This window comes from Nostoc sp. C96, assembly GCF_059384975.1.
The window spans coordinates 172,432-226,701 of the sequence record NZ_JBXUHI010000002.1; the positions used below are offsets into that span (position 1 = coordinate 172,432).

Below are 54,270 nucleotides of genomic sequence, written 5' to 3' on the forward strand. Positions count from 1 at the left end.
CGGACTGCGAAAATTCCCCTAATTCAAAGTACAGCAGCGTTGCCTATGTTACTGGTGACTCTGACAATTATGGCGTTCGGTATTTATATTCCCTTCTCTCCGATTGCATCAGGTTTAGGATTTGTGCCTTTACCTGTCAGCTATTTTTTCTGGTTAGCGTTGATTCTATCGAGTTATTGTGTTTTGACACAGCTAGTTAAAACCTGGTTTGTCAAAAAATATGGTTATAACTAAGTGGATGCTGAACTCCTTCCTAAGACGGGGTGTGAGTAGGAATGGATGCTGTTGACGAAATATTTCTTCACATTGCCGACCAAGGAAGCTTGATGTTTGCAAAAGTTGAAATTCTGAAGCATAACTAGAAAATGAGTTGAAAAAATATAATTGAACAAAACTTGCACAAAAAATTGCTCTAACTTAAACTTTCAATTCAAAATATGGTTCAAAACTTTTGTTTTAGTAGATATCTGAACAAAAATCAAATATTTTATTGTCCAAGCGATCGCTCTATTTTTGGGCAATCACCTACTCAAATTGTAGCTGCATAATAATGATAATCAAGCCGAAGGATTGATAAAAAGCCTAAGCTATGGCATCTCAGTACATTGATAATTGTCAACAGATGACAGTAAGAGCAATCATACTCATTTTCTTTCACCTTTTGTACACCCATACTTAGCAAGACTTTTCACGAATTTTGAAAAGGCAGGATAGTTGACGCTGACAACGCTATAACACGCTTAACCCATCAGGTACAAACTCGACTAAATTTATAGCCTGATCAATTTTTATTCCTGACTTGCGATTGTCGTATGGGTTTAACTCATGCTTGGCGTTGTGGTCATCTAATCGAGTTTGGTAATTCTCCAAAATTTTCTTGATGGTCGCTGGCTTACTGCCTGTGAGTGTTTGTATTGCAGTTTGGTTAATATGCCATTTCTGATTTCTTTCAGTGCAGTTATTGTTATGAACTTCTAAGGCATAGATAGCGCGGCGTGTAAGCTCATCAGCCCTACCAGGATGGGTTTTGTATTTTTCGCTCATCAGTTCTGCGGTAAGCACTGAGCTTAAGTCTTCATCAGCTAACTTGACTTTCCCCGTTACGGTCTTAGCATAAACTTGGCAAGCTTTTCTGACAAATTCAGCCAGTGACATACCAGAGTAAGCGATCGCATCTTCCACTACTTTCTGGGTATCTGCGTCTAACTCCAACTGTGCAATATTCATAGTTTCTAATGAGGGTACTGTAGCTGTAGCTTCTGGTTGTAAAGTAGTTTGCTCTGTCTGTTGGGTCTGTTCTGTCTGTGCTGGTTGCTCAAAACCAGCTTTATAGGCATCTCTTGCTTCATCCCCGATAACATCCCAGCGATCGCGGTTGCTGGTGGCATACCATAGAGCTAAATGCTCCCAGTGAGGAGCTTTACCGCGTGGCTTAGTGTGGTAATACCCTGGCTTTCGCTTTTGAGAATTAGGAAATTTTTCAGTAATGGCTTTTGCAAACGCTGTTCTAGGTCTTTTCAGGCTGTTATCACTGCTGATGGCTGTTCTGATTGGCTCCCAGTATTTGAGTGTTATTTCTCTAATAGCTTGCTCATCCTTGACACCTTTTAACTGGTTCGCGGCAATGCTACCTAGCCTAGATGCCCAAACCTCATTACTTTCTCTTTCTAATTTTTCAATCTCACTCATAATAGATGTGTGATTAAACTCGCCACAATCCCTATACTAAACCTCTTGTAATAAATTGTCAAGAGGTTTAGTATAGGGATTTATCAAATTTTGGTGAGGCTTCTAGGCTTGATTTCATAACGCTTGTAACTGTTGATTGTGGTTTCATCTCGGTCAATTAAAATTCGTTCTGCGTAGTCGATAAAATCATAAGAATCAATGCCAGCATTAACTACACAAGCTCTAAAATAAGCGGCTCTAAATTTGTGATATGTACGCTCATCTTCTGGAAAAATATCAAATTCTTTACAATGTTGATTAAGTGTTTTTGAAAAACGTCTGTTTACCCGTTCCGGGTCTTCATCTTTTGGAAATCGTTTACCTTTTTTATCAAGCCAGTCCAGAGCATGACATACTAAATTAGAATTAATTAATGTGGGTATTTCAAATACTACTTCTTTAATTGGTAAAGCCTTTTCACCTATTTTTACACGTCTAGATTTACCTTTTAATTGTCCTTTAAAAGCTACTGTATAATCATTAATTCTTTCAAAACTGGCTGACAAATGAACTTCGCCCATACGACGACCAGTGGCCAAAGCAATAGAACAACTCACATCCATCCAATTAGCATCATTACCATTTTTGATGTCAGTTAGTACAGTATGAGCAAATTTGAGAGAGTTAGTTAAATCAATTTCTATCCGGTTTTCTGGCTGTCTACGCTCGGTTACTTTTTCTCTATACTGTTCTGATTGGGCAGCTTTATAAGGTGCAAAATGCTCTGACAAGGCTCGACCAAAATTAGTAATTATCGTATTTACTGCACTATGTAAAGCTTCATCTTTTATAGAAGTTTTGATTGAATTTTTAAGTGCTTTTTTAAGTGCTGTAATTTGTCTGAGACAAGTACCATAGGTTTTTAATGCCTCTGGCTTTTCATCTGGATATGTGACTTTCAATAATCTAATTTCTTCAGTTGCTAACTTTTTCCATCCAGGTATCTTACCTACACCATTTTTACGTTCTGTTTGTTTGCGGTAGGGTGCTAAAGCTTCAAACTTTGGCATTAGATAACTTACGCGCTCATCCACAAAGCTATTTTCTATCTCATTCTGTGTCTTCAATTCCCTGCTCATACCAATTCCTTACTTACTAATATTTCCATATTAAAGTAACCAAGGACTGTACACAAGGGTTTATATATAGATAAATTACCTAAAACCTGGATTATTACACTAGCTATCCCTATACAAAGTATCTTATTAGTTTTTCTAAATCCTTTAGTATAACGATGCAATTATTCATGGTGAGGCAGTGTGAGGATTTCTCTAACAAGGCATTAATGGTTACACCTGCTCTAATTGCTCTTTTCTAGTACAGCCTATTATAAATAACTAGTTCTAAAAATGTATAACTAGTCATATAAGCTATTTTGATAATACTGGTTATTGATTAATTTAACTAGTTCTTTTATTATAGAACTAGTTAGCCAAAGGGGGATTTTACTTGCCCTACATAAAAAGGATATCTGTATGCTAGTTCTACTTATTCCTAAAAACCAAGTTCACACTAAATCTAATAGCTACTTCGACGGTGAATTTGATGCTGCTATTGGCTTACCTCCTCAAAGCTACTCAGGTGACTACTGGCAAGGCTATTTAAACAAAGTTACCGAAACAGGTAACACAGCTTTCTAATTTTACAAGGGGAGGCTGAACCCTCCCTAATCTCCTAAGTAATGAAAAAAATTCCATATATCTATGCTGAATTCATCTCAACAAAAACTTTTTTCTTTACTAATTTATTGCCCTAATCTTCAACATCTAGCTCAACTTCCTCCAGAAATTTGCGAAGTGCTTTGTGAGTTGGCATTGGCATTACGTACAGGAGGCTTTGATGCAATTCAAGCATCAGTAAAGCTTAAAAAACTGGCAGAAATGACTCATGAAGAAATCTTGTATGCTTTTGAAGTTTACCGTCAAAAACAAATAGGCAAAATTTAAGTAATTCGGCAGAGTTAAACAAATTTAAGATTATCAATGTAGGTTAGATATGCTACGTAAGTTAGAAGAACTATCTAATTCTGAACTCATCCAACTATTTGAATCAGCTACAATATTCGATGATGAAGGTGATTTAATGGATGAACTTGAAAATTTTACTAAAGAAAGATTTGGAAAATGTTTTACGAGACAAGTTGATGTCTCTGTTCATGATATTTACCGAGAATTAGCTGAAAGATTTGTCAACCACTTGCAAAGTAATAATTTGTAACCGAGATTTTCAAAATACTTATAGCAGTTCTAAATTATAATTATTTAATTTAGAACTGTTTACTATTAATTATTAAAGTATTCAGAGTTTAAAAAATTTGTTGAACTGTCGATAAAACCAAACTTAAAATATTTTTTAATTTATATTTATGTAATTTTCTCTTAACAATACAGTTAATCTAAAAATTATTTTTGATTAATGAATATTACCAACTAATAACATCACTAATTAATTTACCCTTGTGCCGCTTATTATGATATTGTCCTAAACTATATTTATTATTGTGATCGCTGACTAAAGTTTGATGACGATTAATCCAATCAGCTATAACTTGGCCATTGGCTCCTGATAACTCTCTTAATGTTACATTTCCGATATACCATCTCTCATCATTACTAGATGCTACATTATCGTTGTAATTAGCGATCGCCTGAAAAACTCTCTTGAGTTTTTCCTCCACTGCTGGCCTAGCTTTCATCTTGCGTAATTCTTCACTGGGTACACTTTGCCAGTCCTTCTCTTCTTCTTTAGGTTGTGGTGGCTGTGATTTGGTTATACCTTGGGTTGTTAATGGGAACTGACCATCTTCCAATTTTTTTAACAGTGCTGTTACTAAATTTTCCAGATGTTCTACTCTCGCAACTAATTGATTAGGTTGTGACTCAACTAGTTCTTTTCCTTCTGTTTGTGGCATTGCCTGTCTCTGCTGTAATTGTTGTTCTAACTGACTAATTCTGTTCTGTGCTTCTAACAAATTGCGCTGTAAGTTAATAACTTCTTCTCCAGACATGACTAATTTGCTTACTGCTTCTTGTTGAGTACGCATCGACCAAAGTTTTTGTAATTCTTGGAGTTTTTCTAAATCTGATTCATAAGCTTTAATGCTAACAAGTTTTTCTTTTTGCATTTCTATTAATGGTACTGGTTTGGTGACGTAACTCATATTTGACTTTCTCCTAGTTCTACATTAAAAGAACTAGTTTCTCAAGTCAATAACCAGTTATGATATCACCCGAAACCAGTAATTAACTCTATAACTAGTTTTCTTAAGGCACTTGCTAAGAAACTAGACTCATCTGTTTAACTGTTGAAGTTTCCAGGTACTCTGGTTTGAGTTTGAAGAAGCAAATACACCATCTCGCGCTTTGCACTCGTTCAATGCCATGCGGCTGCTTGTTGTCGAAGCTGATGCAATCTCCTTCCTCAAGCCAGTATGACTCTAGGAGCCGCACATTCTGACAACCAGAAATAAAAAATCGCGCTCGACCCATCACGTTTATCTGTGCTGCCCCCGAAGCGTAAGCTGGAGAGTCACGGTGTATCTTAATTTGCGTCCCGGCTGGGTAAAACAAAACTAGTGCTTGATGAAAATTCGGCAACAATTTCTCTCCTAATTCCTCAATAACAAACGAACCAGGATACAACCCAGGTTCGATTAACTTAACCTCATACTAAGTTGCGTTCAGAGATAGTATTCTAAGATGAGGAAAGAAAGTTAAAGAACGCAGGCGAGCGCTATCAGAACAAAGCTCAACTAAGCCCTGGCACAGAACGTCCTCAACTTGATCTAAAGTAGGAAAGACCTGATTATAAAAATGTTTTTCTCGAATATCTTCCCAGATGTGTTCAACAGGCATTAATTCTGGGCTATGAGCGGGTTGAAAAATTAACCGAATATTTTCCGGAACTTTTAAAGCATTAGAGCGGTGCCAAGATGCTTTATCCAATTGTAAAATTACAAAATAATCAGCAAATTCCTGAGAGATCTGTGACAACAATAAATTCATCATTTTAGTATTAGCATAAGGCAGAGTTAAGCAGGTCATTTTCCCTAATTCAGGTGCAACTGCGGCGTAAGCATAAATGTATTGTCTGACCTGCTGTTTTGGTACAGTTGGGCGTATTCCTTGTGGACACCAACAAGCCCGAACCTCACCAATCCGACCAAATCTGCCTTCATCTCCTGCCATCAATACTACAGGTCTAGTATCGGATGGATTTCTTGTTTGATTAATTTCTTCTACTAACTGTGGAAAGTTTTTTTAAATTCATCAACAGCGTTTGGATCTTTTTTGGGATGAGTTGGTCTAGGGACAATTTTGCGCCATTGATGCCGTTCTAATAGTCGATAAATTGTGGTCTTATGCACTGCAAAACCACATTCTTTTTCGTAAGCCAGCTTTATTTGTAATGCGGTTGCTACCTGACCACGACGGGCTTTTTCTTTAAACGAATCTATCAGTTGCTTTTCTTGTTCCCAACTTAAATAACAATTACGTCTTCCTCCTTTCCCTGGTGTTGATATTCCTGCTTCTCCTTGCCGATTGTATTGCTGTATTACTTTTCTCACAAATCCTTTAGATACTCCAACGTGTAAAGCTATCTCGGCTGCTGTTCTTGGGTCTGCCAGCGCATTATATATCACTGACCATTTTTGTCTTTCCCAATAAGATAATGCCGTTTTTACTTTCTGCTTTACCGTTTCTAAATCTAGATGAGGAAACGCTTGCGTCACTTGAGCCATATCTACCCGTAAAGCTTTACTTTTTTCTCTCCATATCTTTTTTACCCTACTACATCTGGCTGCAACTTAGTATCAGCCTTGTTTCCCGACTTCGCACTAGTAAGACTAACGAACCGCCGCAGATGCAACTCCAAACGACCATCAGCGTATTTTGAAACAGACGGAAACATCTGATTTTCAATCCACTTACACCAATCCTGAATCTGGGCTAACTCTTGCCCCTCCAGTTTCCCAAGCCTCGTAATCAAATTGGGAGATTCGGATTTAGCTGTTACAAACTCCTGATTTTCTGTAACTTTAGCGATCGCCGTAGCATTGGCCAATGACGGTACAAGACGTTGCCGATAAAACTCATGCTGCAAAGAAGACAGAACACTTAAAACTCCTAATTCTGACCATTCGCCTAAATCCTCACCATGCAGAGATACACGATAATATCCACAAGGGGTGCGATGTCTAACGACAAGCCGCAAAGCGTCTACGCACTGCACCGGATAACCCGACGAATGACATTTTTCAATCAGCGACAACACCAGGGGCGAATATATCGCAGAGTGGTTGATTGTTTCACCTTGTATAAAGTTGAGTTGTGGTGTTGAAGACATTTCAACTTCTCCACCCCATAGCTGGGGCAAGTGCTTTTGTAATACCTCCTCTCCAACCAGATGCCGATGGCAGAAATCGCTACTCTTTTCAAAACAGCACAGCGTCATATCTTGTGGATTAGACTGCTGTTTGTTTACCCACAACTGGATCAACTGTTGCCGAGAATCCAAAATTTTTCTGAACTCCCTCTTATATTCTGACTGCGCGGCGATATCTTTGGCTGAAGATTTCCACCAACGTAACAATTCAGAAGTTGGAGCGAATAGGGGTAAGTGCTTACCTTTCCAATTGGGGGGAGGGTTCAGCGAAATAGAAAAAGCTTCTCCCTTAATTTCGACCTGCGTAATACGAGGTGAATATAGGCATATTAAAAGTTCCATCAAGCTATTATTTGCTGAGACAAGCTAGTGAAAAATGAACTAAAACGCAATTGGTTAAGCGAAATTTGTACAGAAAAATTAAGTACAAAAGCGTAGTAGCTCACATATTAATTTCAGGTGTTGGTAGAAACTTTTTTGAATGCAATAATCTTGCATGATTTTTCTGCTTTTTCAGCTTTCTTTCTAGCTGTCGAGCTTCTTTTAAAGTCTCTGTTGCCCAGACTCGGACAACTTCAAAAAATATTCCTCTATCCCTGGCAGCACGGGTAAAAGCTGCGGCTGTCCCTTGTTTATGCTGTTTTAGACGTTTATTCAGATTAGTGCAAGAACCAAGATAATATCTAGCCGAATGTTTTTCTGTACCTAAAGGTGCGGATAGTTTCAGTAGATAGCAGCAAGGCTGTTTCATGCTCCGTTACTTTCTATGCTTTGAGATTGTGCAGATTTAAAGTTTTCAATGCCCTCTTGAACTTCACCTAATGAATTAATTACATCCAACAAATTAAAATCGTTGGAAATGGTAAATTCTTCAGTGGCTTCTATATCTGTATATTCCTGCCTAGCTTGCAACATTCTTAGGATTATTTCTATGGCTCTAAGAATTATCTGAATTTCCTCTATGCTTAAACTTTGAGTCATCTTTACAACTCCATTTAATTTCTAGTAATGTCCGAATATTTATTGCTACTAAAAATAACTTCTTGAAGAAATTGAAGCGGTTTTTCTTCAAATTTTTAATAATTAGCAAAGTTGGTTTTACTTACTTTTTAATTGTTCTTGTGATTGTGTCACTGATTGAACAGTTAATCTTCCTGTTATTATTCCTACACTCAACAATCCTAATAGACATAACAGAATTAATTGAACTGGCAGTTCATCAAAAGTGAAAACATGAATGTCATATTTAGCAATTGCATATCTTACCATTGCCATTTGCAAAGGGTTAAAGTCAAACCATTCGCGGCTTTTGACTAAGCCTTTAACCTGACAATGTTTAAACTGATTGTGCAATTGTGTCTCCACTTCTGCCATGTCTTGAACGTAAACAGTAGTGAGAATTTTAATGTTGCATGGTGGCTGATTGGCGTGAAAATTTTCTAGTCTCAGTTGAGGATTTCGAGATAAACCAATTTTGCAACGACGCAGGTAGAAACCAGGGATTAAACCGTGATAACCTTCTGCCTCCATTAAATAAATGTACCCTGACTCATGATCATTTCTAGGCTGATATCCATTGCTAAAGTAGGAAGATTCCATACCTATGCCTCCAGCCAGTTTTTACCACAGCCACGACATGAATAACGCTGTTTACTCCCAGATCGACCGTTCTTCTTAATGTTCTGGCTTTGGCATTGGGGGCAAGTTGTAGGTGTATCAATTAAAGGATTCTGCCTAAGCCTTGCTATTTGAACTTTTGATTCTTGATAAGCAGTTAAATCAATGTCAATAGTATCGAAGTAGGGTAACTGGTAGAAAACTGGTGAACGGTCAGCCACTACCATAGCCACTCTAAATTCTCTGGCTGTATCGCAGATAGTTTCATTCTGTTCCTCAATCTCTAATTCAATCTGTTCTAAGGTAGCCAAAGCTTTTTCTGCTGTTGATTTTGAGTAAAACCTTTCACCATATTGAGTCAGAAATGTTCTGATACTTACAGGGTCAATGTAAATGTTGGTCAGCATTTTTTGGTCATCAATTGTCAGTCCTTTCGTACTAGCAACCATCCCAGATTGACCCATAATGATGACACCCATGTTAATGTGACCGCCATCTTTGAGGACTTGCTTAAACTGTTTACCGCCATCACTTCCAACAGTCTCAATAGCATTATCAAACTCATCACAAACCCAGATGTAGCCCACAGAATCCTTATACTGTGAATTGGTAGCAGACTTGCGAAAGTTGTATTCATCAGCCAAGCCCTTAAAACCTCTACTGGCACTTTGCCAACTTAGGCAGAAGTCTAAATCATTGGAGTTTTTTACGCTAATTCCTGCCAATGGATTACAAAAACCAAACTCTGTAAATTCCAGTTTTTTACCATTGGGAGTGTTGCCGTTTAAGAAGCCACGCTTTAGTAGATGTGACATTAAAACTAAGACTGTGGGAGTTTTACCTGCGCCTGGCTCCCCGACAATTCGCCACCTAATCGGCTGAGAGAGTAGATAGTTTATAAAATCCTGCTGACGACGGTACAGACTACCTTTATCAGCTTTTCTTACTGGCCTATCCTTGCGGAACTTCACTACAAGGCAATCAGTTACAGCCAGTTTCTTGGCAGACTCAATGCTGTAAATCCCTAAACTTCTGGTTATTTCCTAGTGTGGTAAAACTTACTAGAGAAGACGACTCTCTAAATTAGCCAAGTAACCCTTGGGGTCTCGGCGAAATCGATATTGTTCAATTCTGGCTTTGTGGTGTTTTTGTAATTGAGAGCGTAATTCGAGCCAAGTAACGATATCAACTTGTGCTAAATCAGATGCGGTAAAAGAATGAAGTTTAGTAGCGATCGCACAGGCAAGTTTGACAGAGCCACGAATAACAAGGGATGAGGGGGCAACCTTACGACCAGTGCAACGACGTTGATGATGACGTAGCATACCAAAAGCGTGTTCTAAGTCATTATTAGTTCTAGGAAAATCTTCAATTTCATAACAATGAAAAAGTCCAGACCAGTAGCTATGAGTGGTTTTTATAAAGTTATCGATTGCAGTGTTCAGCGTACCAGCTTTCTGCTTTTGTTGGGACATTTCTGTTAATAGTTGCTGATAACTTTGTTTGACACCAGCAGCATTAAGACCTATTTTATTATTGAGAATATCACTAGCTTTATCAACCCACTGATATGCAACCCTCACAGGTGAAAATAAAGATGCAGTCGCAGATAAACCCTTAGCTATCAGGTGTTTTAGGTTGACTAAAGGTGGAGTTAAAGCACTTTTTTTTCCATCCGTTCTAAGCTTTGCTCTATCAATGTCAAATTTTCTTGTAACTTTAATCCTGATGCCTCTAATGGTGGATGACCATCATTAGTTATAGAACTACGTACTGCCGAGCAATAATCTTCGATAATAGTTGCCATTTCCTGAGTTTCATTGGTAACACTACGTTCAATTTCTCGTAATCCTCTAACTTTTTTCTTTAATTCCTTTTTTGCATGTCGATCAGCCTCATATATGGGTTTAATTGCTTCCTTCAGGTAATGGTAATGACATAAACCGTGAGCAATTCTAGGTAATGCTAACCTAACAGCTTTGCGAATTGATTGTTGCCCATCACTAACAACTCCATCAATTGGTACATCCAAAGTATTAGTTACTTCTAATAATAACGCCACTAAATCTTCATTTCTTGATGATAATAAGGTTTTAGCAAGTAAGATTTCTCCTGATAAGCAATCTCGAATTACCCATAAGACCTCATGTCCAATTTCTGGCTGCATCCCATCAATGGCTAATATCACCCGTCCTTGATTAGCCACTATTGCTTTTAATCTTTTATGGTCTTTTAGCCATAAAGAAAGTAACTCGTCATATCTATCAATTAAGTGCGTGACCGTTCGTTTACTTATACATATACCTTTTAATTCAAGGTGAGCGTGTATTTGGGGAACGCTTCTATGTTCCTGATAGCGTAATGCTCCTATATAAGCAATCACATCCAAACCAAATTCATTTTGTGGTAGAGCGAGTGACCCTTCTTGCTCTGGTCGATATGCTTTTTTGTACCGCAGACATGACTTATTGTGACATTGCCGAATTTTTAGCTGTAGTTCTACTACCCCATTTAATGTTCTTATATGTCGAGGATTATTGTATTCATTCCACATTGGTTGACCGCACGATGGGCATTTTTTTTGAACACAATCGAGTACTTCAAACGATGTTGCCTCTGGTTTTAGACTTTTTCTTGCCAAGTTTTTGCACCATTATTTCGCTACAAGGTCAAGATTACAGGAGTTCTACTCTTCTCTAGTAAGTTTTACCACACTAGGTTATTTCTGATGAGCAATCTTTGATTAATTTGGCGAGGGCATGGGGTGAAATTGACCGACTATAAGAGTAGCCAGCTGTTATTACTCCGTCAGTCTCCTCTATGCCCGTAACTAAAAGAGGTATTTGTTTTTGAAACCATAGCCAAGAGGCGATCGCGTTGGCTATGCGTCCTGACGCATCAAAACCAAAATCACCATACTGGGGTTCTAATAAATCTCCTTGCAGTTCTCGTTGCAGTTGGGCTATGCGCTCATTGAGTAACTCAATTTGCTCAAGGTAAGTTTGACGTTCAGAGGCTATGGCCTTGCTGACTTCATCTAAGTTTTGATTGTAACCACTGGCTAAACTTTTGATAATTTCAGCTTTGGAGGTATGACCATGAGCTATTTTTTCACCCCAATTTTGCAGCCGTCTAAACAACTGCATTGTTTCAGAGGTAATAGAATCATGCTCAGAGTAAATTTTCTCTAACTCGGTTTGTTTAGCAAGCTGGAAGCGTTTGTTAGCTTCCATGTCAACCTGAGATTTAAAATTAACTTCCCATTGCTCAATCTCAGTTTCTAAATACTCAATTCGTTGTTTATCTTTCTGGGATTGGGTAAAAATTTGAGTTAGTTTAGCTTGATATTCCTCTAACTTAGAATTTAGGTGAGCAACCATTACACTATTTTCAATCTTGGCATGACCTAACGAATTGATAGTGTTTCTGGCTTCTTTTAGCTCATCTTTTAAGGCTTCTAATTCAAGGTTTAATTTAATTGTTTGAGCTTTGGAGGCTTCATACTTATTGATTACACTGTGAAGGTTATTGCTGGCACTTTTGGCAACCTTAGCAACCTTTCTAATCTCTTTTTGTGATTTACTATCAGCAACTAAGTAAGTAACAAAACCGCCACAAATTGCACCTAAGCCAAAGTATAGTGAAATCATTTTTTCACCTCGATATAATCACCTAACTGAGCTTTAAAACTTGATATTTTACCCTCAGTCTCAACAGTTTTTAATCTTGATTCCTCGGCTTTTAATTCGGCTTGTTTTAGCTTCTGGCTGAGTTCATCTTTACTATGAACTGCGATGTTAGTTTCTGTAACTGTACGAACCTTAGACACATCTAAAGTCACAGATTTTTGGTCAGTAACCTCTTTTTGATTAAGGTAATCAAGGTAATTACCCTTAACTTTCTCAAGCTCTGTAGCTGCCTGGATGCCAGCACCGAAAGCTTTAGCGTGTTTACCCACTACAGTAAACTTCTCGCGTGTGAGGTCGAATGCTGCCCCGGTGAGTTTTAACGCTCGTGTCGCGCCCTCGTAAATTTTCATCCCCTTATCTAATTGGGCTTGTGTAGCTTGGGGTAGACTCTCAGGAGGATTAAGCGGGTCAGCGATGTGATAGTTGCTTGGGTGAAATGCTGGAATCATTGCTGGGAGCATTTCAGGGAGAACAGTCAGTAACCCAGGGATGCGGCTATCTGTGGTCACAGCATTGGTAGTAGTGCTAGTAGTAGTTGCGCCCGTTGTGCTTTTACCTTTGGCAAGTTTTTCAGCTACGGCTTGAGCAGCTGCTTTAGTGGTGTCGATTTTAGCCATTGTTTAAGAATTTTCTTGCGTTAACTAAGGATTGGTAGCGAATTTCTAATTGGCGGAATGCTTTGTCTATGTCGCTAAATTCCTGCGCTAATTGCTCATCTAAGTCGTATTTTTCTAATACTTCGTTGAGTTCACCCTCATCAGTTTTAGCGTTTTCAATTTGGCGATTTAAGTCATCATTCATGGTTAAGATTAAGGTGTATCTGATGCTCAAGCTCTCAATTTTTTTGAGAGCTTAAACCCTAATATCTATTCGTTAAAACTTTCAAGATTCGATACATCTAAGTCAGTAGTCGAGTATTGGAGCGTATTGAAAAATTGACAAACATCTCCAATAGTCACATCACAGTCAAAGCGCAAAATTTTAAACTGCGGGTGTTGTCGAATTTGAGTGAGTAGTTGCTGTGACTGTGCAATCAGTTCTGGCAGTGGTTGAGTATTCATGTTGCACTCAATAAATAAACTTAAAAATCTTCTCTAGTAGTCCGTTCAAAAGGTCAAAGGGCAACAGTAAAACATTGGTCGTCATACGATGAGGTTCTTTCCCAGTTCGTTGATAATCTCATCAATTTCTTGGTGTAGGTTGGTTTCATCTGGTGTGACTTCTACAGGTTGTTTACGCAAGCTGGTTAAATCTCTAATCGCTCCCAGATACTCTTGTTTTTGATACTGCCAGTTTTGGTTGATGGCTTCTGTTAACTCGCTTTGGCGAATAGCCAAGTTATTAATGATCAACTGATTTTTAACTTGAGCGATCGCATCTACAGCTGCTATCTCCTCACTAGCTTGTTTGGCTAACTGCTCAACTAGAGATAAGCCAGTATTAGGTATTGGGGATTGGGTAGGATTGGTTATTTGTTGCTGCGGGGGCTGGGGTACATATAGGGTATTTTGTGGCTTTTCTGTGGCTGTTTGTGATGCTTGCAGTGTGGACGTTTCAAGGCTTTCTAAATTTTCGCTATGTGCTGGCAACTGTGGCTGTATGGAAGTTTCGATTTTCTTAGCAACTGCCTCAAAATCCAGCATTGGTAAGGCTTTCACTGTGTCGAAGTCATCCGGGCGAATGTCTATCAATGCCAGTCTTAGGGCTTGTTCATTGGTTCCTAGTTGGTTAACAGCATCTTGAATGCTAATTGTGTTTTGTACTGGTGTGGGCTTTGATTTAGCTGTGCGTGGCATGATTTACGCTCCCTTTTTTAATTGGATTTGCTGGAATGCCTGTTGATAGCGATAGCGACTAAAATCTTGCTGATTTTTCAAGATGTACCCTTTTACCCGTTCAGAACGTCTAAGCTGTGCCATAAGCCGCCCTACACGACTTAAAACCCAGGCTTGGTAAGGGCTTAGGGGTGATTCTCTGTCAATAGTTCCGTCATAGGCTTTGGGGTAAGCATTACGAAATGACTCAATACGCCAGAATGCTATGTTTTCCCAAGTGCAAAGGGTGGAACGAGCTACACCCAACAAATTGGCTAAATGTGTTTTGGTCGCTGGAAATTCAATAAATAAATCTAAATCGGTGGAATGCTTACAACGTCTAGGTTTCATCGGTCATACAGCAATAAATATGAATTGGTAGTTAATTAGCTAATAATCGATAAATTAAGCAGCACAATCTAGCGTCAAATCGCTAAACCCCTTGCAGTACTTTTCTTTGGGGTACTCGTCGGACACTAATTAGTAGCTGGTTGCTGATCGATTACCTCTTGTGACATCATACATCTTATGACACAGATTGTGCAATGTGTGTCAAACTATTTATGAATAACAAGGCGTATCATGAGGTAGAGTGATGAACGTGGATAACACAATGAGTGGAAGAGTGAATGTAGTGTTAAGTGATGAAGTCTATGAACTCATCAAAAACCTGGCAGGCACAGAAAGACGCTCCCAAAGCCAAATGACAGCGATTCTGGTTGAGGAAGCTTTAGAGGCACGTAACCTACTAAAAAAATCTCCTTCACCTGATAAAGATAAAGGGGCAGCATAACTGAAACACCAGGAAACTAACAAACCGATAAGCCAGAGGTAATACCTGAAACACTAGATAAAGCTTTCAGCTTTATCACTGCACTCAATAATTTCCACTGGCGAACTGACTATGTAAATTTTTGTGAGGTGCTAAGTTATACCCCAGATAACTTTACAGAAAGCAAGTACAAGCAGTTTCAAGAGTTAATTAATTATTTGGGGCGCTTTGATAAAGAGGCGATCGCTTTGATGATTGAGGTAGGGAAATGACGGAAACACCGCAACAGCCAAACCGACTTGACCGAATAGAAGCGATTTTAGAAAGGGTAGCTACCCAGCAAGCCAGCAATACGGAAGCTATCGCTGACTTAACAGCCAACATTGATGATTTGACCAGTAATGTAAACTCTGTGCTTGCTAGGGACGCAATTTTAAATGATGTACTGCTGGAAATGAGGGACAGCCATGAGGAATTGAAGCGAGATTTTTTAGAAAATCAGCGCACTACCAACGCCGCACTGAATCAGATGAATGCAATATTATTGCAGCTAACCAGAATTGACCCACAGAATTAGGCTCGACTGAGCATCTAGGGTGAACAGTAATGGCTACCGCTTTTAATTTCCGAATCTTACCAGCGTTAGATAAAGAGTCAAAAAGATGGTTTTTGATTCAAAAATGTAGCAAAGGTTTTACTGTCAAGACTGTGGTTGATTGAAACAGGAGAACAAAAAACCAGCATGACACAAGCCCAAATCGACGATATCAACTCACGCCTAGATGCCCTAGCTCAAAGGGTCAGCAGCCTGGAATTACTTACAGGTACAATCGGCACTAGCCAAGTGGCGATCGCTCAAATTCTCACCGTCCAGGCAGAACACACCCAAATATTGAATGCTCATACGGCAGATTTAGCAGAACTAAAAAATGATGTTCGTGAAATCTTGCGGATACTGCGAGATCGCAATGGTGGCAGTGGGTTATGAGGTTCGACCGTGCATCTAGGGTGAACAGTAATAGCTACCACATCCTCTAATACCACCTAATGTAACTAAATGTTACTCACCATCTTTCTTACTTGTCGTAGCCAGGGAAGGGAAAAACATGAAAGATGTTTTACTCAGCTTTACTATGTAGCTGAACGTGAATCCAGTCAGAGCAAAGAAACAGCATGACCAACACACCAGAACAACCAAGCCGCCTAGACCATATCGAATCCACGCTAGAGCGTATTGTAAATCAACAGGCAACTACTAATGTGATTTTGGCAGAATTAGCCCAACGGCAAAACAACACCCAAGAACAGCTAGAGAGTTTACTCAGTACAGCACAGAATATTTTTACTAGAGATGCAATTCTCAATGATGTGTTACTTGAATTACGAGAAAATACAGAAGTGCTACAAAGAAATTTTGAACAACATCAACTAAATTTTGATGAGAATCAGCGCACTACTAACGCGGCGTTAAACCAGCTTGGGGCAATTTTATTACAGCTAACCAGAATTGACCCACAGAATTAGGCTCGACCGCGCATCTATGGTGAACAGTAATGGCTACCGCATCCTCTACTACCACCTAATGTAACTAAATGTTACTCACCATCTTTCTTACTTTTTCTTAATTCGATAAATCATTATCAAGACAGGCGATCGCGCTTGATGATTAAGGCAACAACACTGATACCGATTCGTAAATTTATCCCAATTTTCACTGCGATCGCTGATCGCCAAAATGATTGAAGCAGGAAGATGAAACAGGAGAACGAAAAGACGGCATGAGCAAAACGACTACTAAAGGCAATAAATTATGATTCAAGCCTTACGTAAACTAGTAACCTTTGAAGATTTTGCAGCGTGGCGACCTGAAGGCACAAGATATGAATTACATGACGGCGTGATTGTTGAAATGGCACAACCAACGGGCGACCATGAAGATGTTGTGGGTTTTTTAGCACTAGAAATATCTGCTGATATCAAGCGTTTAAATTTACCTTATTACATCCCAAAAACTGTATTAGTCAAACCACCTGAAGGTGAATCAGCTTATTCACCAGACATATTAATCATCAATCGACCAAATTTGGTGAATGAGCCTTTATGGAAAAAGGAATCGACTGTATCTCAGTCTGCATCTATTCCATTAGTTGTTGAAGTTGTTAGTAGTAATTGGCGAGATGATTACTACAAAAAATTAGCTGATTACGAAGCTATAGGTATCCCTGAATATTGGATTATAGATTACGCTGCTATAGGCGCTAGAAAGTTTATCGGCAATCCTAAACTGCCTACTATATCCATTTATCAATTAATCGATGGTGAGTACCAAGTTACTCAATTTAGAGACAGTGATCGCATGGAATCTCTAACTTTTCCCGAATTGAATCTGACCGCCGAACAGATTTTTCAATCTGCCAGCCCACTAACATAGGTTCGACTGCACACAAGAGTGTGAACAGTAATAGCTCCTACTACCCTTGCTCCCAGCTTATGTAACTAATTTTTACGCATTCCATTTCTTACTTTTTCTTGATTCAGTCAACATTTGTAAACCCACGTGATCGCAATTCTTAATATGGAAAATTTACAGGATAACACTACCGAGCAGCAATCAAACCTCAGCTTAGAATCCTTGGGTATTGCTGACTCTTTTAAGACTCTTTTAGGAAATTTTCATTGGCGCACAGATTACATCAAATTCTGTGAGGTTTTAGGGTACACCCCCGACCAATGGGCAGAGGACAAATATCGGCGGTTTCAGGAATTAGTGGACTCTTTGAATCAATTTGACTCACAGACAGTCGCTAAGATGCTAGAGGCTGGTAAGTAAAAATGCTTAAAATCTTCAGCAAGCTGACCAAAAATGGAAATCCTAAATCTTGGTGCGATCGCAACGGTGGCAGTGGCTTGTGATCATGAAAAATATACAATCCAACTTCATCAGCCAAAGGCTACTCGGTTATACGCCGATTCCATTGGCAAGAGTGAAGAATCGAAGGAAACAAGCGACAATGTATCGAAAAATTTTTTTGGACAGAGATATGAAGAGTGATAACCTATTTACATCGGTTTTTCACCAAGCTGATACCAACCTATATCAAATGGAGGATGAGCTAGGCAAACAATAATATTCAGGCAATCAAATTTAAGGGGGCCGTTAGACAAAAAGATAGGCGAAAAGACTTTGCGAGGGTCATGAAACCTAATCTTGATGGCTAATAAAGGCTTACGAATCTAGAGGACTTTACTGGACTCTACCATGCTTCATGCTCCACCATGACTCCACCCTTGAGGCAATGTTACCACAAGGGGCGGTCAACTATGCCCTTTTTTTTGTGTTCTCAAAAAAAAGTGCATCAAATTGTTACAAAATTCCCTAAATGTGGTCATTTACCAATGCTAAATTTCACAAATCTAACTATCTTCATAAGTAAATTTAAAGATAGTTGTTTGACTTATAAAGATAAGTTAATACTCACTTCCATTAACCCCAGAAGCAACAGGCCAGAAGAACACGAAGATGCAGAGTTGCAAAGGGAAAAGAATTTGCAGAAAATTCTTTCCTACTCTCCGGCCTTTTTAACTCATGCTTGGCATCAAAAGTCTATTAGAAGTACCCAAAGTCAAGTATGGAGATTCGTGCAACAAGTTTTAGGAATTAATAACACAGCAAAACCGCCATCATCTGTGAATATATCTGACGGCCAGTTGCATTTTGAAAATCAAAACAGACAACAGGAAATCGGTTAGCTACCCATCAGCAGACATCATCTGCTCAAAAAGTAGCAAACCGCATATTATAGCAATTTGAGTGTAACAATGTCTGCATAGTGTGGGCAAATTAGCATAGTTAAAACCTCATTGGTTTTAGCAAGAGCTAGTTTCGCCCGAAATCCGGGTAATGGGAGGAATACCATTTCACGAGAAATCTGCTCCAGATGCAAACTCTGAAAGCTTTGCTGCATCTTGGTTTTTGAATTGCGAACTTGTACTGAGCGCAGCCGAAGTATTGTGAATTGCGAATTAGTATCAGACCCAACACCCGATAAAACTGGGTAGCTCCGATGAACGCAAACATTATCGGAGTATACGAAAGTGCTACAAGAGAAAACAATTGAAATTAATGGTAACGAGTGCTTAGAAGTTAGAGCGATCGCAACAAAGGGGGTCAAACTATGACCTCCTTAGAGCAGTTCGACATTAGAAATTTTATAGATCGGCTGACCCCCAAAAAAGGTAAGCACCGTTATGTGTGTCCGGTGTGCGAAGGCAGCTTGACAATTGACCCCAAAAGCGGCAAGTATCACTGTTGGGGGCAGGAATGCGCGAGTTCTGATATCAGAGAAGCTATTCGCCCTTGGGCGGAAGTAATAGGTGGAACTGTTCTACACCCTCCTCATATCAATAAAAAACTTCAGCGTGTAGCACAAACGCCAAAATTACCAGCTGCTGCACCAATACCAAAAGGCGAGATCGCACTTTCCACGTTACCGCATCCAGTTAGCCCACCTAAGAGAGTGACCAGAGGTAGAAATTTTGAAATCACCTACCCATATTCTCCTAATCAGTGGGTGCTGAGAATTGAAAAGCCAGACGGTAGTAAGATAACAATACCTCACCACCGCACTGCTGATGGTGAAGTAGAGAAAGGCAAGGGAGATGAAACTTGGCATCCTTACCGTATTGATGAAATACGCTCCTTTGGTGCAGGCAAATGGGTATTAGGAAACGAGGGTGAGAAGTGCGTTGACATTACTCGTTCGGTTCTTCAATTAGTGAGTTTTACTTTCCAGGGTGGTAGCTGGTCTGATGAATTGCTTTTGCTGGGGCTGCAAGAAATTAAAGATTGCGGTGTTGTTGGTGTTGTGTATTTCCCCGACAATGACGAACCGGGTCGGAAAAAGGCTCAAAAGTTGGCAATTGCAGCAGCTAAGATTCAGCTTCCTTTTATTGTAATTGACCCATTAAGATTATGGCCGCAGTGTCCTCCTGGTGGTGACATTGCTGATTGGGTTGCAGCAAAAGTAATACCAAACAATGAGTTACTTCAAGCACTCAACACTGAAATAGCACTTTGCAGGGATACCGTAGTAGTTACAAATGAAGTTGCTCAAGAAACAGAAGAATTTTGGCAAAAAGACCCGAAAGCCCAATACGAAATTCAACGTCAGCATATTGCTAAATTTAACTTGACGCGGACTGCCCAAATCAGCATTGAAAATGGGTTTCTCCCTTCAATTCAACTTCAAAGTATACCGCCGGGAATCATTGGTATAAAAGGTGATTGGGGTATAGGTAAAAGCTTTTTACTAAGTGCTTGGTGTCGGCAGTGGTCACATAAAATTATCCAAGTCGCTCATTTAAATGCCTTACTTTCTAACACTGCTCCTAAGTTTGATTGCTTCCATCATCACGAATTAAAAGATTTACAATTAGGTGTAACATCTGCTCCTAGATTAGCTATTACAGATATCTCTTTAGCTGCCATGTTTGACCCCCAAAGATGGACTAAAGACGAACCATTTATCTTAATTCTTGATGAAATAGAGCAGGTTTTGAGGTCAATTCAAACTAATAGCAACCTGAAAGGTACACTAAGAGTAAAAGCGCGAGTTAAGCTAGAATGGCTGATAAAAAATGCTGTTTATGTCATTGGTAGTGACCGTGATTTATGTGATGAAACTTTAAACTATATTGAACAAGTACGCGGTGATAATCACCTAGCTTTTATTATTCACCATAAAGGCAAAAAAGGAATTAATCGTCAACCAATAGTTTTTAACTGTAATAAATATAAAGATGAAGTGCTAACTCGATTAATTAATGCTGCCAAAGCTGGTCATAACATCATCATACCTTGTGAGAATAAAACAGATTTATTAGCCATTGAACAGCAATTATTATCAGCAGGAATTCCTGATAAATCTATGTTTTTTGCTCATGGTGATAACAGTAATGAACCAGGAATTAAAGAATTAATTCAAAAAGCTGATGAAATTTATCCAGATTATCAAATACTAGGTTATACGATGACAATGGGAACAGCATTAAGTTTTGAGAAGCCCCACTTTAAAAAATGTTATGCTTTCTTTTCTGGTGATGTTTTGAGTGCTTCGGATCAAGCTCAAATGCTTTTTCGTTATCGTCTCGAATGTGAAATAACAGTTTGGATAAATCCCAAACGTAGAAGATTAGAAATTAATCAGGATATTTTACTTTCAGATTTATTGAAAAATGTGCAAGATACCGATAAATTAATTGTATCAATTGACCAAATAGGCCCCTTAATAGAACAGGGAATTTTACCAACTGCTAAAGGTGACATTAGCCCTGATGATTTACCCTGGATTCAACACAAGCTAGGCATTATTGCTCGTGCGAATGCAAGTCTTGCAAATCCCTCCGCTACGTTACATGATTTATTGGTAGATGCTGGTTTTACCTTGAAAATTGAGTCAAACGACCACGATGAGCAACCAATGACTACTAATGAGGGTAACTTTTATCTAGTACAGAAACAAAAAATAAAATCGGCCCAAGATCAGGCGATTGCCCAGGCAGAACTAATGAGTGAGGCAGAATTTATGAAAGCCATGATCAACAATGGCAACCTCAACCGCACAGAACGTAACCGACTAGAAAAAACACGGCTGCACCGGGACACTGGGCTGGAGATTACAGAGGATATTGTCAAATTGCAACGTACTAAGAACCTGACTCGCGGTGCAAAAATGCTGAAAGTGTTGCTTGGTGACGAGCAGACAGCTGTAGCTTACGACCTCACAGATCGCCAATATAACCCAGATATCGGCGACCAGAGTTTTTATGCAGCAAAGCGGCAATTACTTCATGAGTTAGGTATTCCTGAAATCATCGAGAAACTGGTTCAAGGATGGAGGTACACCAATAATTCTTCTGAAGTTGTGGCAGTGGCAGACCTAGCACGAGAGCATAGAGACAGTATTAAACGTCTACTAGGATTTACAGTTTCGTTAGAGAAAAGCGAGAATGGCTCATTTAAAGTCAGCAATAGTGCAATACTTGGGTCAATTCTGGATACCTTGTCTATTGAGCGCGAAAGTACAAAAACTCGCAAAAAAGGTCATGTTTATCGACTAAATCGCCAGCATTGGGAAATGCTACAAGCAATCATGGCTCACATAGACAAACTGGCCCCAACACCAACTTTGGCAGGAGTCATAGAAAAAGCACTTGCAACAGCAATCCAAAACAGTGATTCACATCAAGAACATCTGACACCTGCCCAAACAGCACCAACTCCAGAAATTCTCTCAACTGTGTCACCATCAGCATTTGATAGCGTTCCACACCCTCATAGTATTTCTTATATATATAAAAATCACTTGGGTATGGAACACCCAATAAAGCCTGACAATATTGAATCGCTTCATAATAGCGAAATACAGACAGCCAACCAATCAAAGCTGTGGACTGGGTTAAAGCTAAAATTACAACAAGGTCTAGAAGATGCAGGGGAATTTTATCAACAGATGGTTGACAAAATTGGGGAGAGTGTCGGCGTGGCTGAGGGTGAGCCATTTTGGAATGGATACTTAGGGCATTGCATGGTGGCTGTTAATTTTGCAAATGGGTGTAAATCTGTGATGTGCGATTGGTTAGTTACTGCCGCCGTCTAAAAGTGCAGTTAAGTCATGAACTGTCATTGCTTTTCTTTAAAACTAAAATGAGAAAATTTTTAATAATACATTCGTCATAATAGTGAGAAAAACTAGGTGTAAGTTGAGAAATCAAACTATTAATTATACTTAGGTAATTTTCTATTCTGTATCTTGGCTCCTGAGTGCTTAATTCTTGCCATATTAAGAAAAAATTATTGCTGAATTGTTACCAATTTTACAACTATATTTTTTTAGTTTAGGATTATTCTTAGAAGTTTAGATTTTTTTCACAAATAAGCTCAAATAGCTATCATACACACTTCTTGATGTCCAGCAACCGCTTGTTCCCAAGTTGAATATCTCCAGAATTTACCACTGTATTCACCTCCAAAAACCATAGTTTCAAAAAGCTGTGGTTCTTGATTAGGGAAATTAGAAAAATCCTTTCCTAAAAAAATTGTAGATACCCTTCCCCAAGAAAAGGTATCTAAAGCTACTTGTATATTTTTCTCATCTTTCCGCCAATCAGACCATTGATTAAGACTTTTTGGTGCAACAGGTTGTTTATTTTCATTCAGAATATAAAGCCCATCAAGTATATCCATATTATCCCAGCCTACAACTAATAACTTTAAAAAATATAACTCAATATTAGAAATATCTTAAAGTCTACAATGGCTATATTAAAACTGATAAACTTGTTTACAAAAATTTGAGTGACTTTAAATAATGAAATTTTCAGAAGGAAGATATAACTAGAAAAAAGTATGTTTAACAGCAGGAATGCTTATGTGTTCTAGAATGAATTATATTGTTGAGGTAAGTCCAGAAACAGAGATAATTAGCGTTGAACCAAGCACCTACTCGCGCGAATTAGAAGAGAATGTACCTGACTTTAAACATTTATCCTGGGAACTCGAATGTGAAATGGCAGAATTATATGCTTACTATACTCAATTATATAGCGTTTCTCATACTAGTTAGGTATAGATAAAACACATAATCACACTGTCGCATTTTTATCTGCTGATAGAATATCGTTACTTGAGCTTTTTTGACTTTCCAAACATCCTCTAAAGAATTTGAGCGATCGCATTACACCTAAAATGATGACCAAAAGCGCAAGCTTATTTGTATTGATTTGGTCAATTTTCAAACAACATAGCTACAAAAGTTCTCTCGTAACATTCAACATTCATTCTTCTGTGATTTGCATTCCAAAACGCAAATCAACCGAGCGCGATAATGCCTAATGGTACGATAACAGAAGCATGAAAGCGTGAATACACAACTCCTCATTTCTCCTCAAGAACTCATGTCTTTGTTAGCCCAAAAGTCATCCCAGGCGGTCATTATCGATACGCGAAGTCCAGAAGATTATAGTATTTCTCATATTCCTAAATCCATAAATATTAGAGATTTTTTTACCTATCTTTTAGAGAATTCCTCCCCAGCCGGATTAAAAAAATTGCAAGAGTATTTTGCACAAATTATGAGCAAACTGGGAATATCGGGTGCAGAACGGTTAATTGTTTATGAAGATACTTTAAATAAAGGTTATGGTCAATCTTGTCGAGCAGCTTTCTTACTAAAGTATTTGGGTTGCACTCAGGTATCTATTTTACATGGAGGATATAGAGCATGGCTGAGGGCGGAATTACCTGTAACTGATGAAATACCATTACGTGAAAGCAGCATATTTAGATTGCATCCTAAAGCTGAGATGATAGTGACTACCGCCGAGATGTTGCAAGCAATTGACAATCCAGCAATTATTAAATTAGATGTGCGCGATCGCCCTGAATGGCTTGGGTTGAGTTCTTCGCCCTATGCAGTTGATTTTTGTCCTCGCAAAGGTAGAATTCCCAACGCTGTATGGTTAGAATGGCATCGGTTTATGAATTCTGAATCGGAAATCTCCATGTTTCGCTCAAAAGCGGAAATTTTAGAAATTTGTCAGTCAGTAGGTATTACTTCAGAGTCTATTGTGTACGTCTACTGTTTTAAAGGTTCTAGAGCAGCGAATACTCTGATTGCTCTGGAAGTGGCAGGAATTGATGCCAGAAATTATTTTGGTTCTTGGAATGAATGGTCTCGTGAATTCTCACTACCGATTGATAGCAAAGTCTTGCAGTGACGAGGGCGATCGCTTTCCCTAAAGCTAATCTTCCCAAACTGTCATAAACTCTTCCCACTCCTGATCTGTTTGTGGTGGCTTGTCTTGTGTCAGTCCCACTACTCGCGCTAGTTTCCTGGCTTGCTCTGGACTTTCACCCAGTTCTATCAACTGGCGTTCTAGGTTGGGGTCGTAGCCTTGGGTTAGTAGCTGGGCATACTCGGTATCGGTCATGCCGAGGTTGTGGATGTTGGTCATGGTCGCATCTATTCACTACTCTTAGGTCACGGTTAGTTCTTGGAGCAAGGCATCATTTATCCGTTGTGCTTCTTCACCAGACTGTTCCGTTACATTAAAAGCTTGCTGTACTATGGTTTTAACTTCCTCTGGTAGCGATTCAAACTTATCAGTATCAAGTATGACAATGCGACAACCAGGGTAAGGAGCAAAATCACAGAAGGGTTTCATCCCCGATGTAATGAGCAATTTACTAAGCTTTGTAATAGAATGGCGAGGCTTCTGGTTATCCTCACTACGGTTAATTTCAGATGCAAAATAACCACATAGCCAACTCAAGGCATCAATATCTGTTTCTAAAGCGGCAACTGTACCATCTAATACCTGTTTGTTGAGCTTTACAGGCAGATTGTCAAAAATTGTGTCTAAGGCTTCTGGGTGTCGCTTTTGGCAGTGACGCACCGCCGATTCAATAAGTTTATCGATTTTTGTAGGTTGGGATTGCCCAAATCCTTTGCCAGACATGGTATTTGATGTGTTGAATACACGGATTTTAGCAGGGTTTGGAGGTGTGAGTGAGAGAGAGGCGATCGCTCAGAAATTTTCCTCTAAGAATCAGGTAGGGCGATCGCTGTTATACCAAATTAGATGGGGTTTGAGGAAATTCAGAATCTTTATACAAAATTTAGTCATCAAAATTCGAGATTAATTTGCATAAAACATCTGCACAAGTTTGATCAAGTCACTTTTTGCAGGTTCACCTTTATTCAACCATTCTATTAAATCAGAAGGATATAACCAAAAACTTTCAATAAAATCATTCTTATTATAATCTGGTTCACAATCTAATGTGATTTCATAAACTTTCATAAAAGCAGACACTTGATATTTATATGGTGTTAAATAACCCAATAACTGCGTATTAACCATGTTTAAATTTAAGTTTAATTCTTCTTCGAGTTCACGTTGCAAAGCATCTTCGTAAGTTTCTCCGCTTTCTACATGACCACCCATACTGACATCAAGACAAAGGGGAAAAATTCGTTTTTGTGCAGAACGGCGCGGTATCCAAAGTTGTCCTAATGAATTAATGACAAAAGCATTGACAACTCTAAAATTGCACAGCCCTTGACTATATATTTCTGAGCGTGGCTTTTGTCCAATAACGCAATCACTTTCATCTACAATGTCAAGTATCTCTAAATCTTGCATCATACAGATAGAATTAACACTTATTAAATAATATACAGGTCGTAAAGGACTGGGAGCGTTCCGTTAGGTTGCTAGAGGCATCGCTTGTCCTCTAAGAATTATGCTGCAAGACTTTCTCCAAACGGCGGGTAAATTGGGAGGAGCGATCGCATACTTGATTTTTCCTCTAAGAATTTGCAGCAGGGCGATCGCATTACACAAACTAAGTTGTGCAGAAATATTTTTCTGATATTTACTATTAGATTAATTCAGTTACTTCCAGATAGCTTATGATATCATTTTTATCAACTTCACAATCACAAACAGTACTCATTTCTACTACACCCTTTTGCGGTACATTAAAAATTCCATAAGCACCATAAGCACCTTGAGCATCTATAACCAATGCTTCTATATTATTCAGCCTATAGTTATGTAGTTTGATTGGTGGGCCTAAAGCCGTACTATAAGAAGTTCTAGCTAGTTCTACTAAAGATAATTTTTTAGGATTGGGTAACAGTTTAATATTGAAGTAGTAAATGCCATGAGGAGCCTTACATCTAACTGCTTCAAATGATCCAGGATCGAGAATGCTTATAGAACCGTTATTACGAAGTAATGTTCTAAAGTTAGAGGGAATTTTAATTTTAATGCCAAATTTATTTAACTTTACTGTTCTAGTGGTTTTACTAGCTTCAACAGGTTCAGTATTCCCACATTTTTCTTGAGCCAATGATGGAGTTATATTAAAGGCTGCATTAAATATAAAAATTAAACTGAGTATACTTGTAAATTTTTTTATTTGATTTTGTAGTTTCATAAAGTTAATCTTTTCTTTTGAAATATAGTGCCAAGCTAAATTTCGCTTAAGCAAGTCTAAGTTTATCCTACTGTAAGCATGACAATCAACATATAGATTCAGTATGAATAACTAATTTTAATCATGCAGCTTTAACTGCAACTTTCTTTAATGCTATCTCCAAACAGCAGGTAAATTTGCACTGCGCTAGACTACGCCTAAGTAAGTGTAAGTATCAAAATTGCCTAATTTCCTAATTTTAAAAAAGATTCAAAAATTCGGTAACAACTTCTAAAGGATGGTTATAACACTCACTAGCCTCAAATCTAGCAGTCCGAATACCATCACGTAATAAGACTCTATCTCTTCTATAATCTCTAGTTCTTTGTGGTGCTTGCTGATGATGTTCTCCATCAACTTCTAAAATCATACACTTTTGCTTATAGAAAACCAAAAAATCTATTTCTACTCTTTCCTTTAATTGATTATTATTAATGTTAGAAATAGGTAAATCAGTTAAATCCATATAAGCACGACTGTTAGCAAAAAATAAAATTTTTTTACTGTGTAAGGCGTGTGCTATTCTAACTTCTGCTTTTGACCGAAAATTTAAACCACCCCATTGGTGATCTGAATTATTATTATTTGGTGAATCTTTACTCTTAACGTAATGAATTTCAATCTTGATATTAGTTGAAATATTTTGTTTATAACTATCATCAAAATATAATGTCCACCAGTGTTGTGTATTATGTCCATCACGTTGGTCAGCGTATGCTAAATGTAAATTAGACGATAATTCTTTATAAAATCCTGTTTGAGTTCTTATATATAGCCATTCATTGATACTTTCTCTTGTGTTTTCACACTCATATTAATTAAAATTAACTATTATAATTCTGACGTTTAATAAGTTTTGATTTAGGAATTGGTTTAGGTGTTGGGGTAGTATTTTCAGGAATCTTATAATTAGCGACAGCTTCAGCAATTAACTGTATTTGCGTTTCTGTCAAGCAATCAGGGCAGTTAACTATCGTTTGCAACAGTGCAGGCACACTTTGAAAAACTGGTACTGAACAATTATTAACTCCTAACCATTTAGCTATAGGAAACACCACAGGAGCATAAACGAAATTATCCGAGAGATTGGGAACTACAGAAATTATCCATCGGCTAAACATTTTTTGATGGTAAGCACTTTGAGAAGTAGGACTGTTAGATATTTCTACCCAATTATGACCTTCTCGACGTTTCCATTTATCGTTGTATGCAGTAAATGAACCCTTCCAAGTCTTAATTTCCAACAAGAAAATGCCCTTTATCCCGATAATTAAGTGGTCTATCTCAGTTAAACCACCTGTGTTATTAGTAGGTATTAAAGCATTATTGAACATTACCCAAGTATCTGGGAAGCATTGAAAGATTGCAGAGATACCCCACTCACCAACACTACCTTGAAGTTGATTTTTGGCTTGCTTAAATTCATATATAAATGAACCTAGATTACCTAATGTACCGTTGCCTAAAACTTGGTGAATTTCTTGATGTTTGGCTGACTTTTTAGTATTTATTTTTTCTTGAAATGCTGCTCTTAGAGTTTGTGACTGTTGCAAAGTTTTCATAGACAATTGAGAATTATTATCCTTTTAATTCATGTACACGTTGCCACTCTTGTTGTGTCACCTTGTAGTTTGTACAGTTAGGCTGACAAATTACAATCAAATTTTTCAATACAGGGTCAAGATTGAGGCCTTCGCGTAGTATTGGCTTTTCTATAAATTTGCGGTCATTGTTTGGTAGATTTCCTCTAAGAATGTGGCAGTGATGGCATTTGATAACTTATGAGAACAGCGATCGCAATAAACTTAAATGCAACCGATATGTTCTTTAATAATTAGCTTCAATTCTTTAGTGATTGGTAAACCATCAATTTCTCTACAGAGGTTATTCAAAGATTCACCTTTAGCTTTTCTCTCTTGATAAATTCCCTGGAGTAGTGCTGTCAATCCATATTTGGTTAGTGCATCTGATGCTAACCCTATGATTCCAAGTAATACAACACCACCAATCATTCCGCCTGGCCCTAACATAGCCAATGCCGCAGTAATGGCAGCAGCACCAGCTAAACCAGTCGTTGCCATTGTGATAAGAAGTATAACGGCTGGTAATCCAACACCTGCTAATTTTCTAACAATTTCATCCATAATTACGATTCCTTATTATCTAAATTCACAAGATAACCGTGTGCAGTCGGTTGCTAGATATCCTCACTTGAATGGGTGCGGCTAAATCTTCATGCTTAAGCTACTGAATAGTAGTTTTACTAGGCATCCGAGGCGGTGGCGGTGGGGCAGTCTGCGTTTTGGGTACAGGTGGTGAATTGATTTGACGGGCAAGTGCCAACACAGTAGACCTAAACTGCTCTACATCTTGGGGCTTTTTGTAGAACACAATAATACTGATGGTGCTGGTATAAATTATCATCCAGCGTTGCTTAATAAAGAAGTAAAGAATAATGAATATAATCCCAAGACCATATAAAAAGAGCGTTGCAACTCCTAGAACCAATAACCAAGCAAGTGGCCCAGAGGAAATTTCTATAGATTTAATGTCCTGAATTCTAGTTTGAATATCCTTTTTCTCTAGTCCGTAACTTGAATCAATGTTACTTTGCAGTAAATCACCAGCAATTTTAATCCGAATTTTTGACCTGCCAGCAGTGGGAACAATTATATTCCCCCACACTAAACCAGGTTGACCGCTAATTTCTATGTTTGAGTTTAATGAATTACTTCTCATATTGTACCTAGAGCCTGACATCATCTAGTTGGAGTAGTCGCCCCTTCATACCTGTGTTTCCCTAGACTCAAAAGTTGTTTCTCCAAAATCCTTGCTGTGTATCTATTGCCATTAATCTTGGGCAGGTTAAATCTGCAATGAGTACAACTCATTGCCCACACAAAACTGAAGCCAAAAACTAATTCGATAAATACTTAGCCAACAAATCCTGCCCTTGAGCGCCCATTGCCTCTAACATCCCCTCAATCTTGCTCATCGCTAAAGGCGACGGCGTTGAGTGTCCGTTTTCCCAACGGTTAATCGTTGAATATTTAACACCTAGAGTTGCTGCGAACTGTTCTTGCGTAAGCCCAGCAGAAAGCCGCAAATCACGAATGATCTGCCCTACCTTTGGCTGTTTGATAGCCAAGGGTTTTTTAATAGTCATTTAAATTTGATACTTTACCTTCTACTTTAAGTAGCAGGTGCTATATTATTTGCTATATATTAACCATGCTAAAGCGGGCTATTCATCAGTTAATATACGCAATATGATTCTTATGAGTAAAATTCTTTGCTTTGAGTAAGAAGATTTTGTAAGTGCTGTTGAAGAGTAAATTCTTAGAGGAAAAGGTGGCAGTAGGCATCGCTCTTAAAGCCCAGCATAGGCGATGGCGTTCTTAGCGGAAATGTAGTAGACAGGCGATCGCTCCTCCCAATCAAGCGAAGAAATTACCCCATTGCAACCATGTGAAAAGTAGCCTGAATATCTTGCAAATTCTTCCATTTACCAGTACAAAGCCCATAGGCTTAGTAAAATTTGGTCAAATGAATAAAATCTTATTCTTGTGTACAGGCAACTACTACCGCAGCCGCTTTGCCGAAAACCTATTTAATTGGTTGGCTACCAAACAAGGTTTAGATTGGCAGGCCGACTCTAGAGGTTTGGCACTTGAGCGCGGTGTAAACAATGTGGGGGCAATTTCCCAGTATGCGGCTGAGGCTTTAGCTGTGCGTTTGGTAAACCTACCAGATGATGAACGGTTTCCAATGCCAGCCAGTGAGCAAGATTTTCAGTCAGCTACTAGAGTTATTGCCTTAGATGAATTAGAACACCGTCCTTTGATGAATGAACGCTTTCCCCACTGGGCAGAGACAATCGAATACTGGCTGGTTCACGATATCGATAAAACCTCTGCTACAGTTGCCCTTGAGCAAATTGAAAAACATATACTGCAACTCATAGAACAACTGACACAAAGTTAGTGGTGATCGCCCTCCAAAAAATTCTTAGAGGAAAAGTTATCACAAGAGGCGCGAGGAGAGCGGCGGTAAATTGCTTTAGTAGAGTATTGCTCCTCGGTTGAAAGCACTAACAAAACTTGCATAGTCATACTCAACTTGAGTGGCATAGTCTAAGGCAAAGTTGACAATCTCATTTTTAAATGCAGAAGTGTTATTACCCACAACATCTGTGACTTCTTTATCCACACTGTAGGAAACAATTGCACTATTGTAATCTTTGTCAGAGATAGCATGGTTTTTAGCTACCACTTTCCCGGCATATCCCATTGCATCCAGGAATTTTGATTTGCTTGTGAGCAACTTGTAATCAAAATCCTCTTGGTAGGGCGATTTCTCACGTAGAAAGAAAAAGAGATTGTTGACTGTAGTGTAGCCAACTAAAGGATCAGTATTGGCAAGCATCGCTTTCGTGGCAATGCTGACTCTTGCACCTTGATGGTTACTATACACAGAACTCGGCAACAACTCTGGCACAGCTATAGCTACGGCGCTGCTAGTTTCTTGCTTCATTTCTAAAATCACATCGTCACTGGTTGCAGAAGTTGGGCCTTCAATTAGCAAGTAATATCGATATCTGCCGAGGCTACCAGTTCCTGAGCCTAATTTGAGACGAATATCTTTGACAATATAATAACTATTGCTGTAACGCTTACTACTAGCAATTGAAGTAATGTAGCTACTCATCCCAGCACTAATAGCTGAATAGGTACTGCTAGATAAAGGTTGAAGTTCAGAAGTAGTCTGGAAGAGGCGATCTCCACTAGTATTAATTAGTGTATACTTGCTTAAAAAGTTAGAACGACTGTTGGCGGCAGTCTTTTGAATTAAATCGTTAACAACACCATTTGTATTACTCGATTCTAAACGGTAAGATAATTCGTCATTCGTTCCCTTAAAATCCCCCATTTTGTTGAGATAAGTATCCACAAAATTCCGCACCACATCCTGAGCATCATTAGAACTCAGTCCATTTTCTTTCGCCGCTAAAAGAATTGAAACCGCCATCCGGCGTAAATCCCAGACGTAGGGGCCGAGATAACCTTCATCAAAATCGCTGGTATCAAAAACATTGTTACCATTGGCATCCCGCATCCCCCCAAGATTTTGTAGGTGCATATCACCTTCTAACCAAATAGCTCTTGTTGAAGAATTGACAAATGCTGAACTTGGTAATGTCTGCATATCACTATAGAAGATGTGAGCAGTCCCTCGATAAAAAGCAAAAGGACTAACTGCCATCTTTTGCATCTTTGTTGCTAATTCTTGCGGTAATTGCGAGGCAAAGGGATGATTATATTGATAGATTTGATTTTCTATCCAACTTGAACGGGAAAATGCAGCTTGAGTCTGGGATGGAAATCCTAAAATTATAACTGCAAAGACTAAAATTGCAATTGCTGTGAATTTTTTTAACCTAAACATAATAGAACACTAAACTTTAAAGTTATGTTGATCCTGAAAATAAGTATAGGAGCAATCGTTTCTATAATTCTGAGAAAATGCCTCGATAATCCTGAGAAAATGATGTGTCTTACTCCCCAAAAAAATGCTAAAGCATATTATCTATAATCCAGTCAAAACTTAACCTTTTACGTAAGAATTCAGCACTCAGAAGTCAGCAGTCAGAAACATCGCCGATAAAAGGACGGATAAAGCTTTCATTGACAAAAACAGCAATAAATACTTCTATTGAAAATAGAATGACTGTGAAGTAAAAGTACTTTTTATTGATAGTAAATATGAGAATAAATAGCGTTGAAGAAACACCTGTTTGACTATGACACATAATATTGGCATCACCATACCAAAACGGGTTGCATTGTACGCTAAGTTTGCCCTTAACGTTGGCACAGCCATCGCTATTCTCCATAATTTACTATATAGTACATAAATACTATATAAAGCTAACTCGATTACTTCTAAAACACTATCGAGTATAATGGCTGCGCCGTTTCCTAAAAGTGATGTCCACCACACCCCTACCAAGTCAGCAGCAAATCAACGCCACTCCCAAACATGAATTGATTACGGGAGTAGTGGAACGTCTGACATATTACTCTCAAGAGTCGGGTTACACAGTGGCACGTTTACAACGCCCTGGTGCGAAGGAACTCACTACGATTACTGGTAGCTTTGCAGATATCCAACCAGGACAAACGCTGCAATTAACTGGTTTTTGGCGCGAACACCCACAGTATGGTTTGCAGTTTCAAGTTGTTAATTATAAAGAAACCAAACCTGCTACCCTTACAGGAATTGAGAAGTATTTAGGTAGCGGTCTAATTAAAGGTGTTGGCCCTGTAACTGCTAAACGGATAGTTGCTCATTTTGGACTATCTACCCTTGAGATTATTGAAACCCAAATTGAACGACTTGCAGAAGTTAATGGCATTGCTAAAAAACGCATTGCTATGATTCAAAAAGCTTGGAATGAGCAAAAAGCTATTAAAGAAGTGATGGTATTTCTGCAAAGCCACGGCGTTTCTACAACATACGCAGTTAAAATTTACAAGCAATATGGCGATAAATCCATAGATACAGTTACCCATAATCCTTACCAGTTAGCAGCAGATATCTATGGTATTGGTTTTTTAACTGCTGATAAGATTGCCCGGAATTTGGGCGTTCCCGCAGATTCCCAGTTTCGTTACTGTGCTGGGATGACCCATGTATTAAGTGAAGCCGCAGAAGATGGGCATTGCTACTTGCCACAGACTGAACTGATTGAGAAAGTAATTAAACTGCTCACTACTGCTGACCATCAACCAAAAGAAGATGCCATCACTCAAGTTATCAAAGATATGGCGCTCAAAAATGAGCTAATTAGAGAACGTGATGCCGATAAAACACTTAATTGCTACAAGCCTACCTACTTCCACACCGAACAAAACTTAGCCCAATTAATACGCGAACGGCTCACCCACCCCATCAATCCTGATATTCCCCGTGTCCGCGCTTGGCTAGAGCGTTATAGCAGTAGCCGCAAAGTTTCACTATCACCCGAACAGCAACAAGCGGTAGAAGTTGCAGCTTACTCTAGATTCACCGTCATTACAGGTGGCCCTGGTGTGGGCAAAACTTTTACCACTCACACCATTGTTTCCTTGTGGAAGGCAATGGGTAAATCAATTGCCCTGGCTGCACCAACTGGACGCGCTGCCCAAAGATTAGGCGAGATGACTGGGCTAGAAGCGAAAACCATTCACCGCCTACTAGAATTTGACCCCAAGACGCGCAGTTTTAAACGCGATCGCACTAACCCGTTACCTTATAGTGCAATTATTGTAGACGAAGCCAGTATGCTTGACTTGTTTCTGGCATACTCTTTGGTTGAAGCTGTTGCCGAAAATGCCCAACTATTGTTAGTAGGAGATATTGACCAATTGCCATCGGTAGGGGCAGGTAACGTGCTGGCTGATTTAATTAATTCGGGAAAAGTGCCTGTAGTGCGACTTACCCAAGTATTTCGTCAAGCTGCTACTAGCAAAATTATTACCGCCGCCCACCAAATTAACCGGGGGCAATATCCCCATATCGAATCAATTTCTGATACACCTCAATCTGATTGTCTGTGGCATGGTGGAGGGTTTGAGCCAGAACATGGAGTGCAGGCAATTAGTGAGTTGATTGCTGATTTCATCCCCCGGCTTGGTTTTCACCCTGCTACTGATGTACAAGTGCTTTCCCCCATGTCACGGGGATTAGTCGGTACACGCAATCTTAATAACGTACTGCAACAGTTAATTAATCCACCTAGTCCTGAAAAAATTGAAATTACCAGGGGTGGGACTATTTTTAGAATTGGTGACAGGGTAATTCAACTCACCAACGATTATCAACGGGAAGTGTTTAACGGTGATGTAGGATTTATTACCACAATAGATACTGAAGAACAGGAAGTCATCGTACAGTACCAAGAGCGTGATGTTACTTATGATTATGCTGACATGAATGAACTGGCTTTAGCCTGGAGCGTGAGTATCCATAAGTCGCAAGGCTCAGAATACCCAGTAATAATTTTTCCATTGTATACGCAACATTACATGATGCTGACTCGAAATTTACTTTATACAGGGTTAACCCGTGCCAAGACACTGGCGATTATTATTGGCAGTAACAAGGCAATCAGTATGTGCGTTCGTTCTACAAAGTCCCAGGAGCGATATACCCGATTGCAAGAGAGGTTGATTCATGAATTGCAATAGCGATCGCTCTTTGGGGCGCAGTACACTGGTGCTATGCCAAAAATCCCAGAGTGCGATCGCTGCCTTCTCTACTCCCACAATCCCCACCTCATCTGTGCTGTCCACCCAAAGGGGGTTGACGGTGATAGCTGTTTGGATTTTCGAGAAGACCCCAACGCTCAAGGAGAGGAACTATGGCAACCGGACGGGGCAACCTACAACGGCGAACTAATCTTGCAACCACAACATCGGCGGACACCGGAGGAACAGTTAGAGCTGCTAGATACCCATCCTTTATTTACTGGTAAGTGTCCCCAGTGCGGCTTTACGTTTGACCGAGATTACACAGCACGGGTACATTGGGATTGCCCTGAATGCGGCTGGATGGATGATACTGTGTAGGGTTTTTCAGCTTTTGGGATGATAGCGTTAATGGAGCGATCGCTCTATGATGATGGCTTATGACTCAAACTAATTCAGAAATTTTAGAACAGCTTCGTACAGCAGCGAACGGTTTACTCATGATGAGTGAGTCTGATTACCCGTTTGAAGTTTTTTTGTGGTCATTAACACCTCCTATCACACCCCAAAAAGTTATACAACAGACCAATCATCCACAGGATACACCTGTAGAAATGCTATCAGTTGATGATTTTTTTACTGTTGCAACTACTCCCCAAGACTGGCACAGTGATGAAGAAAGGGCTACAGTTACCAAATTTCAAAAGCTTGTACAAACGATTTTTGCGACATTAAAAAACCCGCAGGTGTATCGCCTCGGAAACATCGAAATTGATGCTTATCTTCTTGGCGAAACTCCCACAGGCGATTTAGCCGGAATTGCTACTAAACTTATCGAAACTTAGAATTAATTATTTGAGTTTGAGTTAATTAACGCTAACATTATCAACTTTAGCTTCGATAAATCCCTGAATTTCTGTTGGTACGTTCGAGAGAAAATCATAGCCTGTAATTTCTTCCAGTTTCTTCACTGAAGTTCTATATTTAGTCCACTTATTATTTTTAATTCCTTGCGTGTTAGGCATATCAATGGCAATGACACGAGTATTTTTGTTCACTCCCTTTAAACCTAACCCTGGTTTATCCAGGACAACAATTATTTTCCAAGTTCTGGCCGGAACAGTCACCTTACCATTAGCGATTGTGGTTTTTGCGCCATTTTTCCCTGTACCCCCAACACCGCTACTACCAGCGTATATGTAAAGTTCTTTACCCTGTTTGGCTAAACCCCGACTATAGCTTTCTAGTTGTTCCCAAGGCCCTTGGTTGTTGTCTGGGGCTTGGGGAATGATGTTGGTCATCAAAAATACTGCTTGGCTGTTTTGTTGTGTTTTGTTTCTGTCGGCGGCAGGAACCATGTGTCCTCGGTCAAAGCCACTGCCACTGTAGTCATTTGGCGTGACTCGATACCAGCCATTAGGCAATGTAGTATCAGGTGTAAATCCCGGACGTGGTAAATTGCCCAACCAATTCTTGTTTAGCTGCCAAGCTGCCCAATTGGGAATTCCTTTATCTCGGTTATATGATAAAGCGTATTGTGGTCTAATGATTAAGTAGTTGTCTGGGTTGGCAGTGCTATTAACTGCCCCGCTAGGATTTCCCAATACTAAGTGAGGACTATTTTGAGGTTGGGATGGTGTTGTAACTTTTTGTGCTGAAATTGATTGAATCAGTGCTGGTGAACATCCCAATAACGTAACCAAGCCAGTAACAGCAATCAAAGTCTGAAAGCGATTTATTAACTGCATAAAATTTAGATAGCTTCGTTTACATTAAGCATCACCATTTTTAAGCAAATTTCCAGATTTTTTCAATCACCGCATTTTTCTTCTCAGAATTAAGCGGATCGCAATTTGCACTTATATTAACGGATGATACAACCCTGTATTTTGTTTAAATTCCCAGCCTAACCCCGATCTCCTGGAGAGCAAAAAATTTCTGAGTCTACAGCGATCGCATCGCATCCCTACCCGCATCTGTAAACTAACTCACAGGATGATATAGTCCTGTACTTTCGTTAAATTCCCAGCCTAACCCTGCTCTATCCTTGCCCTTGCACCATGCCACAAAAAGTGGTGGTGGTAGATTAACTCGCTGCTCACGTATAGTTTCTGCATTTACATTAAGTCTTGCAGCTAAATTTTCTGCCGTTAGCGGTTGAAGACGGGGAGTTTGCCCAGGATAGTATGAATTCTTGTTGTATGAGTTATTGCGCCGTTTTGGTTGGTTGTTGAGATGATTTTGAATTTTCAAAATCGCATCAGCGAATTGTGTCATTTGGGCTGTTATCCCCTCAATTTTTTGTTCTAAAGAGTCCAGACGTTGCTCTTGATTACCAGCAATTACATCAAGGTCATCTAGAGAACCATCTAGGTATAGCTCAATAAATCGGGTGAGCGTGGCTGTTGCTGTTGTGCCTTTTTCCTGGCAATGAGCGATAAACTGCTCCCACATCTTTTGGTCACAGTTAAAAGATGCCAGCTTCTTTGTTTTCCCTGTATTGCTCATATCTAGGTAATGTCTAGGTAAAACTGGACTGTCTGCTTCGTCATTTATCTTGATAATTACCTTGACAGTATCATGATGAGAATACCTCTGTAGGTGATCAGCCTATTATTTCCTCTAAGAAACTGCCCTGACTCGCTTCAAAATCTGCAACACAGCACCAGCACGGCGCTTTCTTTCCTCGCCTGAGTAACCCATTGCTGATTAGCGACTTTTATTAACGCTATCAGACTTTTTGTGTCAAGTCCTGTTGACCTTTTGTAACAATATTGTTATATTTATTTACATAAATTAATGAACAAGCAATAAAAAAACTATGTACACCACAGTTAATGAAGACGGCGTTCTCAACAACTACCCAACTGAACCCCAGGTATACTGCGCTGAGTATCCAGCAGTTTGGGAACAACGCAACTACGTCATCCAAGGTGCAATTGCAACTATATTTGTTACTGCTCTAGTTTGGGTTGCAATTGCTGTTAGTTAATATTTGTGGATTTCGGTATCGGCATCTCTCATCGATCCAAAAGGCTTCTTCCCTAAACCTCGGTACTTAACGCCGGGGTTTTTTGTTGTGGAGGGCATCGCAATCGCAAGATTTTTCCGCAAACATCGCCTTAATCAAGCTTAACAATACAAATGTATTAAAATAATCACAAAAGGCAAGCGTAGACGCGTACTGCTTCGCAGAACCCGAAGGGTAGTGGCTTGTCGTCAGACATCGCCTTAAACCAAAACCCAGCCATGATGACTGGGCTTTTGTTGGGGTAATTTTCCCCTAGTTATTTATAGAAGTTATTTATAAGTTGCTTTACTAATAAGAACTACACCGCCTAGCTTAACTATTTCGGAAAATTCGTTGCCGAACTATATCCTCTAACACTGGTAGTGGACAGATATATATTACAGTTGTAGTATATAAATATTCCTCAAAGTTACAGATACTACAAAAAATTGATGAGCCGCAGATTCTCTTCTTCCTCAAATAATGCAGTGCATTGCAAACCTGTCAGGGGTTCAGGCAGAGCAATTGTGCTGTTTGCCTTTGAGAGAGCATATCGGTTGATTAGTGGTAAATCTGCAAGCGTTGGCCAAGAGGCAGCGTTAGCCTGTTGGCTGAATCCGGATCAACTTATTCAAAGCGGGAGGTGCAAGTGTTTTCTAGCACCGATATAGGTCAAAAAGTATCAACTATCTGACCCCCGCACTGATGGACAGAGGCGGGGGTTATTTTTTTAGGAGTGAATCAACTTATGGAAGCTCAACCACCTTTTAGGCAATCGCACATACTACAAAATTCAGTTGTAGTGTTCTCTAAAAACTACTTACCACTAGCACGTATCAACATCAAACGAGCAATCGTGCTATTAGTTACAGGTCAGGCAGAATCATTGAATTTTGGTACTACAAAGCAGTGGGAAGTCCGTTCACCTAGTGTTGTACTACAAGTACCAGAACACATCCGCTTGAGAGTTGGCAATCCCGAACGCCATTGGAAAGTACCGCCTGTAAACCGTCGTGAAGTTTTGAAACGAGACAACCACACCTGCCAATACTGCGGTAGCACCAAGCATCTAACGCTTGATCATGTAATACCCCGCTCAAAAGGTGGACAGCATACCTGGGACAACGTTGTAACAGCGTGCGCTAAATGCAACTCAACCAAGAGCGATCGTCTGCCACATGAAGCAGGAATGGTACTGAAAACCAAGCCCAAAGCCCCAATTCACCCAGCAGTTGCATTTGCTGAACAATTTTGGAACGCACAACGCCTGAGTGAATCTGAGTAATTTACTTCAAACTCAATCAGAGAGGGCAATACCTCGATTACATCACAATGTCCTCTCACTTCTCAAAAAAATTTTGTAGTATGCCCTTGACACCTTGTAATACATTATGTAGTATATATGTAGTGAAGCACTACAGCCTCTCAATAAGGCATAGAGCAAACATCTCAGAACCATGAAAACTGAATAATTGCCACCCAACGTGGGGGTGTAGCTTAGTCCGGTTTAAAGCAGTCGCCTGTCGAGCGAAAGAACGTGGGTTCAAATCCCATCATCCCCGTGTAGCCGTGTAGACGAATAGAAAAGTCGCTCTGGTTCTCAGTCAGAGAGAAGCGAGTGCAACTCTCGTCACGGCTTCCAAATATGTCCAGGTCGCCTAATGGTAGGGTGTTGGTCTGCAAAACCTCCCCCAGCGAGTTCAATTCTCGCCCTGGACTCCAAGCGTTGCAGTGTCACCTAACGGCAAGGTACTCGGCTCATAACCGAGAATATGCGGGTTCAACTCCTGCCACTGCTACCAAATGCACAGATGGTGTAACGGCAGCATCAGGGTCTCCAAAACCTTTGGTCAGGGTTCAAATCCTTGTCTGTGCGTTCTACCGCGTGTCCTAACACGAGAAGCTTACATATTGGTTAATCGGTCTAAAAAAACCGAAGTAGGTTCGACTCCTACAGCCTCCGCCAAACCTGGAGGCTGTTAAAAACAGCTTCTCAAACTTGTATGTGGTAGAAATCTTTCTCTTGGTGCAGAAGCGAAGTGGCTGAGCGGCACGTCTTTCAAGCGTGTAATTAGCGGGTTCGAGTCCCGTCTGCACTGCCTCATGGGGTGACGAATGGTGATCGACAGCAACGAAACCAACAAACGGACGCTTGCTGGATAGGGGTTCGATTCCCCTTCACTCCATCCCTTGTGGATGTATTTCTACAAAGTGAACGTTGATTTAGGTCGGTATCCAAGTCCGGTTGAAGGAAGCCGTCTGTAAAACGGATGCCTATGTGCTTCGTAGGTTCAAATCCTACCCGGCCCATTATGGAGAGATTGCTATTGGCAGGGCAAGCTGTTTGCTAAACAGTTGTGAGATTCAGCGTCTCACTGTGGGTTCAACTCCCTCTCTCTCCGCCTTATGAGAACGTGGTGTAACTGGATTGCATCTCAGATTACGAAAGAGAAGGTTGGGGGTTCAAGTCCCTCCGTTCTCGCCTTATCCCCTGGTAGCTCAGTTGGTAGTAGCGCCTGTCTGTTCGCGTAGCGTCTCCGATAGGAGAAGAACAGGAGGTCATCTGTTCAATCCGGATCTGGGGGACTGGCACATTGCCCCATAGCTCAATGGCAGAGCAAGCGGTTGTTAACCGCGAGGTTGTAAGTTCGACTCTTACTGGGGCAGCCATTAATTGCAGGATGGACGATTGGCAAGTCGCCTTGACTCTGAATCAAGGAGAGGTTGGTTCAACCCCAACTCCTGCATCCAAATATCAATGGGAAGTAGGCAAACAGGTAAAGCCGTCGCACTTTGAACGCGAAGTTTGAAGGTTCGATTCCTTCCTTCCCAGCCTATATATACTCCTGTAGCCCAATTGGAAGAGGCGGCTGTCTCAAAAACAGTCTGTGTGTGGGTTCAAATCCCATCAGGAGTACCAATATGCTGCTGTAGCCCAACTGGAAGCAGGCGCTGGTCTTAGAAACCAGAGGTTGTGGGTTCGACTCCCACCAGCAGTATTATCCGGGTGTGGTGTAGCTTGGCAGCACTCCTGTTTTGGGAACAGGCGGTCGTGGTGTAAAGGCAGCATCAGAGTCTTCCAAACTCACGGTACGAGTTCGATTCTCGTCGATCGCTCTGAACCTTATAGGTTTTTCAATGCGGATGTGGTGTAAAGGCAACACCGAAGTATGCCAAGCTTCAGATGCTCTTTTCAACTCTCGTCGTCCGCTCTTTTAGCCCTGTAACTCAGTTGGGAGAGTGCCTCTCTTACAAAGAGGAAGTCGCTCTTTCAATTCCTGCCAGGGCTACCAATTTATGGGAGTGTCGCCTAATGGATGGGCATCGATCTTCTAAATCGACCGATGTAGGTTCGAGTCCTACCACTCCTGCTGTATGGGGTCATAGCTCTAACTGGCTAGAGCGCCTGTCTTGCACACAGGAGGTTAGGGGTTCAAATCCCCTTGATTCCACTGATGGTGTCTGAAGCCAAAGCGGTCGCGGCGCTGGTTTGTGGAACCAGTCATTAGGGAGTTCAAGCCTCCTCAGATACCCCTTTAAGGAAGATGCCGCTAAATGGTCGGCAACTGGTTTTGAAAACCAGGGTACAGGTAACTGTAGGGGTACCCTACCCTTCGGGAACGCTCCGCGAACGGGAAGCAAGCTACGATTCCTCCATCTTCCGCCTTCCACCTGAAGCCGAAAAGTGAGGCACTGTGCTGATAACACAGTGGAAGGAGGGGCAGTACCTCTAAGAGTGGACTTAGAGCAGTAGACACGCAACGTTAATTACCCTGTCCAATCCACTCACGCCCTGCTTTCTCCGCAGCTTCGGGCGTATAGTAAAGTTTGCGCGTAACCATTCACTGCACCACCAGAACTAATCAACCGAAATTGCCAGCAATCGGCCTCTGTATAGAATACCAACAGAGTAACGTTATGAATGCCAACAACTAGATGAATCTTGGTGGTAGTCATTAGTGGTAGCTCAAACTCTACCCTTGTTTTATCAAACTCTCCTCAAAGGAGAAGTAATCGGTGAACAGGCGATCGCATGGGGTAAGCTATATATAAGTTATGCTGCAAATTAAGTCAATGAGAAGGCAGATAATTGATTAAAATCTGATGCTGCTAGAAAAAAATGCTGAGGGCGATCGCATTTAAATTAGTCATGTTCTTAGAGAATATATGAAAGAAACGCAGATTGTACCAATTATCGAAACTCGTGTAGTCAACGAAGAAGCTGAGTACCGTGCTACCTATCACTCTTTTAAAAGCGAGTGGTATAAATCAGAAGAAGATGCTTGGCTGGAGTTTGAGAATTGGGTTACTGCTACTTTTCATAGTTTTGGGCTTTGAAGTCTAAAGGCTACAAGTCATTAATTAAATAGCTCTAAAAACTCTTTAACAACTGCTGAGGCGTTTTCATAGCATTGTTCTGCTGAAAATCTAACAGTAGAAATACCTTGTCTTAAAAATACCCTATCTCTTTTACAGTCCCATTGTCTATGAAATGTATTATTGTGATGTACTCCGTCAACTTCAAGAATCATGCACTTTTGATTGTGAAATACTAAAAAATCTACCTCGGCTTTTTCTCTCTGTTTATTATCATGATTACTAATAGGTAAGCCGTTTAAACCCATAAAACCATTTACATTAGCAAAAAACATAATATTTAAACTAGATAGAGCTTTGGCTATCCTTATTTCTGCTTCAGACCGAAATATTAATCCATTCCATAAAAGTTTTTCTTTGACTACGTTATTTTCAATTTTAGTTTTAACTAAATGCTCTTGGATTTTAATATTGCTGATTATTCTTTTCTTTTCAACATCATCATAATAAATAAACCACCAATATTTTGTACTTTTTCCGTCTCGCTGATCTGCAAAAGCTAGATGTAAATGTTGGGTAATTTCAAAGTAAAATCCTGTTTGTTGTCTTGCCTCTAACCACTTTTGAACTAGCTTTCTATCTGGAAAATTATAAATATGTAAAAGAAAAGTAATTAAAGAATCAGTCCTAACTTCTACATAATAAGGCAACTGCGGAGCTACTGAAACTATAGAATTCTCAGAATTGTTGTGTTCTTTACCCTGTGGATTAAAAACAGTTTTAACGGGAGCTTGCACCATACAATCAAATAATAATTTATTTGGTTGTAGCTATATTTATCTGATTAATGCAAGAGAGAAAATACATAAAAACAATCTAGAATACTACTTCGATAACTCAGCAGGCAGTCCAGAGCTTAAGTAGCATACTAAGTTTTAACTTGATGTCAAAATCTAATCATACAAGAAATCAATTTTTTATGGTTGTGGGAATTCAGTTCTAGTCGATATGAAGCAGCATTTATAGCTAAACTTAATGATTATGAAGCTGAAGCCCTTGGAACTTAGACCTGGATTAAATTTGCTATTAAATTTATTGGCTCTTCCAAAGCTTAATCACCAATCAAATCTGCCAATAAATTTGTCATTTCTTCCTGACCTTGTTTGCGATTGTCGTCGTACACGATTAATACATCCAGCTTGACATGACGACTGGCTTTTTGCGTCTTCCTCACATCCCCTTGAGTTACTTCCAAAAGTGTTGTAACGCTGCTATGGCGGATGCGGTGTGGTGACATGAGTTTTTTCACGTCAGCTTCATCAAAATAATTGACAACAATTTTGCGGATGCCGTCTCCAGTAAGGCGATGCCCCCGGCTACGATTGTCAAGGGAGATAAATAGAGGTGAAGAAACGGTGATATTACTCCGAACTTGCAACCAATCACAGATAGCATTGATTGTTGCTGCGGACAGTTTCACCCATTCATCGTTCGTGCCTTGTCCTTTCCCCAAAATCCGCAATCTGCCAGAGTGTGGCTCGAAGTCTTTAATATTTAATTGACTAACTTCATTACGCCGTAGTAAATTTTCCCACAACAGTCGCAACAGCGCGTAATCTCTTGTTCCTGGAACTGTTGAGCGGTCAATCATCTGGATAACAGCACTCATTGTTTGGGCATCTACCCCGGTGGTATCGCGGTAGGCTTTCACCTTCTCCAACTCCACATCTTCGAGCGAATAGCTGCACACACCTAACTTGCGGGCAAACTTCACCAAAGATTTAATGCTGCTCAAGCGACGGTTAACCGTTGCTTCCTTCAAACCAGCAGCAAAGAGCTTTGCTCTATATTTCAATACCACCGCCACCGCCCGCTTCTCGTTCAGGTGCAAAAACTCCAAAACGCTATCGACATTTGGCTCAACACCTGTCATCGCCACGAAAAATTTCCGCAAATCTTTTTGGTATTCGCGCCGCGTGCTGGCGGCGCGGATATTGGCAAGCATCAAGGCAATGACATCCTGCTCGTCAGGAGTTGACGCAAAATAACGCTCAATTGGAGCTTCAAACGATTTTTTTAATACCTCCACCGCGTCATTAAATCCAGCATCATCGCTTGCTGTATTGAATGCACGCTTATGGGGATAGGAAGTATCATCCATAGCATTGTTAGCGAAAAAGGTAATTTTCGATATCAAAACTATTCTCCCCCTTTTTGTCCTCCTAGTCCCACTTTGGGACGATAATTTTTCTGTTATGCCTTTACCTTAATTATGTAGCTAAATATACTACAAAAATTTTTGCTTCTCTCGATGAAGTGACCAGGAGTTGGGCAACCGGAGGGGGCCAGTTATTACATAAATTATGGTCAGCGTGGCTGTTGCCGTTGTGCCTTTTTCTCAACAACGAGCTATCAACTGCTCCCACATCTTTTAGTTAGAGTAATGCGATCTCATGAATGTGAGTACGCGGGGGGTACAAATACGCGATTACACAATTAAGTCAATATAGCTAAGTACCGCGATTGCTTCTAACGGCCGCAATGCCTGCGATCGCACCTGTCCCCGATTCCATCTGGTTTCATAAGTGGCTTTGGTTACAGCTATCAAACTTTTTTTCAAGTCCTAAACTAATTTAGGAATTTTAGAACAGCTAAAACGGGCATCTGGGGGCTTGCTGTTTATGATCGAGTCAGAATACCCATTCTCAGTATTTTTGTGGGAAATTATCAACTTGGGAGTAATGTTTTGGATGACGAGGGGTATAAAAGTATAGGCTTCCGCATCATTTAGAAAAATGTCTGAAAAGTTCTGTTCCCGGACATTTTATTTACCATTCTACATCTTTGTTTGACGCGGATTCGCCCTATCCCAAGGGATACGTCAAGACAGAAGATTGTTAATTTATGTTGCGATGCTTTTCGCTACCGGCAATGCTATCCCGGATTTCTGAAAGAAAAGGTGTAATCAAAGTTACGAGCGTGATTGGCAAGACACTTGCTCCGATTAAGGCATCAATATATATCAAGACGTTTTTGTATCTCCCACTAACAGCACTTTGGCTTGCTCAAGATTAGCTCGTGCTAAAGTGGTAAACTTTGTCTATACCGAGGTATATACTGCGTGTAGAAATGCCAAGAACTGAACGCGAATCAATTAACTTCAAACTTCCCAAAAATTTAACTGAGGCACTTCGCCTAGCAGCAAGAGAACGGAAAACCACCGCCACAGACTTGGTTATCCAAGGGCTACACCATATTTTAGGAGACGTACCGGGTACAGAAGAAAGTGTAGAAATTCGCTTGTATAAACTTGAAGAAGAGTTTTTTAGTTTTCAAGAAAGTATAGAGGAAAGTACCAACAATCAGCAAGAAAAAAGATTAACTAATCTCGAAGGTAAACTCGAAGAACTAGCTCACAAACTTTCACGATTTGAAGGGGCATTGATACAAATACAAAATAGTATCAATACATCAAGATCACGTAACAAATCAAGCGGCTACTCTTATCAGACGAGTGCGCCAGTCAAGCTTGAACCCCGCAATGCAGAACAATTAGCCTCGCGTTTTGGTACTACTGCATCTATCATCGAAGAAAAACGTGCAACATCAAGCCAGAAAGATTTTGAACGATGGACACAAGACCGCGACTTTATTCATCGTTCTTGGCGGTTTAATGAGAAAGACGGGCTGTATTACCCAGTTGACTAAGTATTAAATGAGTGAAGTACAAACCCTGCCATTCGAGCGAGCGCCCAAATCATATCTTATGTCCTGCTGTGAGACAATGACTGTGTATGATGCAGACCACTAGATTGCTTTACTTGTTACTGTTATCTACTTTGCCTTCAATTACTTCCTGAATATTTGGAGAAACTAAGGACAGAAAATCATAGCCAGTAAGTTGTTCTATTTGATCAACACTGACTTTATAAGCCCTCCAGTCATTATTTAATTCTGGCTCATTGGGAATATTGACTGCAATGACACGAGTATTAGCAGTAATACCATTAATTCCAGAACCAGGATTATCTAGTACGACAACAATCTTCCAAGTTGATTGAGGAATAACCACCTTACCTTTAAGTGGTTGATCTCGACTACCACTAGGCCCTGCAATGATGTAAAGCTCCTTACCTTGACTGACGAGTTCTCGACAATAGTCTTCTAAATTGCCCCATGTATTTCTATTATTATCAGGGGTCTGAGGCATCATATTTGTCATCAGGAACGTAGCAGCATTATCCTCTGTTGTTTTAGTGCGGTCTGCTGAAGGTGCGATGTGACCGCGGTCATAACCAGAGCCAGAATACATAGAAGGAGTTACCCGTAACCAACCATTCGGCAATGTGTGATCCGGACGGAAGTTATCTTGGCGCTCGGCGTTTCCTAGCCATGAAGAGTTAAGCTGCCAAGCGACCCAGTTAGCTGTTCCCTTACTGTTATTGTAAGAGAGGGCATACTGATACTTGGACATTAAGTAGTTGTCAGGTGTAAGACTCGTTGGCGTTGCACTGCTAGGATTTCCCAAAAGCAAATGCACACTTATTGATGGGGAAAGTTCGGTTGATGGTGGTAGTTGAGATTGAACTGGTGAACACCCAATTAACAGTCCCAGTAAAGCAGCTACGCTCCAAAAACGAGGATTTACCATAGATTTCCGGGATTTTAATGTCTGATTTATTTCACTTCAGCATTTATGATTGTATTTTCAGGTTTTAACTCAGTTAAGTTTCAAGTTGTAAAGTAAGCGAACGCTCGAATGGCAGGGTATACCCATAACACTTAAAGATGCGATTTTAAGAGCATTTTGACTTTCGTTGAATCAAAGTCATAAAAATTCACATCATCTGTGGATTGACTATTTACTGCAACCTGTATGCCGACAATGGGTTGTTCAAGTTTTATCTTAGGCGTGAATCCACAACCGACTGCAAGCTCCAGTTATGACCTCAGATGTACACTATTTCTATACGTTTGTGTAGAAATAGTATAGAAACTATATTATCTGGCAAATTCAGAGTATAGAAAAAAGTATAGAAGCCGTGTAGAAAGTCAACAGTTCGCTCATCTGGAGTAGAAGTTAAGGTGTACGTTTAGAATAAAGTCTTGAAATGTATATAAGTTATGGGTATCTTATTTTGGGTTGCGGCGGGGTTTGGTGTTGTTGTCACTGTAAGCATAAGATGAGCAATTTGCTTGCTTTATGCTTTCAAACCAGGTTGCTCAAGTTATGCACCTCAAAGGGAAGAAAGTGAACCCATTCGTGAGAGTAGCTCTGTTACTTTATCTGAGCCTTTTGGATAGAGCGATCGCTTTACTATCTGCCTATCTCAAAGTTCTATTCTTTTATATTTAATTGTCATTACAGTAAAGTTATTGAAAATAATCTTTAGTATTAAACTATTGCTATGTCTAGCTTTCACGGCTTGAAAGGAGAAATCAGGTTGTTTGATATCCGGAGAGAGTATGTTTGCTCAGTTTCTGGTTACAGAACAGCACCTTTGCTCAAGTTATGATTTCAAACCCTATTTTCGACGAATAGTTTCTGACGTAGTTAAAAGGCTTTGGGCGACTTAGTGTAACTTAAAGGACTTTATCCTTTAAGTTACAAAAAGCGGACAAGTTATGCCTTGTGCCTTGGACAGATTTTGTCTAAAGTCACATAATCAGCCTCAAAAACAGCATTTGCTCAAACGTCTACGTTCTCGATTGGAACAACTCTCTCCAACACCCAATTAAAACAAAAACTACTTTCACCGTTCTGTGGTGACACCTTTTGTTCTTCTGTTTGAAATTGTGGCTAACAGAGGATTCAACATTGCACCATTGTTCTAACCACTGTCAACCGTTTTATTTTCAAGGCAGTTCTAGTGAATGAATACTCACACCCCTGTAAAAAACCTACACCTGTTAGATGGTTGGGGTGGGGTATCTGTCGCAAACATGATTTGAATTGGTATTAGTATCCTGCTTTCCAAAAAAAACGCCTTTTTAGGCAATGTGATCGCCTATAGCCTATTTCCTGATATTCTGAATGTGGTGCTTTGTGTTCTGGCTTTTTTCGCCAATTTATCGGCAATTTAAGCCAATCAAGAAATTATTCTCTGAAAGTCATACCTAGTAAAAAACTGGGTATCTTAGAATTTTATATACTAATCAACATTTTAACATCTATATAGTTATATAGAAATCCTATTTGATTTCTGAAAAAACTTAGTACACCTCTGTTACTTCTTTTCCTGTTTCCTCTTTCTTACCTACACAAGTAATTTCAATAATCAAGTCGGATTCCTATATATGGATGTTACATGACTACGGCGATCGCAAAATCATTAGAATAAATGCACACACTTAGAATAAATGATAAACTTTGAAGAAGGAATAAGAGTTTTAGATACTGCTGTATATCAGAAAACCACTAGAAATTTAACTGATGCAGAAAGAATCATTTTAGAAGGTTCATGGCAAGGTTTAACTTATGAAGAAATTGCCAACACCACTAATAATCGTTATACAGCAGATTATTTACAGAAAAATATAGGCCCCAATCTGTGGAGATTACTTACAGAAGTATTAGAAGAAAAAGTAAGTAAAACAAATTTTCTTGCAGCAGTTAAACGTTTATACGACAGGAAATCGTCAGTAAATCCAGATAATTCTCCTATCGAAAATGAATTTGCGCTAGAATGCCCAGATGATCCAGTGCCACTTAATTCTCCATTTTACATTGAGCGATCGCCAATACAAGAAAGACTTTGTTATACAACAATCCTTCAACCTGGTTCTTTAATTCGGATTAAAGCCCCTCATAAAATGGGTAAAACATCCTTACTTAATAGAATTATAGCTCACTCAAAACGGCAGGAATATAGTATAGTACGTTTAAGCTTTAGGCAACTAGAAGCAGCTGATTTTAGTAATTTAGATAAATTTTTACGCTGGTTTTGTGATTGTGTTAGTCAAAAATTAAGATTACCTAGTTTGTTAAATGAAACCTGGACTGAATATAGAAATAGCATTGTTAATTGCACTGCATACTTTGAAGATAATATTTTAGACCAAATCAACAATAATTTAGTATTGGCATTAGATGATGTCGATGTAGTTTTTAAATATCCTGAAATTTCTCAAGGTTTTTTTGCTATGTTACGTACTTGGCATGAAGAAGCAAAAACTTTAGAGATTTTGGAAAAGTTACGATTAATTGTCGTACATTCTACTGAAGATTATGGCTCATTAGATATAAATCGATCACCCTTTGATAATGTAGGTTTAGTGATGCCATTGCCAGAATTTACCTTAGAACAAGTTAAAAACTTAATCAAGCGTCACAGACTTAACTACAATGATATCCAAGTGGAGCAATTAATGTCTTTAATTGGCGGACATCCATATCTAATTAGATTGGCACTTTATCACCTCGTACTTGGAGAAAACACTCTTGATAATTTTTTACAAAATGCTCCTACAAACGCCGGAATTTATGATAGCTATTTCCGCAGAATTTTGAATTGTTTGCAGCAAAACTCTCATCTAGCGGAGGCATTTAAGCAAGTAGTTACAGCAACAGAACCAATTTTTATAGCAACGAATACAGCATATCAGTTATACAGTATGGGATTGGTTAATAAAGTAGGCAATAAATTAGAACCACGCTGTCAGTTATATCGACAATATTTTCAGGAACACTTATAGAATAACGGTGAGGGACAACAAACTTATCGGTGTCAAGTAATATAATACCAAAAAATACATGATTTCAAATCGATAGGTTATTAGTGTGCGTCAGTATGAAGAATTTCTTGGGATAATTAAGTTTCCTCGCACTGACGCATCCCACATCTACTTACTCATCAATGACATTGGGGTAGTTCGATACTGTCATCTTTACCTTAGCCCAATCATCATCATTTTCATCATTGTTTCTCACGTAAACCTCCCACGGCAATGTGGAGGATTTAGGGCAAATGAAATCAACTACTGTAATTCCGTCTAAGTCATTAGTATCTTCGCTTGTGCCTTCAAATAACTTTAAATCGCCATATATACGTACATCCCCATTAGTCAGACGTTGAACAAGTGTATTAAACTCAGCACGGCACTCTCCTCCCCATCGATTTTGGAAACTAAGCAAACCCTGTGGCATATCATCAGTAAGAATCACTGTTCTTGTTGTGTTAAATGGTGGTGGATATTCGTTACTTCCAAAGTTTTCGTAGTCTTGTCCCTCGAAACTTGCAGTCACCGTAACTCTTCGCTCGTATGGCATATTAGCACTCCTTTGACTCGTTAAGTTATTCAAACTGAATTATTGAATTGATTGTGTAGGTTGAGTTAGACGCACGAGAAATTTTTGATCCCAAATAGACAATTCTATTTCGCGTTGTTACCCAACATGAATATTCTGGTAAAAGAAAAATGATTGGATAAGTTTAAGGATGGTAGATTAACTACAAGACAATGTTTGGTTCCACTGCATTCTACCCAACCTATAAAGGCTAGCTTGCTTTAGTTTAGACAACCCATCCTCTAACGACTCCATACACTACCACCAAAATTCTCTCCACCTGAGATTTTTTCTATACGATTACCTGAGAGCCTGAGCGTCATCTCACCAGATCCTCTAATCGCACCTTTAGGAACATCAGCCCAACTGCCAGTTACTTCATCTCCTCTGATTGTCCCTTGGAATACATTTGACCAAGTTTCTCCACCATCACCACTTTGACCATACCACCACATCTGGTTTCCCACTTGGCGAATAAAGTAAACTCCACCATCATTACAGTTCCAAACACCAGTTAAACTTCTAGCTTGTGCAATAGTGAAGGAAGTCTGAGAAAGCTTGGTAGAAATAAAGGCATTGCTTTCTTTTGTGAGGGATTGAGACTTTCGATTGAAAGAATCAGCATAAGTTGGTTGAGATATCGTTATAACTGAAAGCGGAATTATTGACAAATATGCAATTGTTGATAATCCAAAACTGAGTTTTTTAACTTGCATAAAATCTCCTCTGGATTTGTGAGTTTGATAGCAAACTGAACCTTTAGCTAAGATTATGTGGCTTTATTCAATTGCTGTCTATACATAAAAAATCAGTTTTTTAACTGAGAATTTTTCAAACAAAAAACCAGTTTTATATCAAAAAGTCATAAAATGTCAGAAAAAGTCAGTAAAATATCAGACATTTTTAAATGCGCCCACTAACACCTAGTTAAATCAATAGCTGAATACAGTCAAATATAAATATTATATCAGAAGAGAAATAAGACAAAAATCTTGATAGTGAAGGCTTTTAGCTTACTTGACATGACCGATTCAATATCCTATAGAAGCTCCTGATATTTTATGTATAGACAGCCGTATTATTACGGTACATAATTCCAATTAAAGATGAATTGACATCGGAAACAAAAATAATTCGTAAATTAAAAGGATATAAACAATCATGCCTCAAGAAAGGTTATTCAATTCACCATCTGCGATTGGTCTTCGGATGGGAGTTTCTGGGCAAGATGTAACTGACCTACAGGTTTTTCTACGAAGATTTGGTTATCTTCAGGAAACAAGAAATAGTAGTTTTGCAGCAGTACGTGATTTAACAGTCCCTAACGCAGCTATAGGCACTTTTGACAAGGCTACAGAAGAAGCTTTGCGTAGCTATCAACAGTTTCATGGATTGCCAGTTACAGGTGAACTTGATCAGGCAACTGTTGCTGAAATGCGAAAACCACGATGTGGCTTTCCCGACCGACCCTCTACAGCAGTTTCGGGTAGATTTGTTGCTCAAGGTAATCGGTGGGATCACACTAACATTACTTACAGAATTGTAAACTTTACTGCTGACCTCACTCAGGCAGAAATCCGTGATGCTGTGCGCCAAGCATTTGATCTCTGGGGCGCAGTAGCTCCATTAACATTTACAGAAGTTACTGGCAATGGTAATGCAGATATTTTAATTAACTTCGTAACTGGCGATCATGGAGATGGTGATCCATTTGATGGAGTTGGAAATGTGCTAGCTCATGCCTATTATCCACCACCAAATGGAGGTGATATTGCTGGTGATGCACACTTTGACGATGCTGAAACTTGGACGGTAAATGTTCCTGTACCAGCAGGTGGCTGGGATCTAGTCACTATTGCAGCCCATGAATTTGGTCATTCTCTTGGCTTAGATCATACCAATATTACCAATGCTCTAATGTTTCCAACTTTTCCACCTGGTAGCCTTCATCGTTTCCTGGCACAGGATGATATTGATGGTATTCAGTCCATTTATGGAAGAAGATCTATTGTCAGGAATGCGCCACTGGGTACTGTAGCCAGAAAGCCTGAGCAACTAGACTTATTTGTTGTTGGCAATGATGGTCGAGTCTATACCAGTTGGTGGACAGGAGGAGTTAGTGATTGGTCTGGCATCAACGACAACTGGCGAGCTATTGGTGGGTTCTTCCCAGTTGGCGCACCTATTAGTGTTGTAGCCAGAAAGCCTGAGCAACTAGACTTATTTGTTGTTGGCAATGATGGTCGAGTCTATACCAGTTGGTGGACAGGAGGAGTTAGTGATTGGTCTGGCATTAACGACAACTGGCGAGCTATTGGTGGGTTCTTCCCAGTTGGCGCACCTGTCAGTGTTGTAGCCAGAAAGCCTGAGCAACTAGACTTATTTGTTGTTGGCAATGATGGTCGAGTCTATACCAGTTGGTGGACAGGAGGAGTTAGTGATTGGTCTGGCATCAACGACAACTGGCGAGCTATTGGTGGGTTCTTCCCAGTTGGCGCACCTGTCAGTGTTGTAGCCAGAAAGCCTGAGCAACTAGACTTATTTGTTGTTGGTAATGATGGTCGAGTCTATACCAGTTGGTGGACAGGAGGAGTTAGTGATTGGTCTGGCATCAACGACAACTGGCGAGCTATTGGTGGGTTCTTCCCAGTTGGCGCACCTATCAGTGTTGTAGCCAGAAAGCCTGAGCAACTAGACTTATTTGTTGTTGGCAATGATGGTCGAGTCTATACCAGTTGGTGGACAGGAGGAGTTAGTGATTGGTCTGGCATCAACGACAACTGGCGAGCTATTGGTGGGTTCTTCCCAGTTGGCGCACCTATCAGTGTTGTAGCCAGAAAGCCTGAGCAACTAGACTTATTTGTTGTTGGTAATGATGGTCGAGTCTATACCAGTTGGTGGACAGGAGGAGTTAGTGATTGGTCTGGCATCAACGACAACTGGCGAGCTATTGGTGGGTTCTTCCCAGTTGGCGCACCTATCAGTGTTGTAGCCAGAAAGCCTGAGCAACTAGACTTATTTGTTGTTGGTAATGATGGTCGAGTCTATACCAGTTGGTGGACAGGAGGAGTTAGTGATTGGTCTGGCATCAACGACAACTGGCGAGCTATTGGTGGGTTCTTCCCTGTACCTCGCTAATCATAACTTGACTCTTCAACCTTAGAACTCAGAATTTCGTCTTCAGAACTCAAAATTTGCTGTTAAGTGTGATTATTGAATTACAATCTTTTCTTTTTTTACCAAGATACGCATTAGGAGTTGTTATGTTCACAAAAATCCACATCCTGCATATTCGCAAGATGTTTATTTTGTGCATTCTGCTGTGTATTAGTAGCTCTAATCCAGCACTAGCTGCAAGTGTTCTGCGACTTAGTATTAAT

Annotated in this window: 67 protein-coding genes, 19 tRNA genes and 2 pseudogenes (2 of these 88 cut by a window edge); 49 read left to right on the forward strand and 39 right to left on the reverse strand. The window is 39.7% G+C overall.

The window, feature by feature from the left end:
- Positions 1-234, forward strand: the 3' end of a protein-coding gene (gene mgtA, locus AC504W_RS29095) for a magnesium-translocating P-type ATPase (RefSeq protein ID WP_494874832.1). Its footprint begins 2,484 nt before the window's first position; the window shows 234 of its 2,718 coding nt (coding positions 2,485-2,718); its start codon lies off the left edge, out of view; its stop codon occupies positions 232-234.
- A gap of 495 nt (positions 235-729) precedes the next feature.
- On the opposite strand, the gene AC504W_RS29100 is transcribed toward mgtA, so the two are convergent.
- Both AC504W_RS29100 and AC504W_RS29105 read right to left on the reverse strand, forming a co-directional pair.
- Complete coding sequence (locus tag AC504W_RS29100) at positions 730-1,689, reverse strand: hypothetical protein (protein WP_494874831.1); 960 nt, start codon at positions 1,687-1,689, stop codon at positions 730-732.
- Positions 1,690-1,772: 83 nt separating this feature from the next.
- Positions 1,773-2,807, reverse strand: coding sequence for a protelomerase family protein (locus AC504W_RS29105; protein WP_494879919.1), 1,035 nt, complete (start codon positions 2,805-2,807; stop codon positions 1,773-1,775).
- 396 nt (positions 2,808-3,203) lie between these two features.
- Here AC504W_RS29105 and AC504W_RS29110 point away from each other — a divergent pair, with 396 nt between their 5' ends.
- The 3 genes from AC504W_RS29110 (at position 3,204) to AC504W_RS29120 (ending at position 3,945) form a co-directional block, all read left to right on the forward strand.
- Positions 3,204-3,368, forward strand: a complete 165-nt coding sequence (locus AC504W_RS29110) for a hypothetical protein (protein WP_190971236.1) — start codon at positions 3,204-3,206, stop codon at positions 3,366-3,368.
- Between the two features lie 63 nt (positions 3,369-3,431).
- The gene (locus tag AC504W_RS29115) at positions 3,432-3,674 is read left to right on the forward strand and encodes a hypothetical protein (RefSeq protein WP_494874829.1); all 243 of its coding nucleotides are present in this window, start codon (positions 3,432-3,434) and stop codon (positions 3,672-3,674) included.
- Positions 3,675-3,723: 49 nt separating this feature from the next.
- Positions 3,724-3,945 carry a hypothetical protein gene (locus tag AC504W_RS29120; protein ID WP_494874828.1) on the forward strand — a complete coding sequence of 74 codons (222 nt, stop codon included), beginning with the start codon at positions 3,724-3,726 and terminating at the stop codon, positions 3,943-3,945.
- Positions 3,946-4,150: 205 nt separating this feature from the next.
- On the opposite strand, the gene AC504W_RS29125 is transcribed toward AC504W_RS29120, so the two are convergent.
- From AC504W_RS29125 to AC504W_RS29205, 17 genes and pseudogenes are all read right to left on the reverse strand, one after another.
- The gene (locus tag AC504W_RS29125; RefSeq protein WP_494874827.1) at positions 4,151-4,888 is read right to left on the reverse strand and encodes a hypothetical protein; all 738 of its coding nucleotides are present in this window, start codon (positions 4,886-4,888) and stop codon (positions 4,151-4,153) included.
- Between the two features lie 115 nt (positions 4,889-5,003).
- Positions 5,004-5,324: a hypothetical protein gene (locus AC504W_RS29130; protein ID WP_494874826.1), complete on the reverse strand. Its 321-nt coding sequence runs from the start codon at positions 5,322-5,324 to the stop codon at positions 5,004-5,006.
- Positions 5,325-5,396: 72 nt separating this feature from the next.
- Positions 5,397-5,960 (reverse strand): IS630 family transposase, encoded by a 564-nt coding sequence (locus AC504W_RS29135; protein ID WP_494879929.1) that lies wholly within the window; start codon positions 5,958-5,960, stop codon positions 5,397-5,399.
- Positions 5,961-5,968: 8 nt separating this feature from the next.
- Positions 5,969-6,469, reverse strand: coding sequence for a helix-turn-helix domain-containing protein (locus AC504W_RS29140; protein ID WP_494874842.1), 501 nt, complete (start codon positions 6,467-6,469; stop codon positions 5,969-5,971).
- 41 nt (positions 6,470-6,510) lie between these two features.
- Positions 6,511-7,074, reverse strand: a complete 564-nt coding sequence (locus AC504W_RS29145; protein WP_494879930.1) for a hypothetical protein — start codon at positions 7,072-7,074, stop codon at positions 6,511-6,513.
- A gap of 96 nt (positions 7,075-7,170) precedes the next feature.
- Positions 7,171-7,455, reverse strand: a pseudogene (locus AC504W_RS29150) (hypothetical protein); the annotation flags it as partial.
- Between the two features lie 100 nt (positions 7,456-7,555).
- Complete coding sequence (locus tag AC504W_RS29155; protein WP_494874822.1) at positions 7,556-7,864, reverse strand: GIY-YIG nuclease family protein; 309 nt, start codon at positions 7,862-7,864, stop codon at positions 7,556-7,558.
- Complete coding sequence (locus AC504W_RS29160) at positions 7,861-8,094, reverse strand: hypothetical protein (RefSeq protein ID WP_494874821.1); 234 nt, start codon at positions 8,092-8,094, stop codon at positions 7,861-7,863. The genes AC504W_RS29155 and AC504W_RS29160 overlap by 4 nt, the downstream gene beginning before the upstream one ends.
- Positions 8,095-8,211: 117 nt before the next feature.
- Complete coding sequence (locus AC504W_RS29165; protein ID WP_494874820.1) at positions 8,212-8,712, reverse strand: GIY-YIG nuclease family protein; 501 nt, start codon at positions 8,710-8,712, stop codon at positions 8,212-8,214.
- A 2-nt stretch (positions 8,713-8,714) separates the two neighbouring features.
- The gene (locus tag AC504W_RS29170; RefSeq protein WP_494874819.1) at positions 8,715-9,701 is read right to left on the reverse strand and encodes an IS1/IS1595 family N-terminal zinc-binding domain-containing protein; all 987 of its coding nucleotides are present in this window, start codon (positions 9,699-9,701) and stop codon (positions 8,715-8,717) included.
- Between the two features lie 90 nt (positions 9,702-9,791).
- Positions 9,792-11,284 (reverse strand): ISNCY family transposase gene (locus AC504W_RS29175; protein ID WP_494874086.1). Its coding sequence is split into 2 segments (ribosomal slippage): positions 9,792-10,393 and positions 10,393-11,284, totalling 1,494 coding nucleotides; the frame shifts between segments, so codons are not numbered across the junction.
- Positions 11,285-11,444: 160 nt separating this feature from the next.
- Positions 11,445-12,380: a hypothetical protein gene (locus tag AC504W_RS29180; RefSeq protein ID WP_494874818.1), complete on the reverse strand. Its 936-nt coding sequence runs from the start codon at positions 12,378-12,380 to the stop codon at positions 11,445-11,447.
- The gene (locus tag AC504W_RS29185) at positions 12,377-13,036 is read right to left on the reverse strand and encodes a hypothetical protein (RefSeq protein WP_494874817.1); all 660 of its coding nucleotides are present in this window, start codon (positions 13,034-13,036) and stop codon (positions 12,377-12,379) included. Before AC504W_RS29185 ends, AC504W_RS29180 begins: the two co-directional genes overlap by 4 nt.
- Complete coding sequence (locus tag AC504W_RS29190; protein WP_494874816.1) at positions 13,029-13,220, reverse strand: hypothetical protein; 192 nt, start codon at positions 13,218-13,220, stop codon at positions 13,029-13,031. The genes AC504W_RS29185 and AC504W_RS29190 overlap by 8 nt, the downstream gene beginning before the upstream one ends.
- Before the next feature lie 65 nt (positions 13,221-13,285).
- Positions 13,286-13,480 carry a hypothetical protein gene (locus tag AC504W_RS29195; RefSeq protein WP_494874815.1) on the reverse strand — a complete coding sequence of 65 codons (195 nt, stop codon included), beginning with the start codon at positions 13,478-13,480 and terminating at the stop codon, positions 13,286-13,288.
- Positions 13,481-13,561: 81 nt separating this feature from the next.
- Positions 13,562-14,215, reverse strand: a complete 654-nt coding sequence (locus AC504W_RS29200; protein WP_494874814.1) for a hypothetical protein — start codon at positions 14,213-14,215, stop codon at positions 13,562-13,564.
- A 3-nt stretch (positions 14,216-14,218) separates the two neighbouring features.
- Positions 14,219-14,584, reverse strand: a complete 366-nt coding sequence (locus AC504W_RS29205; RefSeq protein WP_494874813.1) for a hypothetical protein — start codon at positions 14,582-14,584, stop codon at positions 14,219-14,221.
- A gap of 244 nt (positions 14,585-14,828) precedes the next feature.
- Between AC504W_RS29205 and AC504W_RS29210 the strand changes: the two genes are divergently transcribed.
- The 10 genes from AC504W_RS29210 (at position 14,829) to AC504W_RS29255 (ending at position 22,663) form a co-directional block, all read left to right on the forward strand.
- Positions 14,829-15,026 (forward strand): ribbon-helix-helix domain-containing protein, encoded by a 198-nt coding sequence (locus AC504W_RS29210; protein ID WP_494874812.1) that lies wholly within the window; start codon positions 14,829-14,831, stop codon positions 15,024-15,026.
- A 128-nt stretch (positions 15,027-15,154) separates the two neighbouring features.
- On the forward strand, positions 15,155-15,277 hold the full coding sequence (locus AC504W_RS29215; protein WP_494874811.1) for a hypothetical protein: 123 nt from the start codon (positions 15,155-15,157) through the stop codon (positions 15,275-15,277).
- Positions 15,274-15,582: a hypothetical protein gene (locus tag AC504W_RS29220; RefSeq protein ID WP_494874810.1), complete on the forward strand. Its 309-nt coding sequence runs from the start codon at positions 15,274-15,276 to the stop codon at positions 15,580-15,582. Before AC504W_RS29215 ends, AC504W_RS29220 begins: the two co-directional genes overlap by 4 nt.
- A gap of 165 nt (positions 15,583-15,747) precedes the next feature.
- Positions 15,748-15,993, forward strand: coding sequence for a hypothetical protein (locus tag AC504W_RS29225; protein WP_190968759.1), 246 nt, complete (start codon positions 15,748-15,750; stop codon positions 15,991-15,993).
- Between the two features lie 185 nt (positions 15,994-16,178).
- Positions 16,179-16,529, forward strand: coding sequence for a hypothetical protein (locus tag AC504W_RS29230; protein WP_494874809.1), 351 nt, complete (start codon positions 16,179-16,181; stop codon positions 16,527-16,529).
- A gap of 286 nt (positions 16,530-16,815) precedes the next feature.
- Positions 16,816-17,436, forward strand: a complete 621-nt coding sequence (locus AC504W_RS29235) for a Uma2 family endonuclease (RefSeq protein ID WP_494874808.1) — start codon at positions 16,816-16,818, stop codon at positions 17,434-17,436.
- A 144-nt stretch (positions 17,437-17,580) separates the two neighbouring features.
- Positions 17,581-17,835, forward strand: a complete 255-nt coding sequence (locus AC504W_RS29240; RefSeq protein WP_190675770.1) for a hypothetical protein — start codon at positions 17,581-17,583, stop codon at positions 17,833-17,835.
- Positions 17,836-17,868: 33 nt separating this feature from the next.
- Complete coding sequence (locus AC504W_RS29245; RefSeq protein WP_494874807.1) at positions 17,869-18,057, forward strand: hypothetical protein; 189 nt, start codon at positions 17,869-17,871, stop codon at positions 18,055-18,057.
- A gap of 398 nt (positions 18,058-18,455) precedes the next feature.
- Entirely contained in the window at positions 18,456-18,755 is a 300-nt protein-coding gene (locus AC504W_RS29250; RefSeq protein WP_494874806.1) for a hypothetical protein, read from the forward strand.
- Between the two features lie 425 nt (positions 18,756-19,180).
- The gene (locus AC504W_RS29255) at positions 19,181-22,663 is read left to right on the forward strand and encodes a plasmid replication protein, CyRepA1 family (protein WP_494874805.1); all 3,483 of its coding nucleotides are present in this window, start codon (positions 19,181-19,183) and stop codon (positions 22,661-22,663) included.
- 281 nt (positions 22,664-22,944) lie between these two features.
- Here AC504W_RS29255 and AC504W_RS29260 read toward each other — a convergent pair whose 3' ends face one another.
- The gene (locus AC504W_RS29260) at positions 22,945-23,250 is read right to left on the reverse strand and encodes a hypothetical protein (protein ID WP_494874804.1); all 306 of its coding nucleotides are present in this window, start codon (positions 23,248-23,250) and stop codon (positions 22,945-22,947) included.
- 184 nt (positions 23,251-23,434) lie between these two features.
- On the opposite strand from AC504W_RS29260, the gene AC504W_RS29265 reads away from it, so the two are divergent.
- Together AC504W_RS29265 and AC504W_RS29270 are read left to right on the forward strand one after the other, a co-directional pair.
- Positions 23,435-23,629, forward strand: coding sequence for a hypothetical protein (locus AC504W_RS29265; RefSeq protein WP_494879885.1), 195 nt, complete (start codon positions 23,435-23,437; stop codon positions 23,627-23,629).
- Between the two features lie 295 nt (positions 23,630-23,924).
- Positions 23,925-24,782, forward strand: a complete 858-nt coding sequence (locus AC504W_RS29270) for a sulfurtransferase (RefSeq protein WP_494874802.1) — start codon at positions 23,925-23,927, stop codon at positions 24,780-24,782.
- A 24-nt stretch (positions 24,783-24,806) separates the two neighbouring features.
- On the opposite strand, the gene AC504W_RS29275 is transcribed toward AC504W_RS29270, so the two are convergent.
- A complete protein-coding gene (locus AC504W_RS29275) occupies positions 24,807-25,019 on the reverse strand; it encodes a hypothetical protein (protein ID WP_494874801.1) in 213 nt (70 codons plus the stop codon).
- 21 nt (positions 25,020-25,040) lie between these two features.
- Positions 25,041-25,523, reverse strand: a complete 483-nt coding sequence (locus AC504W_RS29280) for a hypothetical protein (protein ID WP_494874800.1) — start codon at positions 25,521-25,523, stop codon at positions 25,041-25,043.
- On the opposite strand from AC504W_RS29280, the gene AC504W_RS29285 reads away from it, so the two are divergent.
- The gene (locus tag AC504W_RS29285) at positions 25,522-25,707 is read left to right on the forward strand and encodes a hypothetical protein (RefSeq protein ID WP_494874799.1); all 186 of its coding nucleotides are present in this window, start codon (positions 25,522-25,524) and stop codon (positions 25,705-25,707) included. The two genes, AC504W_RS29280 and AC504W_RS29285, sit on opposite strands and share 2 nt — an antisense overlap.
- Here the strand turns inward: AC504W_RS29285 and AC504W_RS29290 are convergent.
- The gene (locus AC504W_RS29290; protein ID WP_494874798.1) at positions 25,704-26,213 is read right to left on the reverse strand and encodes an NUDIX hydrolase; all 510 of its coding nucleotides are present in this window, start codon (positions 26,211-26,213) and stop codon (positions 25,704-25,706) included. The two genes, AC504W_RS29285 and AC504W_RS29290, sit on opposite strands and share 4 nt — an antisense overlap.
- Positions 26,214-26,310: 97 nt before the next feature.
- Here AC504W_RS29290 and AC504W_RS29295 point away from each other — a divergent pair, with 97 nt between their 5' ends.
- The gene (locus AC504W_RS29295) at positions 26,311-26,439 is read left to right on the forward strand and encodes a hypothetical protein (RefSeq protein WP_494874797.1); all 129 of its coding nucleotides are present in this window, start codon (positions 26,311-26,313) and stop codon (positions 26,437-26,439) included.
- Between the two features lie 9 nt (positions 26,440-26,448).
- Here AC504W_RS29295 and AC504W_RS29300 read toward each other — a convergent pair whose 3' ends face one another.
- The 7 genes from AC504W_RS29300 to AC504W_RS29330 form a co-directional block, all read right to left on the reverse strand.
- Entirely contained in the window at positions 26,449-27,009 is a 561-nt protein-coding gene (locus AC504W_RS29300) for a hypothetical protein (protein WP_494874796.1), read from the reverse strand.
- Between the two features lie 238 nt (positions 27,010-27,247).
- The gene (locus AC504W_RS29305; RefSeq protein ID WP_494874795.1) at positions 27,248-27,514 is read right to left on the reverse strand and encodes a DUF559 domain-containing protein; all 267 of its coding nucleotides are present in this window, start codon (positions 27,512-27,514) and stop codon (positions 27,248-27,250) included.
- Positions 27,515-27,872: 358 nt separating this feature from the next.
- Entirely contained in the window at positions 27,873-28,610 is a 738-nt protein-coding gene (locus tag AC504W_RS29310; RefSeq protein WP_494874794.1) for a nuclease-related domain-containing protein, read from the reverse strand.
- Positions 28,611-28,853: 243 nt separating this feature from the next.
- Positions 28,854-29,192 (reverse strand): hypothetical protein, encoded by a 339-nt coding sequence (locus tag AC504W_RS29315; RefSeq protein WP_494874793.1) that lies wholly within the window; start codon positions 29,190-29,192, stop codon positions 28,854-28,856.
- 100 nt (positions 29,193-29,292) lie between these two features.
- Positions 29,293-29,787: a hypothetical protein gene (locus AC504W_RS29320; protein WP_494879880.1), complete on the reverse strand. Its 495-nt coding sequence runs from the start codon at positions 29,785-29,787 to the stop codon at positions 29,293-29,295.
- A 178-nt stretch (positions 29,788-29,965) separates the two neighbouring features.
- Positions 29,966-30,214: a helix-turn-helix domain-containing protein gene (locus tag AC504W_RS29325; RefSeq protein ID WP_494879879.1), complete on the reverse strand. Its 249-nt coding sequence runs from the start codon at positions 30,212-30,214 to the stop codon at positions 29,966-29,968.
- 204 nt (positions 30,215-30,418) lie between these two features.
- A complete protein-coding gene (locus tag AC504W_RS29330; RefSeq protein WP_494879877.1) occupies positions 30,419-30,553 on the reverse strand; it encodes a hypothetical protein in 135 nt (44 codons plus the stop codon).
- Positions 30,554-30,594: 41 nt separating this feature from the next.
- Here AC504W_RS29330 and AC504W_RS29335 point away from each other — a divergent pair, with 41 nt between their 5' ends.
- On the forward strand, positions 30,595-31,032 hold the full coding sequence (locus AC504W_RS29335) for an arsenate-mycothiol transferase ArsC (RefSeq protein ID WP_494879876.1): 438 nt from the start codon (positions 30,595-30,597) through the stop codon (positions 31,030-31,032).
- 75 nt (positions 31,033-31,107) lie between these two features.
- On the opposite strand, the gene AC504W_RS29340 is transcribed toward AC504W_RS29335, so the two are convergent.
- Positions 31,108-32,493 (reverse strand): DUF2252 domain-containing protein, encoded by a 1,386-nt coding sequence (locus AC504W_RS29340; RefSeq protein ID WP_494879874.1) that lies wholly within the window; start codon positions 32,491-32,493, stop codon positions 31,108-31,110.
- Between the two features lie 542 nt (positions 32,494-33,035).
- Here AC504W_RS29340 and recD2 point away from each other — a divergent pair.
- The 3 genes from recD2 to AC504W_RS29355 are packed head-to-tail and all read left to right on the forward strand — an operon-like array spanning position 33,036 to position 36,121.
- On the forward strand, positions 33,036-35,276 hold the full coding sequence (gene recD2, locus AC504W_RS29345; protein ID WP_494879872.1) for an SF1B family DNA helicase RecD2: 2,241 nt from the start codon (positions 33,036-33,038) through the stop codon (positions 35,274-35,276).
- A gap of 33 nt (positions 35,277-35,309) precedes the next feature.
- Entirely contained in the window at positions 35,310-35,657 is a 348-nt protein-coding gene (locus AC504W_RS29350) for a hypothetical protein (protein ID WP_494879870.1), read from the forward strand.
- A 59-nt stretch (positions 35,658-35,716) separates the two neighbouring features.
- On the forward strand, positions 35,717-36,121 hold the full coding sequence (locus AC504W_RS29355) for a nuclease A inhibitor family protein (RefSeq protein ID WP_494879868.1): 405 nt from the start codon (positions 35,717-35,719) through the stop codon (positions 36,119-36,121).
- A 21-nt stretch (positions 36,122-36,142) separates the two neighbouring features.
- Here AC504W_RS29355 and AC504W_RS29360 read toward each other — a convergent pair whose 3' ends face one another.
- Complete coding sequence (locus AC504W_RS29360) at positions 36,143-37,024, reverse strand: DNA/RNA non-specific endonuclease (RefSeq protein WP_494879866.1); 882 nt, start codon at positions 37,022-37,024, stop codon at positions 36,143-36,145.
- Positions 37,025-37,259: 235 nt separating this feature from the next.
- Positions 37,260-37,730, reverse strand: a complete 471-nt coding sequence (locus AC504W_RS29365; protein WP_494879864.1) for a hypothetical protein — start codon at positions 37,728-37,730, stop codon at positions 37,260-37,262.
- Between the two features lie 367 nt (positions 37,731-38,097).
- Here AC504W_RS29365 and psb34 point away from each other — a divergent pair, with 367 nt between their 5' ends.
- The 21 genes from psb34 (at position 38,098) to AC504W_RS29470 (ending at position 41,738) form a co-directional block, all read left to right on the forward strand.
- On the forward strand, positions 38,098-38,268 hold the full coding sequence (gene psb34 / locus AC504W_RS29370; RefSeq protein WP_494879862.1) for a photosystem II assembly protein Psb34: 171 nt from the start codon (positions 38,098-38,100) through the stop codon (positions 38,266-38,268).
- Between the two features lie 766 nt (positions 38,269-39,034).
- Entirely contained in the window at positions 39,035-39,571 is a 537-nt protein-coding gene (locus AC504W_RS29375; RefSeq protein ID WP_494879860.1) for an HNH endonuclease, read from the forward strand.
- Positions 39,572-39,772: 201 nt separating this feature from the next.
- Positions 39,773-39,848: transfer RNA gene (locus AC504W_RS29380), tRNA-Asp, on the forward strand.
- Positions 39,849-39,851: 3 nt separating this feature from the next.
- Positions 39,852-39,928, forward strand: a tRNA-Glu gene (locus AC504W_RS29385).
- A 5-nt stretch (positions 39,929-39,933) separates the two neighbouring features.
- Positions 39,934-40,008: transfer RNA gene (locus AC504W_RS29390), tRNA-Cys, on the forward strand.
- 5 nt (positions 40,009-40,013) lie between these two features.
- Positions 40,014-40,088, forward strand: a tRNA-Met gene (locus AC504W_RS29395).
- 3 nt (positions 40,089-40,091) lie between these two features.
- Positions 40,092-40,162, forward strand: a tRNA-Trp gene (locus tag AC504W_RS29400).
- A gap of 149 nt (positions 40,163-40,311) precedes the next feature.
- Positions 40,312-40,385, forward strand: a tRNA-Glu gene (locus AC504W_RS29405).
- Between the two features lie 127 nt (positions 40,386-40,512).
- Positions 40,513-40,596, forward strand: a tRNA-Tyr gene (locus tag AC504W_RS29410).
- A 4-nt stretch (positions 40,597-40,600) separates the two neighbouring features.
- A tRNA-Ser gene (locus AC504W_RS29415) sits at positions 40,601-40,688 on the forward strand.
- A 6-nt stretch (positions 40,689-40,694) separates the two neighbouring features.
- Positions 40,695-40,768 (forward strand) — tRNA-OTHER (locus AC504W_RS29420).
- Between the two features lie 6 nt (positions 40,769-40,774).
- A tRNA-OTHER gene (locus tag AC504W_RS29425) sits at positions 40,775-40,872 on the forward strand.
- 9 nt (positions 40,873-40,881) lie between these two features.
- A tRNA-Asn gene (locus AC504W_RS29430) sits at positions 40,882-40,956 on the forward strand.
- Positions 40,957-40,961: 5 nt separating this feature from the next.
- Positions 40,962-41,037 (forward strand) — tRNA-Gln (locus tag AC504W_RS29435).
- Positions 41,038-41,045: 8 nt separating this feature from the next.
- Positions 41,046-41,119, forward strand: a tRNA-Gln gene (locus AC504W_RS29440).
- Between the two features lie 9 nt (positions 41,120-41,128).
- Positions 41,129-41,206 (forward strand) — tRNA-Leu (locus AC504W_RS29445).
- A gap of 4 nt (positions 41,207-41,210) precedes the next feature.
- Positions 41,211-41,285 (forward strand) — tRNA-Leu (locus tag AC504W_RS29450).
- Between the two features lie 47 nt (positions 41,286-41,332).
- Positions 41,333-41,403: transfer RNA gene (locus AC504W_RS29455), tRNA-Gly, on the forward strand.
- Between the two features lie 100 nt (positions 41,404-41,503).
- Positions 41,504-41,579: transfer RNA gene (locus tag AC504W_RS29460), tRNA-Val, on the forward strand.
- Positions 41,580-41,585: 6 nt separating this feature from the next.
- Positions 41,586-41,657: transfer RNA gene (locus AC504W_RS29465), tRNA-Arg, on the forward strand.
- Between the two features lie 6 nt (positions 41,658-41,663).
- Positions 41,664-41,738: transfer RNA gene (locus tag AC504W_RS29470), tRNA-Ala, on the forward strand.
- Positions 41,739-42,050: 312 nt separating this feature from the next.
- Here AC504W_RS29470 and AC504W_RS29475 read toward each other — a convergent pair.
- A pseudogene (locus AC504W_RS29475) lies at positions 42,051-42,243 on the reverse strand (hypothetical protein).
- Positions 42,244-42,453: 210 nt separating this feature from the next.
- Here AC504W_RS29475 and AC504W_RS29480 point away from each other — a divergent pair.
- Complete coding sequence (locus AC504W_RS29480) at positions 42,454-42,624, forward strand: hypothetical protein (RefSeq protein ID WP_494879859.1); 171 nt, start codon at positions 42,454-42,456, stop codon at positions 42,622-42,624.
- Between the two features lie 20 nt (positions 42,625-42,644).
- Here AC504W_RS29480 and AC504W_RS29485 read toward each other — a convergent pair whose 3' ends face one another.
- Both AC504W_RS29485 and AC504W_RS29490 read right to left on the reverse strand, forming a co-directional pair.
- A complete protein-coding gene (locus AC504W_RS29485; protein WP_494879858.1) occupies positions 42,645-43,403 on the reverse strand; it encodes a DUF559 domain-containing protein in 759 nt (252 codons plus the stop codon).
- A 311-nt stretch (positions 43,404-43,714) separates the two neighbouring features.
- A complete protein-coding gene (locus AC504W_RS29490; protein ID WP_494879857.1) occupies positions 43,715-44,800 on the reverse strand; it encodes a tyrosine-type recombinase/integrase in 1,086 nt (361 codons plus the stop codon).
- Between the two features lie 442 nt (positions 44,801-45,242).
- Here AC504W_RS29490 and AC504W_RS29495 point away from each other — a divergent pair, with 442 nt between their 5' ends.
- The gene (locus AC504W_RS29495) at positions 45,243-45,377 is read left to right on the forward strand and encodes a nuclease A inhibitor family protein (RefSeq protein ID WP_494879925.1); all 135 of its coding nucleotides are present in this window, start codon (positions 45,243-45,245) and stop codon (positions 45,375-45,377) included.
- A gap of 355 nt (positions 45,378-45,732) precedes the next feature.
- Positions 45,733-46,311, forward strand: coding sequence for a hypothetical protein (locus AC504W_RS29500; RefSeq protein WP_494879856.1), 579 nt, complete (start codon positions 45,733-45,735; stop codon positions 46,309-46,311).
- Between the two features lie 109 nt (positions 46,312-46,420).
- On the opposite strand, the gene AC504W_RS29505 is transcribed toward AC504W_RS29500, so the two are convergent.
- Positions 46,421-47,254 carry a DNA/RNA non-specific endonuclease gene (locus AC504W_RS29505; RefSeq protein ID WP_494879854.1) on the reverse strand — a complete coding sequence of 278 codons (834 nt, stop codon included), beginning with the start codon at positions 47,252-47,254 and terminating at the stop codon, positions 46,421-46,423.
- A 1,712-nt stretch (positions 47,255-48,966) separates the two neighbouring features.
- On the opposite strand from AC504W_RS29505, the gene AC504W_RS29510 reads away from it, so the two are divergent.
- Entirely contained in the window at positions 48,967-50,298 is a 1,332-nt protein-coding gene (locus tag AC504W_RS29510) for an AAA-like domain-containing protein (protein ID WP_494879924.1), read from the forward strand.
- Between the two features lie 151 nt (positions 50,299-50,449).
- Here AC504W_RS29510 and AC504W_RS29515 read toward each other — a convergent pair whose 3' ends face one another.
- Positions 50,450-50,872, reverse strand: coding sequence for a hypothetical protein (locus AC504W_RS29515; protein WP_494879853.1), 423 nt, complete (start codon positions 50,870-50,872; stop codon positions 50,450-50,452).
- A gap of 260 nt (positions 50,873-51,132) precedes the next feature.
- Positions 51,133-51,606: a hypothetical protein gene (locus AC504W_RS29520; protein WP_494879852.1), complete on the reverse strand. Its 474-nt coding sequence runs from the start codon at positions 51,604-51,606 to the stop codon at positions 51,133-51,135.
- A 445-nt stretch (positions 51,607-52,051) separates the two neighbouring features.
- Between AC504W_RS29520 and AC504W_RS29525 the strand changes: the two genes are divergently transcribed.
- Together AC504W_RS29525 and AC504W_RS29530 are read left to right on the forward strand one after the other, a co-directional pair.
- On the forward strand, positions 52,052-54,028 hold the full coding sequence (locus AC504W_RS29525) for a matrixin family metalloprotease (RefSeq protein ID WP_494879851.1): 1,977 nt from the start codon (positions 52,052-52,054) through the stop codon (positions 54,026-54,028).
- A gap of 125 nt (positions 54,029-54,153) precedes the next feature.
- On the forward strand, positions 54,154-54,270 hold the beginning of the coding sequence (locus AC504W_RS29530) for a glycoside hydrolase family 44 protein (protein ID WP_494879849.1). It continues 1,566 nt past the right edge of the window; the window shows 117 of its 1,683 coding nt (coding positions 1-117); its start codon is at positions 54,154-54,156; its stop codon lies off the right edge, out of view.

Excerpts from the sequence above, each read along its gene's own strand:
- AC504W_RS29100 (WP_494874831.1), bottom strand. The coding sequence starts at position 1,689 with ATGAGTGAGATTGAAAAATTAGAAAGAGAAAGTAATGAGGTTTGGGCA.
- AC504W_RS29105 (WP_494879919.1), bottom strand. The coding sequence starts at position 2,807 with ATGAGCAGGGAATTGAAGACACAGAATGAGATAGAAAATAGCTTTGTG.
- AC504W_RS29110 (WP_190971236.1), top strand. The coding sequence starts at position 3,204 with ATGCTAGTTCTACTTATTCCTAAAAACCAAGTTCACACTAAATCTAAT.
- AC504W_RS29115 (WP_494874829.1), top strand. The coding sequence starts at position 3,432 with ATGCTGAATTCATCTCAACAAAAACTTTTTTCTTTACTAATTTATTGC.
- AC504W_RS29120 (WP_494874828.1), top strand. The coding sequence starts at position 3,724 with ATGCTACGTAAGTTAGAAGAACTATCTAATTCTGAACTCATCCAACTA.
- AC504W_RS29125 (WP_494874827.1), bottom strand. The coding sequence starts at position 4,888 with ATGAGTTACGTCACCAAACCAGTACCATTAATAGAAATGCAAAAAGAA.
- AC504W_RS29140 (WP_494874842.1), bottom strand. The coding sequence starts at position 6,469 with ATGGCTCAAGTGACGCAAGCGTTTCCTCATCTAGATTTAGAAACGGTA.
- AC504W_RS29145 (WP_494879930.1), bottom strand. The coding sequence starts at position 7,074 with ATGTCTTCAACACCACAACTCAACTTTATACAAGGTGAAACAATCAAC.
- AC504W_RS29155 (WP_494874822.1), bottom strand. The coding sequence starts at position 7,864 with ATGAAACAGCCTTGCTGCTATCTACTGAAACTATCCGCACCTTTAGGT.
- AC504W_RS29160 (WP_494874821.1), bottom strand. The coding sequence starts at position 8,094 with ATGACTCAAAGTTTAAGCATAGAGGAAATTCAGATAATTCTTAGAGCC.
- AC504W_RS29165 (WP_494874820.1), bottom strand. The coding sequence starts at position 8,712 with ATGGAATCTTCCTACTTTAGCAATGGATATCAGCCTAGAAATGATCAT.
- AC504W_RS29180 (WP_494874818.1), bottom strand. The coding sequence starts at position 12,380 with ATGATTTCACTATACTTTGGCTTAGGTGCAATTTGTGGCGGTTTTGTT.
- AC504W_RS29185 (WP_494874817.1), bottom strand. The coding sequence starts at position 13,036 with ATGGCTAAAATCGACACCACTAAAGCAGCTGCTCAAGCCGTAGCTGAA.
- AC504W_RS29190 (WP_494874816.1), bottom strand. The coding sequence starts at position 13,220 with ATGAATGATGACTTAAATCGCCAAATTGAAAACGCTAAAACTGATGAG.
- AC504W_RS29195 (WP_494874815.1), bottom strand. The coding sequence starts at position 13,480 with ATGAATACTCAACCACTGCCAGAACTGATTGCACAGTCACAGCAACTA.
- AC504W_RS29200 (WP_494874814.1), bottom strand. The coding sequence starts at position 14,215 with ATGCCACGCACAGCTAAATCAAAGCCCACACCAGTACAAAACACAATT.
- AC504W_RS29205 (WP_494874813.1), bottom strand. The coding sequence starts at position 14,584 with ATGAAACCTAGACGTTGTAAGCATTCCACCGATTTAGATTTATTTATT.
- AC504W_RS29210 (WP_494874812.1), top strand. The coding sequence starts at position 14,829 with ATGAACGTGGATAACACAATGAGTGGAAGAGTGAATGTAGTGTTAAGT.
- AC504W_RS29220 (WP_494874810.1), top strand. The coding sequence starts at position 15,274 with ATGACGGAAACACCGCAACAGCCAAACCGACTTGACCGAATAGAAGCG.
- AC504W_RS29225 (WP_190968759.1), top strand. The coding sequence starts at position 15,748 with ATGACACAAGCCCAAATCGACGATATCAACTCACGCCTAGATGCCCTA.
- AC504W_RS29230 (WP_494874809.1), top strand. The coding sequence starts at position 16,179 with ATGACCAACACACCAGAACAACCAAGCCGCCTAGACCATATCGAATCC.
- AC504W_RS29235 (WP_494874808.1), top strand. The coding sequence starts at position 16,816 with ATGATTCAAGCCTTACGTAAACTAGTAACCTTTGAAGATTTTGCAGCG.
- AC504W_RS29240 (WP_190675770.1), top strand. The coding sequence starts at position 17,581 with ATGGAAAATTTACAGGATAACACTACCGAGCAGCAATCAAACCTCAGC.
- AC504W_RS29245 (WP_494874807.1), top strand. The coding sequence starts at position 17,869 with ATGGAAATCCTAAATCTTGGTGCGATCGCAACGGTGGCAGTGGCTTGT.
- AC504W_RS29255 (WP_494874805.1), top strand. The coding sequence starts at position 19,181 with ATGACCTCCTTAGAGCAGTTCGACATTAGAAATTTTATAGATCGGCTG.
- AC504W_RS29260 (WP_494874804.1), bottom strand. The coding sequence starts at position 23,250 with ATGGATATACTTGATGGGCTTTATATTCTGAATGAAAATAAACAACCT.
- AC504W_RS29265 (WP_494879885.1), top strand. The coding sequence starts at position 23,435 with ATGTGTTCTAGAATGAATTATATTGTTGAGGTAAGTCCAGAAACAGAG.
- AC504W_RS29275 (WP_494874801.1), bottom strand. The coding sequence starts at position 25,019 with ATGACCAACATCCACAACCTCGGCATGACCGATACCGAGTATGCCCAG.
- AC504W_RS29285 (WP_494874799.1), top strand. The coding sequence starts at position 25,522 with ATGGTATTTGATGTGTTGAATACACGGATTTTAGCAGGGTTTGGAGGT.
- AC504W_RS29280 (WP_494874800.1), bottom strand. The coding sequence starts at position 25,523 with ATGTCTGGCAAAGGATTTGGGCAATCCCAACCTACAAAAATCGATAAA.
- AC504W_RS29290 (WP_494874798.1), bottom strand. The coding sequence starts at position 26,213 with ATGATGCAAGATTTAGAGATACTTGACATTGTAGATGAAAGTGATTGC.
- AC504W_RS29295 (WP_494874797.1), top strand. The coding sequence starts at position 26,311 with ATGCTGCAAGACTTTCTCCAAACGGCGGGTAAATTGGGAGGAGCGATC.
- AC504W_RS29300 (WP_494874796.1), bottom strand. The coding sequence starts at position 27,009 with ATGAAACTACAAAATCAAATAAAAAAATTTACAAGTATACTCAGTTTA.
- AC504W_RS29305 (WP_494874795.1), bottom strand. The coding sequence starts at position 27,514 with ATGGATTTAACTGATTTACCTATTTCTAACATTAATAATAATCAATTA.
- AC504W_RS29310 (WP_494874794.1), bottom strand. The coding sequence starts at position 28,610 with ATGAAAACTTTGCAACAGTCACAAACTCTAAGAGCAGCATTTCAAGAA.
- AC504W_RS29315 (WP_494874793.1), bottom strand. The coding sequence starts at position 29,192 with ATGGATGAAATTGTTAGAAAATTAGCAGGTGTTGGATTACCAGCCGTT.
- AC504W_RS29320 (WP_494879880.1), bottom strand. The coding sequence starts at position 29,787 with ATGAGAAGTAATTCATTAAACTCAAACATAGAAATTAGCGGTCAACCT.
- AC504W_RS29325 (WP_494879879.1), bottom strand. The coding sequence starts at position 30,214 with ATGACTATTAAAAAACCCTTGGCTATCAAACAGCCAAAGGTAGGGCAG.
- AC504W_RS29330 (WP_494879877.1), bottom strand. The coding sequence starts at position 30,553 with ATGGAAGAATTTGCAAGATATTCAGGCTACTTTTCACATGGTTGCAAT.
- AC504W_RS29335 (WP_494879876.1), top strand. The coding sequence starts at position 30,595 with ATGAATAAAATCTTATTCTTGTGTACAGGCAACTACTACCGCAGCCGC.
- AC504W_RS29340 (WP_494879874.1), bottom strand. The coding sequence starts at position 32,493 with ATGTTTAGGTTAAAAAAATTCACAGCAATTGCAATTTTAGTCTTTGCA.
- recD2 (WP_494879872.1), top strand. The coding sequence starts at position 33,036 with ATGTCCACCACACCCCTACCAAGTCAGCAGCAAATCAACGCCACTCCC.
- AC504W_RS29350 (WP_494879870.1), top strand. The coding sequence starts at position 35,310 with ATGCCAAAAATCCCAGAGTGCGATCGCTGCCTTCTCTACTCCCACAAT.
- AC504W_RS29355 (WP_494879868.1), top strand. The coding sequence starts at position 35,717 with ATGACTCAAACTAATTCAGAAATTTTAGAACAGCTTCGTACAGCAGCG.
- AC504W_RS29360 (WP_494879866.1), bottom strand. The coding sequence starts at position 37,024 with ATGCAGTTAATAAATCGCTTTCAGACTTTGATTGCTGTTACTGGCTTG.
- AC504W_RS29365 (WP_494879864.1), bottom strand. The coding sequence starts at position 37,730 with ATGTGGGAGCAGTTTATCGCTCATTGCCAGGAAAAAGGCACAACAGCA.
- psb34 (WP_494879862.1), top strand. The coding sequence starts at position 38,098 with ATGTACACCACAGTTAATGAAGACGGCGTTCTCAACAACTACCCAACT.
- AC504W_RS29375 (WP_494879860.1), top strand. The coding sequence starts at position 39,035 with ATGGAAGCTCAACCACCTTTTAGGCAATCGCACATACTACAAAATTCA.
- AC504W_RS29480 (WP_494879859.1), top strand. The coding sequence starts at position 42,454 with ATGAAAGAAACGCAGATTGTACCAATTATCGAAACTCGTGTAGTCAAC.
- AC504W_RS29485 (WP_494879858.1), bottom strand. The coding sequence starts at position 43,403 with ATGGTGCAAGCTCCCGTTAAAACTGTTTTTAATCCACAGGGTAAAGAA.
- AC504W_RS29500 (WP_494879856.1), top strand. The coding sequence starts at position 45,733 with ATGCCAAGAACTGAACGCGAATCAATTAACTTCAAACTTCCCAAAAAT.
- AC504W_RS29505 (WP_494879854.1), bottom strand. The coding sequence starts at position 47,254 with ATGGTAAATCCTCGTTTTTGGAGCGTAGCTGCTTTACTGGGACTGTTA.
- AC504W_RS29515 (WP_494879853.1), bottom strand. The coding sequence starts at position 50,872 with ATGCCATACGAGCGAAGAGTTACGGTGACTGCAAGTTTCGAGGGACAA.
- AC504W_RS29520 (WP_494879852.1), bottom strand. The coding sequence starts at position 51,606 with ATGCAAGTTAAAAAACTCAGTTTTGGATTATCAACAATTGCATATTTG.
- AC504W_RS29525 (WP_494879851.1), top strand. The coding sequence starts at position 52,052 with ATGCCTCAAGAAAGGTTATTCAATTCACCATCTGCGATTGGTCTTCGG.